Here is a 56,634-nt window from a genome sequence, read left to right as displayed (position 1 = left end):
CGCGGCCGACTCGCACAGCGCGGCGAGGCCCGCGCCGATGTCCTGGCCGCGCACCTCCACCAGTCCGTCGGTGCACATCACCAGGCGGTCGCCGGGCGCGACGGGCACCTCGGCGGTCTCGAAGGGCACCCCGCCGACGCCGATGGGTGCGCCGGTGGGCAGGTCGAGCAGCTCGCTGCTGCCGTCGGCGGCGTGCACGAGGACGGGCGGGATGTGCCCGGCGTTGGCGATGCTCAGCCGTCCGCCGACCGGGTCGTACACGGCGTACTGACAGGTGGCCAGGTAGGTGTCGCCGAGCCGCCGGGCCAGGTCGTCCAGGCCGCGCAGGAGCTGCGCGGGCTCCAGGTCGAGTCCGGCCATGGTCTGCACGGCCGTGCGCAGCTGGCCCATCATGGCGGCGGAGTGCAGGCCGTGCCCCATGACGTCGCCGACGACGAGGGCGGTCCGGGAGCCGGGGAGCTGGATGGTGTCGAACCAGTCCCCGCCGACCCGGCCGAGCCGGGTGCCCGGCAGGTAGCGGGTGGCGGTGTCGCAGCCGGGCATGCGCGGGGCGATGCGCGGCAGCATGCTGTCCTGGAGGGTGTCGGCGACGTTCTCCTGGAAGGTGTACATGCGGGCGTTGTCCAGGACGAGCCCGGCCCGCGCGGCGAGTTCGGCGCCGGTGACGCGGTCCATGTCGTTGAACTCGGCGCGCTCGCGGTGGCGCAGCAGGATCATGAAGCCGAGCACGACGTTGCGGGCCTTGAGCGGCACGACGAGCATCGACCGGTGGGTGATGAGCGGCCGGATGTCGCGCTTGTCGAACTGCGAGGCGATGGCGTGTCCCATCTCCTCGGTGATGCGCGGCACGAGCACCGGCTCGCCGGTCGTCATGCACTGGAAGAAGGGCGTGTGCGCGGGGAAGGGCATGGACTCGCCGACGGGCACGACGTCGTCCCAGCGGCCCGGCTCGTCGGTGTGCTCCAGCGCCACCCGGTGCCACAGCGTCGTGGTGTCGGGCACGCCGTCGGGGAAGCCCTCCCCCGCGACGACCTGCTCGCGCAGGTAGGTACCGGCCACGTCGGTGAAGCGGGGCACGACGGCGGCGCTGACCTCGCGGATGGTGCGGGCCAGGTCGAGTGAGGTGCCGATGCGCCCGCTGACCTCGTTCAGGAACTCCAGGCGTTCGCGGACGGCGGCGTGCTCCAGGTCGGGCTCCGGCCCGGCCGCGGCGGCGTACCCGCCGGTGCCGGGTTCCGCGGCGGGCCGCGGGGCCCGGGTGCGGCGCGGGGCGCGGCGGGGCACGCCCCAGTCCGGGGTGACGGGCACCCGCCGGCGGCGGCTGGTCTCCAGTACCGGGTAGCCCAGTTCCAGCACCTGCGCGACGATGCGGGCGCTCTCCTGCGGGCTCATGCTGGGGAGGATCTCCGGCAGCCCGCGCGCGAGCCCCTCCGAGCCGGGGAAGTCGGTGTGCAGCGCGAGCACCGGCGCGACGCTCTCACCGTGCGCGTCCGCTCCGGCGTCCGGCCCGGTGTCCGCCTCGCCGCCGGAGCGCAGGAAGGCGGTGCCGGTGGCCAGCACCAGCAGCCGTTCCGGCCCGGGGCCCGTCAGCGGGTAGGCCCACCACAGCACGTCGCCGGTGCCGTCCACGGTGCCGCGCGCCCGCCCGCTGGTGGCGTACCCGGCGGCGTAGTGCCCGTCCCCGCGCAGCCCGGCGTCCCAGCCGGGGTCGCCGAAGGCGCCCGAGACGGGCATGAGGTCCACGGCGGGGCGGCCGACCGCCTCCTCGCGGGCGGGCCCGAAGAGCCTGCGGGCGCCGGTGCTCCAGTGCGAGACGGCGCCCGTACCGTCCACGACCACGACGGCGAGCGGGACGCGTCCCGTGCGGGACGGCGCGTCCGGCGCCGTCCCGTCCTCGTGGGACTGCTCGTGCTCCATGGGCTGCGGGTCTCCTTCCACGGGACCGTCACCACCGTAGAGCCGCCGGACCGGCCCGCGCCGCCCAACGCCCCAAAAGGTGGTGCGCCCGCGCGCGCCTCAGGGCTTGCGGGCCACCCCGCAGTAGAAGGCGACCTCCTCGGGCTCCTTCGGCCCGCCCGCCGCGTCGAACGGGGCTGCGTCCGGGCGCCAGCGGGAGCAGGAGACCACGCCCGGCTCCAGCAGCTCCAGCCCGTCGAAGAACCCGGCGACCTGTTCGGGGGTGCGCTGGTGCAGCTTGGGCGTGCCGACGGAGTTCCAGAAGCGCACGGCCTCGTCCACGTCGTCCAGTCCGGGGGCGGTGATGGTGTGCGACAGCACGAGGTGGCTGCCCGGGGGCACGGCGGCCATCAGGCGGCGCACGATGCCGTACGCCTCCTCGGTGTCGCCGACGAACATCGCCACGCCGAGCAGCATGACGCCGACGGGCCGGTCCAGGTCGAGCGTCTGCGCGGCCCGCGCCACGATGGCCTCGGGGTCGTGCAGGTCGGCCTCGATGTAGTCGGTGACGCCCTTTGGGGTGCTGGTGAGCAGGGCGCGGGCGTGGGTGAGGACGAGGGGGTCGTTGTCGACGTAGACGATGCGCGCGGCCGGGTTCACCCGCTGGGCGACCTCGTGGGTGTTGTCGGCGGTGGGCAGACCGGTGCCGATGTCGAGGAACTGGTCGATGCCCGTCTCGCCCGCCAGGAGGCGGACCGCGCGGCCGAGGAGGGCGCGGTCCGCCTTGGCGTACTCCAGGATGCCCGGGTGGAGGCGGCGGATCTCGTCGCCCGCCGCGCGGTCCACCTCGTAGTTGTCCTTGCCGCCCAGCCAGTGGTTCCACATGCGCGCCGAATGCGGCACGGTGGAATCGATCCGGGGAACGTCGGGCACGGGGTGGGCCAGGTCATCTGCCATGGGGGCTCCGGGAGTTCGTCCTGCGGGAGGGAGCCCCCAATGTAGCCGCCACGCCGGTGGCTACCGCTGCTGCCCCTCCATGACGCCGGCCAGGCGGGCGAGGACGGCGTCGTGGATGCGGCCGAGCCCCTTCGGCGCGAAGACGCGCTCGAAGAAGCCTCCGACGCCGCCCGCGCCCTGCCAGGCGGTGGTGACGGTGACCCGGCTGGCGCCCTCGGCGGAACCCGGGGTGACGGTCCAGGTCGTCACCATGGACGAGTTGCGGTCGCGCTCGGTGAGCTGCCCCTCGGCGGGCTCGTCCACGTCCATCAGGCAGTCGCGGACGCGCCTGCTGGTGGCCTGGAGCCGCCAGTGCACGACGGTGCCCTTGCCGTCACCGCCCTCACGGACCTCGTACTCGCTGAAGTGCTCGGTGAGCAGCCGCTCCCGGGTGCCCGCGTAGTCGGCGAGCGCGTCGAGCACGTCGTCCGGCTGCGCCGCGATCTCCCGCTGCCTGCTGACCTCGACCAGTGCCATGGCTTCTCCTCCTGCTGGGCGTCGACGACGGCCATCCCACCACCACGGAGCGGGGCCGCCAAATCCCGTGCCGCGCACCCGCCTTCGCACGTGCGGCCACGCCCCGACGGCCCAGCCGGGCGCGCGGACGTCCGTCCCGCCGCTAGACTCCGGACGGTGGAGCGCCTGGCAGAGATCGCGGACCGGTTGACCGAGGTCGGCGGGGTGGCCGGTGTGTGTCTGGGCGGCAGCCGCGCCAGCGGAACACACCGCCCCGACTCCGACTACGACCTCGGTCTGTACTACCGGCCGCCGCTGGACACCGCCGCCTTGCGCCTGCTCGCGTCCGAGCTGACGGGCGCGCCGGCCGACGTGACGGAACCGGGCGGCTGGGGGCCGTGGGTGGACGGCGGGGCGTGGCTGACCGTCGACGGCTGCCGCGTCGACTGGATCTACCGCGATCTGGACCGCGTGCACAGGATCTGGGAGGAGTGCCGGGCCGGGCGTTTCGAGGTGGGTGTGCAGGCGGGCCACCCCCTCGGGGTGTACTCCCCCGCGTACGCGGGGGAGGTGGCCGTCGGGCGCGTCCTCGCCGACCCCGGCGGTGAGCTGCGGGCCCTCAAGCGGGAGGCCCGCCGGTACCCGGAGCCGTTGCGCGAGGCGCTGATCGCCCACGCGCGCTGGCAGGCTCCGTTCCTCCTGGCCGGTGCCCGCAAGGGAGCCGCCCGCGGTGACACCTTCTACGTCGCCGGCTGCCTCTTCCACGCGGTGGGGCAGCTCGTGCAGGCCCTGCACGCCCACGCGGGACGCTGGGTGCTGAACGAGAAGGGGGCCGTACAGGCCGCTGGAGAGCTTCCCGGTGCCCCGGCGGACTTCGCCGCGCGGGCACACCGGGTGCTCGGCGGGCTCGGCACGAGTGCGGACGCCCTGTCCACCGCGCTCGACACCGCGGACGGGCTGACCTCCGAGGTGTGCGGGCGGCTCACGTCCTGACCCTGGCGGGCAGGCCACGGCGGCCGGGGGCGCCGGGGGCACGTCCGCCCGAAAACACGGGTGCGCGAGACGGTGCCGGTCGCGGAGGATGCACGGTGTGACTCCTGCGACTGGCACACCCCTGCCGCCACCGTCCGTTCTGAGGGCCTTCCGGATCACCGGGCGGCCCGAACCGCTCGAAGGGGGCCAGGGGCGAAGCGTCCGGGCGGGCGACGCCGTGCTGAAACCGGCCGGTGACGGCGCGGACGTGGAGTGGGCCGCGACGCTGATGGACGCACTCCAGGACCGGCCGGGCTTCCGTGTCCCGCGGTATCTGCGCGCGGTGGGCGGCGGTCACGTCGTCGAGGGGTGGGAGGCGACCCGGTTCCTGACGGGCGGACCGGGGCCCGCCGGCCGGTGGGACGCCCTGCTGGCCGCGGGCCGGGCCTTCCACGAGGCACTGCGGGACGTGCCGCGGCCGAAGCGGCTGGACGGGCACCAGCATCCGTGGGCGGTGGCCGACCGGGTCGCCTGGGGCGGGGCGACCGCGGAGGTCCCCGCGCCCGTCCACCGGCTGGCCACCCGGCTCCGGGCGCTTCGCGAACCCGTGGACGCACGGGCCCAGCTCGTGCACGGCGACCTGACGGGGAACGTGCTCTTCGCGCCCGGCCAGGCCCCCGCGGTCATCGACTTCTCGCCGTACTGGCGACCGGTCGGCTACGCGGAGGCGATCGTGGTGGTCGACGGCCTCCTCCACCACCGGGCCGGGCACCGCCTGGCGGACTCGGTGCTCCCCGGCGCCGAGGGCGCGCAGATGCTGCTGCGGGCACTGATCTTCCGCCTGGTCGCCCTGGGCATCGCGGCCGGACCCGGCGGCGCGCTGGCCGAGGACGAGTGGACGGCGTTCACCCGCGTGTCCCAGTTCGCCGAGGACCGCCTCGCCGCCTGACACGGGCCGCGCTGCCCCCGCTTCGCCGGGAGGAGGGCCTCGGGCGCCAGGGCCGGTGACGGTCCCCGGTACGGCGCGCGGCCTCCCGCACGTGGCCGCGGGGGCCGGTGTGCGGTGGCGCGGGGGGCGTTGACGGTGGGTCCGGGTCGTCCCAGAAGAGCCGAGAGCGCTCTCACCCCCGGTACGACCGCACCGGCGACGGCAGCTGGGACCGCGCCGAGACCTGCCGCTACTTCGCCACCGGCCCCGGCCCCGGCTAAGAGCACTACACCGAGGTCCGCGGGCTGCGCTCGGCCACCGGGAGCCACGGCGACATGAACGGCGGGCGGGTCCGGGCCGAGGTGTGGAACGCCATCGGCAACGGCTCCAGCACGGTGGGCACCGGCAACCACTCCACCGTCCGCACCCCCTTCGGCTGACCGCGCGCGGACGGCCGCGCCCCGGCCCTGCGGGAACCCGTTTGGCGCGGCCGCACCGCACCGGTCATGCTGGCCCGGTGCTGATCAGAGAAGCGACCGAAGAGGACTGGCCGGCGATCTGGCCCTTCATGCGCGGCATCCTCGCCGCGGGTGAGACCTACACCTACGACCGCGACGCCGCCGAGGACGCCGTCCGCGCCTCCTGGATGCTGCCCCTGCCGGGCCGCGCCTTCGTGGCCGTGGACGACGAGGGCACCGTGCTCGGCACCTCCAAGGTGTCCCGCAACCACGCGGGCGGCGGCTCGCACATCGCCAACGGCAGCTACATGGTGGACCCGGCGCACTCCGGCAGGGGCGTGGGCCGGGCGCTGGGGGCGCACAGCCTGGAGTGGGCGGCGGCGGCCGGGTTCCGGGCGATGCAGTTCAACGCCGTCGTCGAGACCAACACCCACGCCGTCGCGCTGTGGCAGTCGCTCGGCTTCACCGTCGTCGCCACGCTGCCGGAGGGCTTCGAGCACCCGCGGCACGGCTTCGTCGGCCTGCACATCATGTACCGCAAGCTGTGACGCCCCGCGCGAGGTGAGCACGCGCGGGCGGCCCCGCGCCCGGGGCCGCCCGCCGGGGGCGGAGCCGGGCCCGGGGCCGCCGGCGGGCGTCCGCGGCCGTCAGCGGGTGACGACGTGGCGCTCGTTGCGCACGCAGTGCGTCATGGTGAGGCCCTCCACGTTCCGGGGCGGGTTCGACCCGAGGTTCGCCAGCCGCTCGCGGTCCTCGTCGGTGAGGTCCTGGCTGGCCAGCGGCTCCAGGTGCGCCACGTCCTTCGCACCGATGCCCAGCCCCTCGCCGACCCGCAGCCCGAGATCGTTGTCGACCAGCAGGAAGTGCCACACCATGCGCTCCTGCACGGGCCGGTCGCACTGCGAGATCAGGGTGACGAAGTTGGCCACCAGGTCGTCGCGCTCCCACTCCTCCATGAGGGCGTAGCGCTGCCCCGCCTGGAGGTAGTCGTTGGTGCGCGGGATGCGCTTGCGGGTCACCCGCCCGGAGATCTCCGGGCCCTGCTCGTCGTGCGTGGGGTACTCGCCCTCGCGCAGCCCGCCGGTGATGGACGGCTCGTAGTTGACGTGCGGGTTCTCGCCCTTGCCGTCGACGTGGTAGGTCATCAGGCCGTCGCGCTGGTTGGTGCGCACGTCCGCGTTCTTCGCCTGGTTCACCGGGAGCTGGAGGTAGTTCGGGCCGACCCGGTAGCGCTGGGTGTCGCTGTAGGAGAAGGTGCGGCCGACCAGCATCTTGTCGTCGGAGAAGTCCAGGCCGTCCACCAGCACGCCGGTGCCGAAGGAGATCTGCTCGTTCTCGGCGAAGAAGTTCTCCGGCATCCGGTCCAGGACCATGCGGCCGACGGGCCGGGGCGGGAAGTCCTGCTCGGGCCAGGTCTTGGTGTCGTCCAGCGGGTCGAAGTCCAGCTCCGGGTGGTCGTGGTCCTCCATCACCTGGACGAGCAGCTCCCACTCGGGGTACTCGCCGCGCTCGACCGCCTCGTACAGGTCCTTCGTCGCGTGCCCCAGCCCCTCGGCCTGGACGTTGGCCGCGTCCTCCTCGGTCATGCTGCGCACGCCCAGCTTGGGCATCCAGTGGTACTTGACGAGCACGGTGTCCCCGTCGGCGTTGACCCACTTGTAGGTGTTCACGCCGAAGCCCTGCTGGTGCCGGTAGTCGGCGGGGATGCCGCGCGGGCTGAACAGGTTGACGAGCATGTGCATGCACTCGGGGGTCTGCGACATGAAGTCGAAGATCCGCGCGGGCTTCTGCTCGAAGGTGACGGGGTCGGGCTTGAGCGCGTGGATGACGTCGGGGAACTTGATGGCGTCCCGGATGAAGAAGACGCCCAGGTTGTTGCCGACCAGGTCCCAGTTGCCGTCCTCGGTGTAGAACTTCACCGCGAAGCCGCGGGGGTCGCGGGCGGCCTCCGAGGAGTCGCGGCCGCCGATGACCGTCGAGAAGCGCACGGCGACGTCGGTGCGCTTGCCGCGCTCCTGGAACAGCTTGGCGCGGGTGTAGCGCGCGATCGGCTCGTCCCCCCAGGCGCCGTACGCCTCGAAGTAGCCGTAGGCGGTCACGCCCCGGGCGTGCACGACGCGCTCGGGGATGCGCTCCCGGTCGAAGTGGCTGATCTTCTCCAGGAACTGGTAGTTCTCCAGCGTGGCCGGGCCCCTGGCGCCCACCGTGCGCTGGTTCTGGTTGTCGTAGACGGGGTGCCCCTGGCGGTTGGTGAGCACCGGACGGTCGTCGTTGTCTGCGGGTCCCTGGCTGGATACGTCGGTCACGGTCGCGGACTCCTTGCTCGGTGTACGGGTGGGTCCGCGCGGTCCAGTACCCGCAAACGCCCGTTTCGTACCACCGGCACGTCCGCCGGATACGCCGGACGGGTGACGGGGCGCGGCGGGCGGGGCGCGTCGCGGGGCGGCGGGCCCGGTGGCGGCCGGTGCGCGGGGGCCCGTTCGGTGCCCGGCCCGCCCGCGGTGAGAGCCGCTCAGCTCCCGGGCAGCCGTCGCAGCGCCGCCCGCACCGCGTCCCGCAGCTCGGGGCGGACACCCGCTTCGACCAGCACCGCGCGGGCCGCCGGATCGCCCAGCCGGCCCAGGCCCTCCACGCAGGCCCGCGCCACGGGCCAGTGGTGCTCGGGGCCGGCCAGCAGCCGCGCCAGTGTGGCCGTCAGCACCGGACGGGACTCGGGCGCGGCCAGGCGGGCCAGCAGCCGGACGGGGTGCAGGGCGTAGGCGGTGCGCAGCTCGTTCGCGGCGAGCGCCGCCGCCGCCCGGGCGGTGCGCGGGTCGCCGAGCCGGGCCAGCGCCTCGGCGGCGTTCTCGCCCCGGGCCGGGTCGCGGTAGTTGAGCAGGAACACCAGCGTCTCGAAGGCCCGGCGGTCACCGGCCGCCCCGAGCGCGCAGGCGGCGAGTTCCCTGGCCCACAGGGGGCGGCCCGCCTCGGTGAGCGTCCGGGCCAGCTCGTCCCGGGCGGCGGGGGTGTCCGCCCTGACGAGGGCGAGCAGCCGGGCGGACTCCCCCCGCTCGGCCGCTCCGGCGCGGTCGGCGATCGTCGCGAGCCACTGCTCCATGCGCTCTCCCCACGGTCGAGGGGCGGGCCGCCGGGCCGGTGCCGGGGCGTCCGCCGTAGGACGTGCATGGCCCGCGCCCGTCCTCCGCAAACCCGCGGAGGCGGACCCGGCCCCGGCGGCCTCCGCGAGCCCGGCCCCGGCGCGTCCAGCCCCGGCCGGGGGCCCGCCCTGCGTGGCCCGCGCCACACGCAGGGGTCTGGTGTTCCGGTTACCGGCGAGTTAGCCTGCTCATCAGAGCGGTATCCCCGCTCAGGCGGTCTGGTGACGCAGCCGCCGAGAGTGTCAGTCGGTTCAGCGCACACCCGTGTTCCCGCGTTCCCGTACCCCGCGTACGGCAGTACGGCGCAGGCCCCGAGGACAGGGCCGCTCCGACCGGTTCCGCCACGCACGCCCGCACACCGCCATCCGCCGGTGTCCGCGCGGCCCCGCCCGTGGCGCTCCGCACCCTCGTATCCAGTCGTCACCCCTGGAGTCCCGTGATGGACCGTCCTTCCCTGAGCACAGTGGCCGTCGTCGGCCTCGGCACGATGGGCACCGGAATCGCCGAAGTCCTCGTCCGCGCCGGGCGCGAGGTCGTCGGCATCGACAGCAGCCAGGAGGCGGCCGGCCGGGCCGTCGCCGCGCTGGAGAAGGCCACCGCGCGCGCCGTGTCCCGCGAGAGGCTGACCGGACGGGAGCGCGGGGAGGCCCTCGCCCGCTTCCGCGCGTCCACCGACCTCCGGGACGCGGCCGGCGCCGGCCTGGTCATCGAGGTGGTGCCGGAGAGCTACCCGCTCAAGCACGAGGTCTTCCGCGCGCTGGACGGCATCGTGAAGCCGGGCGCGATCCTCGCCACGGGGACGAACGCGCTGTCGGTGACCCGGCTGGCCGCCGACTCCGCGCACCCCGAACGCGTCCTCGGGCTGCACTTCTTCAACCCGGCACCCGCGATGAAGCTGGTCGAGGTGGTCTCCTCGGTGCTCACCTCGCCCGAGGCCGTGGAGGCCGTCACCGCCCTCGCGCACGAGCTGGGCAAGGAGCCGATCAGGGTCGGGGACCGCCCCGGCTTCGTCGCCGACGGGCTGCTGTTCGGCTATCTCAACCAGGCCGCGGCGATGTACGAGTCGGCCTACGCCACCCGCGAGGACATCGACGCGGCCATGAAGCTGGGCTGCGGTCTGCCGATGGGCCCGCTCGAACTGCTGGACCTCATCGGCGTCGACACCGCCCGCACCGTGCTGGAGGCGATGTACGCCGAGTCCCACGACCGGCTGCACGCCCCGGCGCCCGTCCTCGGCCAGCTCGCCCGCGCGGGACTGACCGGCCGCAAGGCGGGGCGCGGCTTCTACACGTACGAGGCACCGGGCAGCGCCACCGTGGTGCCGGACGCGCTCACTCCCGGCGCGGACGCCGGACGCGGCACGCCCCGGCACGTCGGCCGGGTCGGGGTGGCGGGCTCGGGCACCATGGCCAGCGGCATCGCCGAGGTGTTCGCCAAGGCCGGGTACGACGTCGTGCTCGTCGCCCGCGGCCAGGAGAAGGCCGGGGCGGCGAAGGCCCGCATCGCCTCCTCGCTTGCCCGCTCGGTGAAGAAGGGCCGCATGAGCGCGGAGGACCGGGAGGCGGCGCTCGCCCGTGTCACCCCGGCCGGTTCGCTGGAGGCGATGGCGGAGGTGGACCTGGCCGTCGAGGCGGTCGCCGAGGACCTGACCGTCAAGCAGGAGCTGTTCGCCGCGCTGGACGGGGTCTGCAAGGACGGCGCCGTCCTGGCCACCACGACGTCCTCGCTGCCGGTGGTGGCGTGCGCCCGCGCGACCGGGCGCCCGCAGGACGTGGTCGGCATGCACTTCTTCAACCCCGCGCCCGCGATGAAGCTGGTCGAGGTCGTCCGCACCGTGCTGACCGGCGACGACGTGCACGCCACGGTGCGCGCGGTGTGCTCCCGCGTCCGCAAGCACCCGGTGGACTGCGGGGACCGGGCCGGGTTCATCGTCAACGCCCTGTTGTTCCCCTACCTCAACAACGCGGTGAAGATGGTGCAGGAGCACTACGCGACGCTGGACGACATCGACGCCGCGATGAAGCTGGGCGGCGGCTATCCGATGGGCCCCTTCGAGCTGCTGGACGTGGTGGGCCTGGACGTCTCCCTCGCCATCGAGCGGGTGCTCCACGAGGAGTTCCGCGAGCCGGGGCTGGCGCCCGCGCCGCTGCTGGAGCACCTGGTGGCCGCCGGCTGCCTGGGACGCAAATCGGGGCGGGGATTTCGCGAGTACGCCCGTCGGTGAGCGGTCCGACGGGGTGGGGCGGGCTGCTGGAACCGCCGCCGGGCGGCCCGCCTCCCCCGCCTGGGGGCCCGTGTAACGTTCCCCACATGCCGCAGCCTGCCAAGCCCGCCCGTGCGACCGCGCGGACGTCGACCCGCACGTCCGCGTCGTCCCAGCGCCTGAAACTGCGCCGGGAACTGGCCGCCGCCGCGATGGAGCTGTTCGCCACCCAGGGGTACGAGGAGACGACGGTCGACGAGATCGCCGCCGCCGCCGGTGTGGCCAGGCGCACCTTCTTCCGCCACTTCCGCTCCAAGGAGGAGGCGATCTTCCCCGACCACGACGACACCCTGGAGCGGGCCAGGGCCGTCCTGGAGGCGGCACCGGCGCACGAGAACCCGCTCGACACCGTGTGCCGCGGCATCAAGGAGGTCATGCGGATGTACGCGGCCTCCCCGCCGGTCAGCGTCGAACGCTACCGGCTGACCCGGCAGGTGCCCGCCCTGCGGGAGCGCGAGATCGCCTCCGTGGCCCGTTACGAGCGGCTGTTCACCCGCTACCTGCTGGGCCACTTCGACGAGGCCGCGCACCGGGACGGCGACGACGACCCGCTGCTGGCGGAGGTCGCGGCGTCCGCGGTGGTCACCGCCCACAACCACGTGCTGCGCCGCTGGCTGCGGGCCGGCGGCCAGGGCGACGTGGAGGCCCAGCTCGACCGCGCCTTCGCCATCGTGCGGCGCACGTTCGGCACGGGCTTCGGCGCCAGCCGGCCGGGCGCGGTGGGCGCGCCGCGCGGCGAGGCGGCCGTCGCTGCGGCCGAGGGCGACGTGCTCGTCACGGTGGCCCGTACCGACACCCCGCTGCCGCAGATCATGCGCACGATCGAACGGGCGCTGCGCCCGGGCTGACCCGCGCCGCGTCACCGTTCCGGCCCCGAACCGACCACCGACCGACCACGACCCCGGCCGCCCCGCGCGACCGGGGTCGGCGGCGTGCGGCGGTGCGGCGCGGGCCCGGTACGGATGACACAAATACATGGCACTCGGTGTCTTGCCGACTGGCACTGCGTGTCATACGGTGAGGCCAGTCCGGGCCGTGTCCCCACGGCGACACCCGTGAAGCCCGGCTGCCTGCGTCACCAGGCACTCCCGCACCACCGTGCGCGCACAGACACATCACCAGCCGAACCGACGGCACTGCCTCACCCCGACCCTCAGCGTCCCCGCAACACGCTCGCCGGAGGCATACCGTGACGAACCCGATCCTCGACGCGATCACCGCGCCCGACAGCACCGCCGACGACTTCGCCGCCCTCGCCGTGCCCGAGTCCTACCGCGCGGTCACCGTGCACAAGGACGAGGCCGACATGTTCCAGGGCCTCACCAGCCGGGAGAAGGACCCCCGCAAGTCCCTCCACGTGGAGGAGGTGCCGGTGCCGGAGCTGGGCCCGGGCGAGGCGCTGGTCGCCGTCATGGCCAGCTCCGTGAACTACAACTCGGTGTGGACCTCGATCTTCGAGCCGGTGTCGACCTTCAGCTTCCTGGAGCGCTACGGCAAGCTCTCACCGCTCACCAGGCGCCACGACCTGCCGTACCACGTCATCGGCTCGGACCTCGCGGGCGTCGTCCTGCGCACCGGCCCCGGCGTCAACGCCTGGCGGCCCGGCGACGAGGTCGTCGCGCACTGCCTGTCCGTCGAGCTGGAGTCCGCCGACGGGCACGACGACACGATGCTCGACCCGGAGCAGCGCATCTGGGGCTTCGAGACGAACTTCGGCGGCCTCGCCGAGATCGCCCTCGTCAAGTCCAACCAGCTCATGCCCAAGCCGAAGCACCTCAGCTGGGAGGAGGCCGCCTCCCCCGGGCTGGTGAACTCCACCGCCTACCGGCAGCTCGTCTCCCGCAACGGCGCCGGGATGAAGCAGGGTGACAACGTCCTCATCTGGGGCGCCAGCGGCGGTCTGGGCTCCTACGCCACCCAGTTCGCGCTGGCCGGCGGCGCCAACCCGGTCTGCGTCGTCTCCAGCGACCAGAAGGCCGACATCTGCCGCGCGATGGGCGCCGAGGCGATCATCGACCGCAACGCCGAGGGCTACCGGTTCTGGAAGGACGAGCACACCCAGGACTCCCGCGAGTGGAAGCGGTTCGGCAAGCGCATCCGCGAGCTGACCGGCGGCGAGGACGTGGACATCGTCTTCGAGCACCCCGGGCGCGAGACGTTCGGCGCCAGCGTCTACGTCACCCGCAAGGGCGGCACCATCGTCACCTGCGCCTCGACCTCCGGCTACACCCACGAGTACGACAACCGCTACCTGTGGATGAGCCTCAAGCGCATCGTCGGCTCGCACTTCGCCAACTACCGCGAGGCGTGGGAGGCCAACCGGCTCATCGCCAAGGGCAAGATCCACCCCACGCTCTCCAGGACGTACACCCTGGAGGACACCGGCCAGGCCGCCTACGACGTCCACCGCAACCTGCACCAGGGCAAGGTCGGCGTGCTGTGCCTGGCCCCCGAGGAGGGCATGGGCGTCAGCGACCCGGAGATGCGCGAGCAGCACGTCGACGCCATCAACCGCTTCCGCAACGTCTGAGGACGAAGGCCGCCATGACTGAGCGCCAGAACGCACGTCCGCGTCCGGAGCGGGACCGGCCCTGGCTGATGCGCACCTACGCCGGGCACTCCACCGCCGAGGCGTCCAACGAGCTGTACCGCCGCAACCTCGCCAAGGGCCAGACCGGACTGTCGGTCGCGTTCGACCTGCCGACGCAGACCGGATACGACCCGGACCACGTCCTGGCCCGCGGCGAGGTCGGCCGGGTGGGGGTGCCCGTCTCCCACCTGGGCGACATGCGGGTGCTGTTCCGCGACATCCCGCTGGAGCAGACGAACACCTCGATGACCATCAACGCCACGGCCATGTGGCTGCTGGCGCTCTACCAGGTGGTCGCCGAGGAACAGGGCGCCGACATCGGCCGGCTCCAGGGCACGACGCAGAACGACATCGTCAAGGAGTACCTCTCGCGCGGGACGCACGTCTTCCCGCCGGGGCCCTCGCTGCGGCTCACCACCGACATGATCGCCTACACGGTGGCGCACATCCCGAAGTGGAACCCGATCAACATCTGCAGCTACCACCTCCAGGAGGCCGGGGCCACGCCGGTCCAGGAGATCTCCTACGCGCTGTCCACCGCGATCGCCGTGCTCGACGCCGTGCGCGACTGCGGCCAGGTGCCGCCCGAACGCATGGGCGACGTCGTCGCGCGCATCTCCTTCTTCGTCAACGCGGGTGTGCGGTTCGTGGAGGAGATGTGCAAGATGCGGGCCTTCACCCGCCTCTGGGACGAGATCACCCGCGAGCGGTACGGCATCGAGGACCCCAGGCAGCGCCGGTTCCGCTACGGCGTGCAGGTCAACTCCCTGGGGCTGACCGAGGCGCAGCCGGAGAACAACGTCCAGCGCATCGTGCTGGAGATGCTGGCCGTCACCCTCTCGAAGGACGCCCGCGCCCGCGCGGTGCAGCTCCCCGCCTGGAACGAGGCCCTGGGGCTGCCCCGGCCCTGGGACCAGCAGTGGTCCCTGCGCATCCAGCAGGTGCTGGCGCTGGAGAGCGACCTGCTGGAGTACGACGACATCTTCGCCGGTTCGCACGTCGTCGAGGCCAAGGTGGACGCGCTGGCCGCCGAGTGCCGCACCGAGATGCGGCGCATCGAGGAGATGGGCGGCGCGATGGCGGCCGTCGAGTCCGGCTACCTCAAATCCCAGCTCGTCGCCTCGCACGCGGAGCGGCGGGCGCGGATCGAGGCGGGCGAGGAGAAGATCGTCGGCGTCAACTGCCACGAGTCCACCGAGCCCAGTCCGCTGACCGCCGACCTGGACACCGCCATCATGACCGTCGACCCGGCCAACGAGGACCGCGTCGTGCGGGCGCTGGACGCCTGGCGGGACCGGCGCGACGAGACGCGCGTCCAGGAGGCGCTGGCGGCGCTCAAGAAGACGGCGGCGGGCGAGACCAACCTCATGCCCGCCACGGTGGAGTGCGCCAGGGCCGGGGTCACCACCGGCGAGTGGGCGTGGGCCCTGCGGGACGTCTTCGGCGAGTTCCGGGCGCCCACCGGGGTGAGTTCGGCGCCCGTCGCCGTGGCGGCCGGGCAGGGCGGCGCGCTCGCCTCGGTCCGCCGCCGGGTGGCCCGCACCGCAGAGGAGCTGGGCAGCGCCCGGCTGCGGCTGCTGGTGGGCAAGCCGGGCCTGGACGGGCACTCCAACGGCGCCGAGCAGATCGCCGTGCGGGCCAGGGACGCCGGGTTCGAGGTGGTCTACCAGGGCATCAGGCTCACCCCCGAGCAGATCGTCTCGGCGGCCGTCGCCGAGGACGTGCACTGCGTGGGCCTGTCCATCCTCTCCGGCTCGCACGCCGAGCTGGTGCCCGACGTGCTCGCCCGGCTGCGCCGCGCGGGCGCGCGGGACGTGCCCGTCATCGTCGGCGGCATCATCCCCGCCGCGGACGCCGAGGCGCTGCGCGCCGCCGGCGTGGCCGCGGTCTTCACGCCGAAGGACTTCGGCATCACGCAGATCATCGGCCGTATCGTCGACGAGATCCGCACCGCGAACCAGCTCGACCCCCTGGAGGTCCCCGCATGAGCACCCCCGTCAACCGCCTGCGCCCGCGCCGTTCCTGCCTCGCGGTCCCCGGCAGCAACCCGCGCTTCCTGGAGAAGGCGCAGGGTCTCCCGGCTGACCAGGTGTTCCTGGACCTGGAGGACGCCTGCGCCCCGCTCGCCAAGGAGGGCGCGCGGCACACCATCGTGGACGCTCTGAACAACGGGGACTGGACCGGCAAGACCCGCGTCGTGCGCGTCAACGACTGGACGACCCACTGGACCTACCGCGACGTGGTGACGGTCGTGGAGGGCGCGGGCCCGAACCTGGACTGCGTCATGCTGCCCAAGGTGCAGGACGCCACCCAGGTCAAGGCGCTGGACCTGCTGCTGACCCAGATCGAGAAGACGATGGGCTTCGAGGTGGGCCGCATCGGCATCGAGGCGCAGATCGAGAACGCGGCGGGCCTGGTGAACGTCGACGACATCGCCGCCGCCTCGCCGCGCCTGGAGACCATCATCTTCGGCCCGGCCGACTTCATGGCCTCCATCAACATGAAGTCGCTGGTGGTCGGCGAGCAGCCACCCGGCTACCCGGCGGACGCCTACCACTACATCCTCATGCGCATCCTGATGGCCGCGCGCCACCACGACCTCCAGGCCATCGACGGCCCCTACCTCCAGATCAGACACGTCGAGGGGTACCGGGAGGTCGCCGGCCGCGCGGCCGCACTCGGCTTCGACGGCAAGTGGGTGCTGCACCCGGGTCAGGTGGACGCCGCCAACGAGGTGTTCTCGCCCTCGCAGGAGGACTACGACCACGCCGAGCTGATCCTGGACGCCTACGCCTACCACACCTCGGAGGCGGGCGGCGCGAAGGGCTCGGCGATGCTCGGCGACGAGATGATCGACGAGGCCAGCCGCAAGATGGCGCTCGTCGTCGCGGGCAAGGGCCGCGCCGCCGGCATGTCCCGTACCAGCACGTTCGAGGCACCGGAGGCGTAAGCGATGCAGTTCGGCCGCACGTACGAGGAGTTCGAGGTCGGTGCCGTCTACAAGCACTGGCCGGGCAAGACGGTGACGGAGTACGACGACCACCTGTTCTGCCTGCTCACGATGAACCACCACCCGCTCCACCTGGACGCGCACTACGCGCGGGAGACGACCGACTTCGGCCGGAACGTCGTGGTGGGCAACTACGTCTACTCGCTGCTGCTGGGCATGTCGGTGCCCGACGTCTCGGGGAAGGCCATCGCCAACCTGGAGATCGAGTCGCTGCGGCACGTGGCTCCGACCTTCCACGGCGACACCCTCTACGGCGAGACGACCGTGCTGGACAAGACGCCGTCGAGATCCAGGTCCGACCGGGGCGTCGTCCACGTCGAGACCAGGGGCCACAAGCAGGACGGCACGCTCGTGTGCGTCTTCCGGCGCAAGGTGCTGGTGCCCACCGAGGCGTACGTCACCGCGCGCGGCGGCGAGCAGCCCGGACGGCCGCAGCCCGCGACGAGCCCGAAGGGGGCGAAGTGACATGGGACGTCTCGCGCAGACCGAGGGCCTGACGGACATCCAGCGGGAGATCGTCTCCACCGTCCGGGCGTTCGTCGACAAGGAGATCATCCCGGTCGCCACCGAACTGGAGCACAAGGACGAGTACCCCACCGAGATCGTCGAGGGTCTGCGGGAGCTGGGCCTCTTCGGCCTGATGATCCCCGAGGAGTACGGCGGCCTCGGGGAGTCGCTGCTCACCTACGCCCTCTGCGTGGAGGAGATCGCCCGTGGCTGGATGAGCGTCTCGGGCATCATCAACACGCACTTCATCGTGGCCTACATGCTCAAGCAGCACGGCACGCAGGAGCAGCGGGACCACTTCCTGCCGCGCATGGCGGCCGGTGAGGTCCGCGGCGCGTTCTCCATGTCGGAGCCCGCGCTCGGCTCGGACGTCTCCGCCATCACCTCCAAGGGGGTGCGCGACGGCGACGGCTTCCTGCTGACGGGGCAGAAGATGTGGCTCACGAACGGCGGTTCCTCCTCGCTGGTGGCGGTGCTGTGCCGCACCGACGAGGGCCACGCCGAGGGCACCGCGCCGCACAAGTCGATGACGACGTTCCTGGTGGAGAAGGAGCCCGGGTTCGGGCAGGTCAAGCCGGGACTCACCATTCCCGGCAAAATCGACAAGATGGGCTACAAGGGCGTCGACACGACCGAACTCATCATGGACGGCCTGCGGGTCCCCGGGGACCGGGTGCTCGGCGGGCGGACCGGGCGCGGCTTCTACCAGATGATGGACGGCGTGGAGGTCGGCCGCGTCAACGTCGCCGCCCGCGGCTGCGGAGTCGCCCAGCGCGCCTTCGAGTTGGGCGTCGGCTACGCCCAGCAGCGGCACACCTTCGGCAAGCCGATCGCCCAGCACCAGGCGATCCAGTTCAAACTGGCCGAAATGGCCACCAAGGTGGAGGCCGCGCACGCCCTGATGGTCGGCGCCGCCCGCAAGAAGGACTCGGGGCAGCGCAACGACCTGGAGGCGGGCATGGCCAAGTACCTCGCCTCGGAGTACTGCAAGGAGGTCGTGGAGGACTCCTTCCGCATCCACGGCGGTTACGGGTTCTCCAAGGAGTACGAGATCGAGCGCCTCTACCGGGAGGCGCCGATGCTGCTGATCGGTGAAGGAACGGCGGAGATCCAGCGGATGATCATCGGACGCCGCCTGCTGGAGGAGTACCGCCTGCCGGGCTGATCCACCGGGCGTTTCGTCCGGGTTGGGGGTGTGTTCTCCGAGAGGAAGAACACACCCCCGACGCGCCCTCAGAGCCCCGGCGGCGCCGCTGGCTTTCCCAGTCGCTCGTCCGAGCCGATACCATGGTGGGTAAAAGCCGTGGTCCACCGTATCTGCGCGGCACCCTCCGCTCCGAAGGTCTTCCATGCCCCACCCTTCCCATTCCGAAGCCACGAAGATGCCGCGCGTCCGTCTGGCACGCGGGGCCTCACCCTGGCTCCTCCCGACGGTGGCCACCGCCGCCGTCAGCCTGGTCCGGGCACGCCGCCCGGGGAAGGCGCGGGCGATCGCCGTGCCGGCCACCGCGCTCGCCGCCGGCATGCTGTGGTTCTTCCGGGACCCGGAGCGGGAGATCGCCCAGGGCCGGATCATCTCCCCGGCCGACGGGGTGGTGCAGTCCATCATGCCCTGGGGCGACGGCAGGACGCGCGTGGCGATCTTCATGAGCCCGCTGAACGTCCACGTCAACCGCGCGCCGCTGGCCGGGACGGTCAGCTCCATCGAGCACGTCCCCGGCGGCTTCGTCCCGGCTTTCAACAAGGAGAGCGAGCACAACGAGCGGGTCGTCTGGCACTTCGACACCGAGCTGGGTGACATCGAGATGGTGCAGATCGCCGGCACCGTGGCACGGCGCATCGTGCCCTACCTCCCCCAGGGCGCCAAGGTCGAGCAGGGCGAGCGGATCGGTCTGATCCGCTTCGGTTCCCGGGTCGACGTCTACCTGCCCGAGGGGGTTGAGGCCGCCGTCGAGGTCGGCCAGACGACAACCGCGGGGGTGACACGCCTTGACCGTGACTGACTCCGACCGATCCCGGCCCGCCGCAGGGTGGAGCCTGGAGGACGACGCCGACGACGAGATGCCGCTGTCCACGCGGCTGTCGATCGCCGACGCCCTGACGCTGGGCAACGCGACCTGCGGATTCATGGCGGTGTACTTCACCACCACCGGCGTCCTGATCCCGCACCTCACCGGTGAGGGGGACGGCGGCATGGCCCGGCACAGCGCCGCGACCGCCGTCATGCTCATGCTGCTCGCCTCGATCTTCGACCTGTTCGACGGCATCGTGGCGCGCAAGCTGCGCAGCTCGGCGATGGGCGCGGAGCTGGACAACCTCTCCGACCTCATCAGCTTCGGACTGGCGCCCGCCTACTTCGTGCTGGTGTGGGGCATGGTCGCCAACGACGCCCACCAGCACGTGGGAGCGCTGGCCGCGATCGTGGTCCTGCTCGCCGTGGTGCTGCGGCTGGCCAGGTTCTCCTGCGTCACCCTGCGCGACGGCATCTTCCAGGGCATGCCGAGCCCCTTCGGGGCCCTGACGGTCGTGTCCATCGTGCTCCTGGAGCTGCCCTTCGTCCCGACGCTGCTGGCGATCGTCGGCACGGCGTGGCTGATGGTGAGCCGGGTGGAGTACCCCAAGCCGCGCGGCCTGCTGGCCATCGCCATGCTCGGCTGGATCGTCGTGGCCATGGGCATGCTGGCGGCCTGGGCCCTGGGCACGCCGGGCGGCGAGCTGCTGCTCCAGACCGGCTGTGCGCTCCAGCTCGTGCTGGGCGCGGTGATCCCGCTGTTCGCCACGGCCCGGCGGGTGAACACCATCCGGGTGGGCCGGCGGGAGGCCCGCGCCGCCGCGCAGAGCTGACGCTTCCCCTCGGACGCCGGACGGGCCCTCTGCCCGTCCGGCGTCCGTCGTCTCCGGCCCCGTCCCCGTCCCCGTCCCCGGGACAGCCCCGCTTCCCCCGGTCGCGTCCGGGGGCGCTCAGGGCGCCGTCAGAGCCGGTCCGCCGCCAGGCGTCCGGCGATCCGCTCCAGCAGCGGCCCGGCCTCCGCGATGCACCGTGCCGTGTCCGGCTCGATCGACGTCAGCGGGTACACCGCCTCGATGCCCGCGGCGCGCACGGCGGCCTCGTCGATCGCCAGGCGCCCGCACACGGCCACCACCGGGACGCCCGCCGCCCGGCACGCCGCCGCCACACCCGCGGGCGCCTTGCCGTGCAGCGTCTGGGCGTCCATGGACCCCTCGCCGGTGATCACCAGGTCCGCGCGCTCCAGCGCCGGGGCGAAGCCCAGCACGTCGAGCAGGACCTCGATGCCCGGCCGGAACGCGGCGCGCAGCCCCACCAGGGCGCCGTAGCCGACGCCGCCGGCCGCGCCTGCGCCGGGCCGCAGCGCGCACTCGGCGGCCCGCGGCCCCACGGACTCCTCCAGCACCCGGGCGTAGTGCGCGAGCGCCGCGTCCAGGGCCTCGACGTCGCCCTGCGAGGCGCCCTTCTGCGGGCCGTACACGGCCGCGGCCCCCTTCGGGCCGGTGAGGGGGTTGTCGACGTCGCTGGCGAGGACGATCTCGACCCCGGCGAGCCGGGGGTCCAGGCGGCTGAGGTCGGCGTGCGCCAGTTCGCGCAGCGGCCCGCCGCCGGGCGGGAGCGGGGCTCCCCGCGCGTCGAGGAAGCGCGCCCCGAGGGCCTGGAGCATCCCGGCGCCGCCGTCCGTCGTGGCGGAGCCGCCGACGCCGAGCACGACCGTCGTCGCTCCGGCACCGATCGCCGCGAGGAGCAGTTCCCCGGTGCCGCGGGTGGTGGCCGCCAGGGGGGCGAAGACGCCCTCGGGCAGCCGTTGCAGCCCGGACGCCTCGGCCATCTCCACGACGGCCGTGCCCTCGCGCAGCGCGTACGCGGCCGTCACCGGGGAGCCCAGCGGTCCGGTGACGGTGGCCTCGTGGCGCGTGAAGCCGCCCGCCACGGCCGCGGCGACCGTGCCGTCGCCGCCGTCCGCGACCGGCAGCGCCTCGACCTCCAGGTGCGGGCGGGCCCGGCGGAGCCCGGCACTCACGTGCCGGGCGACCTCGACGGCCGTGAGCGAGCCCTTGAACTTGTCCGCGGCGATCAGCACGCGCCCTGTATGCGTCATACGGTCCGGTCCCTTGCTGTCGAACGGGCAGTCGCGCCGGTGGTGACCCTATCCGGCCACCGGCGGACCGGGCCATCCCCATCCCCGCCTGTCCGCGTCCGACACCGCCCCGCCGTCGGCCGTCCCGGCCGTCCGGTGGTGGAGGCGCCCGGCGCGCCGCACGGACAAAAACCCCAGAGGATTCCATAGTGGGGCAGCATGAGCCCGGTCTCGACCTCCTCCTCGGCGTCCTCGGCGTCTCCGCCGCCCCCTGAGTCCACCGAAGGCGGGCCGTCCCGCCAGGACCCGGCACCGGACCTGACCGTCGTGGCCATCGGCGTCGTCGCCGTGCTCGTCGTCGTGGCCTGGGCCGCGCTCGGCCGGGACTCGTTCTCCTCGGCCACCACCAACGCGCTCGCCTGGGTGCTGCGGAACTTCAGCTGGCTGTTCATGATCGGCGCCAACATCTTCCTGGTGCTGTGCGTCTACATCGCCCTCAGCCGCTTCGGCCGCATCCGGCTGGGCCGGGACGGCGACGAACCGGAGTTCAACAACCTGGCGTGGATCGCCATGATGTTCAGCGCGGGCATGGGCATCGGCCTGATGTTCTACGGCGTCGGCGAGCCGCTCACCCACTACCTGGACCCGCCGCCGTTCGCCGGTGTCGAGCCGCGCAGCGACGGCGCGCAGCGGGTCGCGCTGGAGCACTCCTTCTTCCACTGGGCGCTGCACCCGTGGGCGATCTACGGCATCACCGGTCTCGGGCTCGCCTACGCCACGTTCCGCAAGGGCCGGGGCAACCAGGTCAGCTCGGTTTTCGTGCCCCTGCTCGGCGCCCGCAACGCCACGGGCTGGCCGGGGCGGCTGATCGACCTGCTCGCGGTGTTCGCCACCGTCTTCGGCACGGCGACCAGCCTGGGGCTGGGGGCCATCCAGGTGGCCAAGGGCCTCAACCTGACGGCCGGCATCGCCGAGACGGAGTACCTGGAGCTGCTGGTCATCGCGGTGCTGGGGGCGGCCTTCGTCGTCTCCGCCTTCACCGGGCTGCACAAGGGCGTCAAGTGGCTGAGCAGCATCAACATCGTCCTGGCCGGCACCCTGATGGTGTTCATCTTCCTGGTCGGCCCCACCGTCTACATCCTCAACGCGATCCCCGCGGGCGTCGGCACCTACCTCCAGGAACTGCTGGTCATGTCATCGCGCACCGGCGCGTTCGGCAACGACTCCTGGCTCGGGGCGTGGACGGTCTTCTACTGGGCGTGGTGGATGTCCTGGGCCCCGTTCGTCGGCACGTTCCTCGCACGCATCTCGCACGGCCGCACGGTGCGGGAGTTCCTGGTCGGCGTGCTGCTGGTGCCCGCGGGGGCCAGCATCGCCTGGTTCTCCGTGATGGGCGGCAGCGCGATGCGGATGGACTCCACCGGGCAGGCGGACCTGTCGGCGCCGCTGGACGACGGGGTGGAGGCGTCGCTGTTCTCACTGCTGGAGGCCCTGCCGCTGGGCACGCTCACCTCCGTCGTCGCCATGCTGCTGGTGATGACGTACTTCATCACCAGCGCCGACTCCGCCTCCCTGGTGATGGGCTCGCTCTCCAGCCGGGGTGCCCTGCACCCCAGGAGCTGGCTGGTGGTCACCTGGGGTGTGCTGATGTCCTCGGTGGCGGCCGTGCTGCTGCTGGCGGGCGGCCTGGACGCGCTGAAGTCGGGCACGATCCTGGTGGCGCTGCCGTTCGTCGTCGTGCTGCTGGCGATGTGCTGGGCGCTGCTGCGGGAGCTGCGCGACGACCCGGGCGCCGGGCCGGGGCGGCACCAGGCACTGCACGGGCTGCGCGACGCGCTGCGGATCATGGTGGGTGAGGCGGTCAGCGAGCAGACCACCCGGCACCCGCGGCTGCGGCGGACCGCGAAGACTGCGGCCCGGGGGCCCGGAGACGGCGAGCAGCCGGGCGGGAGCACGGCCGAGCGGGGCGGGTCCGCTCCCGGGCGGGGCGAGGACGGCCCCGGGCCGGGCGAGCCGGGGCCGGACCGGCCGCGCTGATCTGGTGCCCGGTGCCCAGGGGCGGGCCCGGGACCGGCGGCCCTCAGCGGCGCAGGGCGCGCCACACCGCCTTGGCCGCGTTGTGGCCGGACATGCCGTGCACGCCGGGGCCGGGCCAGGCGGCCGAGGAGCACAGGAACACCGCCGGGTGGGCGGTGGCGTACGGGACGCGGGCGAGCCGCGGACGCAGCAGCGCCTGGAGCCCGGTGAAGGCGCCGCAGGCGATGTCGCCGCCGACGTAGTTGGCGTTGCGGGCGGCCAGTTCGGCGGGCCCCGAGACGGCGCGGGCCAGCACCAGGTCCCGGAAGCCGGGGGCGAAGCGCTCGACCTGCCGTTCGACCGCGTCGGTGAGGTCGCCGTCGAAGCCGTTCGGCACGTGCCCGTACGCCCAGTAGACGTGCTTGCCCTCCGGGGCGCGCCCGGGGTCGGCCACGCCGGGCTGCGCGGTGACGAGGAAGGGCACCCGCGGCGCCCGGCCCCGTACCGCGTCGTGCAGCGCCGTGCCGATCTCGCCGCTGGTCGGACCGAGGTGGACGGTTCCGGCGCGGCGGGCGTCCGGGCTCGTCCACGGCACCGGGCCGTCCAGCGCGTAGTCGACCTTGAAGGCGGCGGCGCCGTAGCGGAAGCGGCTGAAGGCGCGGCCGAGCTGGGCGATGCGGGCCAGCGCGGTGGGCGAGGTGTCGAACAGGTAGGCGCGGGCGGGCGGCAGCTCGTCCAGCCTCCTGACCTCCACCCCCGTGTGCACCGTGCCGCCGAGGGACGCCAGGTATCCGGCGAGGGCGTCAGAGACGGCCTGGGAGCCGCCCTTGGCGACCGGCCAGCCGTGCGCGTGCGCGGCCAGCGCGAAAACCATGGCGATCCCGGAGGTGGCGTTCGTGGTCAGCGGCGCCATGACGTGGGCGGCCAGCCCCGCGAACAGGGCCCTGGCCTTCTCGTCGCGGAAGCGGCGCAGCAGCGCGGTGACGGGCAGCAGGCCGGTGAGCCCGAACCGGGCGAGGGTGAGCGGGCCCTTGGGCAGCCCGTCCCAGGGCACCTTCAGGAAGTCGGCGGCCAGGGTGTCCCACCGCCCGGTGTAGGGGGCCACGAGCCGCCGGTAGGTGCCCGCGTCCCGGGGGCCGAGCGACATGGCCGTCTCCCCCACCGACGCGGCGAGGCGAACGGCGCTGCCGTCGGGGAAGGGGTGGGCCATGGCCAGGTCGGGGTGGAGCCAGGTGAGGCCGTGGCGTTCCAGGGGCATGCGCCGGAAGGCGGGCGAGCCCGCGCCGAGCGGGTGCACGGCGGAGCAGGGGTCGTGCCGGAAGCCGGGCAGCGTCAGCTCCTCGGTGCGGGCGCCCCCGCCCACGGTGTCCGCCGCCTCGAAGACCTCGACGCGCAGGCCGCGCCGTGCCAGTTCCACGGCGGCCGTCAGCCCGTTCGGCCCGGCCCCCACCACTACGGCGTCACACACGGACGGCACGTCGCCACCCCCTCACCCTCGTCCCGGTCGAAGGCCCTGCGCCTCTTCGGGATCCGGTCCGGCCAGCAGGGAGAGGATACGCCGCAGCGTCGGTTCGTCACGGGCGGCGGCGAACGGCAGGGCGTTGTGCCCGGTGACGTCGAAGGTGCCCCCGTCGGCGGTGGCGTGGGCTCCGCCCGCCTCGGTCACCAGCAGCAGACCGGCCGCGTGGTCCCAGGCGTTCTCCCAGCCGAAGGCGATGGCGTCCAGCGCGCCGGTGGCCACGTGCAGGTACTCCAGGCCCGCCGAACCGCAGGGCCGGGGCGCGACGCCGGGGGTGCGCAGCCGCAGCAGGGGCCGCAGGCGCTCCTCCTCGACGTAGTCGGGGTGGTCGGTGGCCACCTCCAGCACCGCGCCGGGGGACGGCTGGCCGGAACGCAGCGGGCGGCCGTCCAGCAGGGCCCCGCCGCCGCGCCGGGCCGTGGCCATGACGTCGCGGACGGGCAGGTACGTCCACGAGGCCAGCAGCTCGCCCCGGTGCGCGAGCGCGACCAGGGTGGCGAAGCCGTCCTCGCCGCGCACGAACTGCCGGGTGCCGTCCACCGGGTCGACGATCCACACCGGCGCGTCGCCGCCCAGCGCCGCGAGCATGCCCGGGTCGGCGTGGACGCCCTCCTCGCCGACGAACGCGGAGCCCGGCAGCAGGGCGGGCAGCGTGGCCGCCAGATGCGCCTCCGCCCGGCGGTCGGCGATGGTGACCAGGTCGTGCGGTCCGGCCTTCTGCGTCACGTCCTCGTCGGCGAGCTGCCGCCAGCGCGGCATGATTTCCTCGGCGGCGGCCTTGCGGACGGCGGCCTCGACCCCGGCTGTGAGCGCTGCGTCGATCATCGGTCCATCCAACCACGCGGCCAGGGCGCCGCTCCGCCCGGTCGGCACCACCGCACGCCGGTCAGCGTCCGACGGCGTAGCCCTGCATGCCGCGCGGGTTGGCGGCGGCGCTGAGCAGACCGCTCTCCGGGTCGCGGGCCACCGCGCACAGCCGCCCCTCCGACCAGGGCGGTCCGAGCGTCACCGCGTGGCCGCGGGCCCGCAGGGCGGCCACCGTCCGCGCGGGCATCCGCTCCTCGGCGACGACGGCGCCGGGGCTCATGCCGCGCGGGAAGAAGGAGGAGGGGAAGGACTCGGTGTGCCAGTTCGGCGCGTCGATGGCCCCCTGGAGGTCGAGCCCGCCGCGTACCGGGGGGCGCAGCGCGGCGGCGAGGAAGAAGTGCGTCTGCCACTGGTCCTGCTGGTCGCCGCCGGGGGTGCCGAACGCCAGGACGGGTTCGCCGCCGCGCAGCGCCAGCGAGGGCGTCAGCGTGGTGCGCGGGCGGCGGCCCGGGGTGAGGGACGCGGGCAGTCCCGGTTCCAGCCACGTCATCTGGAGCCGGGTGCCGAGCGGGAAGCCGAGCCCGGGGACGACGGGGTTGGACTGGAGCCAGCCGCCGCTGGGGGTGGCGCTGACCATGTTGCCCCAGCGGTCCACCACGTCCAGGTGGCAGGTGTCGCCGCGCACCGAGCCGTCGGGCGCGACGGTCGGCTCACCGGCCCCGGCGGCGCCGTCCGGCGCGGGGGCGCCCGCCGCCACGGCCCGCGCGTGTGGGGCGAGGCGGGGCGTGCGCCCTTCGGGGCTGCCCGGCCGCAGCTCGCGGGACGCGGTGTCGCCGACGAGCGCGCGGCGGGCGGCGTTGTAGCCGGGGGACAGCAGCGCGGCCAGGGGCACGGCGTCCGGTCCCCCGGCGTCGCCGTACCACGCCTCCCGGTCGGCCATGGCGAGCTTGGTGCCCTCGATGAGGGTGTGGACGTAGTCGGGGGTGCCGTACTCCAGGGAGCCAGGCAGCAGCGCGAGCTGCTGGAGCATCGCCGGGCCCTGCGTCCACGGCCCGGCCTTGCACACCGTCCAGCCCCGCCAGTCGAAGGTGACCGGTTCCTCGTAGTGCGCGGACCAGCGGGCGAGGTCGTCCCCGGTCAGGGTGCCAGTGTGCCGCTCGCCCGAGGTGTCCAGGGTGGGGCGCGCGGCGGCGCGCAGCAGGGCCTCGGCGACGAAGCCCTCCCGCCACACCCGGCGGGCCGCCTCGATCCGCGTCTCGCGGCCGGGCCCCGCGGCGGCGGCCTCGGCCAGCACACGCCGCCAGGTCACGGCGAGCGCGGGGTTGGCGAACAGGCTCCCCGGGCGCGGGGGCCGTCCGCCGGGCAGGTAGACCTCGGCCGACGCCGTCCACTCGGTGGTGAACACCTCGCGGACCCGCTCCACGGTCGCGGTGAGCTGCGGCACCGGCGGATGGCCGTGCTCGGCGTAGCCGATGGCGTACCGCAGGACGCGCTCCAGCGGCCAGGTGCCCCAGTCCCGCAGCAGGAGCAGCCACGCGTCGAACGCGCCCGGCACGGCGGCGGCCAGCGGGCCGGTGCCGGGCACCAGGTCCAGGCCGAGCGAGCGGTAGTGCGCGATGCTCGCGCCCGCCGGGGCCACGCCCTGCCCGCACAGCACCCGCACCGGCCTCCCGGCGGGCGCGAGCATGACGGGCACCTCCCCCGCCGGGCCGCACAGGTGCGGTTCGACGACGTGCAGCACGAAACCGGCGGCGACGGCGGCGTCGAAGGCGTTCCCGCCCTCCTCCAGCACGGCCAGCGCCGACTGGGAGGCGAGCCAGTGGGTGCTGGAGGCCATGCCGAAGGTGCCCTGGAGGGTGGGGCGGGTGGTGAACATGGTGCGGAGCGTAGGCCAGACGTCCGCCCCGGCTCCAGGCCCGGCGGCGCGTAGGCTGCGCCCCCATGAGCAGCGGCGAGCGGCCACCGGGGCCGCAGGTGGCGATCCTGAGCGGCGCGGGGATCTCCACCGACTCCGGCATCCCTGACTACCGGGGGCCCAACGGGCTGTGGCGGCGCGATCCGGAGGCGGAGAAGCTCGTCACCTACGGGTCCTACATGTCCGACCCGGAGATCAGGCGCCGCTCCTGGCGGATGCGCGCGGAGTCCCCCGCGTGGCGGGCCCGCCCCAACGCGGCGCACACCGCGATCACGGAGCTGGCCCGCTCGGGGGTGCCCGTCCGCGTCCTCACGCAGAACACCGACGGGCTGCACCAGCTCGCCGGGATGCCGGACGGCGCGGTGCTGGAGCTGCACGGCTCGTCGCGGTCGGTGGTGTGCACCGGCTGCGGCGCCCGCACCCCGATGGCCGAGGCGCTGGCCCGCGTCGAGGCGGGCGAACCGGACCCGGCGTGCCTGCTGTGCGGCGGCGTCCTGAAGTCCGCCACCGTCATGTTCGGGCAGAGCCTGGACCGGAAGGTGCTGGGCCGGGCGCTGGCCGTCGCGCGGGCGTGCGAGGTGTTCGTCGCGGTCGGCACGAGCCTGACCGTGCAGCCCGCCGCCTCGCTGGCGGGGACGGCCGCCGAGCACGGCGCCCGGCTGGTCATCGTGAACGCCGAGCCGACGCCGTACGACGAACTGGCCGAAGAACTGGTCCGCGAGCCGATCGGCACCGCCCTGCCGGCCCTGCTGGCGCGGCTGCGCACGGCCTGAACCGCCGGCCCCGCGCGGGGCCGGCGCGGGGCCGGCGCGGGGCCGGCGCGGGGCCGGCGGGGCGGACGCGCCCCGCGTCAGGAGGCGCGGGCGAGGGCGGCCTCGACGTCGCGGCGGTGCTGCGCGGAGACGGTGCCGGCCGCGGCGGCCAGCAGCGGCGGCAGATCCCGCGGCCCGGCCGCCGCGACGGCTGCGGCCTCCTGCGGGCTCCTGGCACGCACCAGTGCCGCGAGTACGGTGGTGGCCTCCTGCCGCCGTCCGTCGCGCACGAGCGCCAGCGCCGTCGCGGCGACCTCCTCGACGGGACGGGCGACGCCCTGCCGCAGCAGCCGGGCGCAGTCGTGGTGCCGCCCGGCGTCGGCGAGCGCCCCGGCGGCGGCGGCGAGCGGCTCAGGCGCCAGGCGGGCCGCCTCCCACAGCAGGACGCCGACGTCCGGGGCCAGCCCGGTCCGTTCGAGCGCATCAGCCAGTAACGGGAGCCGCTCGGCGGGACCGGCCGCGCACGCGCACAGCAGGGCGTGCGCCGGTCCGCCCTGCCCCTCGGCCCGCAGCCGGGCGAGGCGGGCCGCCGTCTGTCCGACGGCCGCCCGCAGCTCCTCGGGAACCGGTGGCGGGGTCCGGGGAGCCGGGGGCGGGGCCTCCTCTGCTCCGAGCGCACCGGCGAACCGGGCGCCGCGCGGCGGCGGGCCCGTGCGGGGCGCCGCCGGGGCCGGGGCGCGGACGGCGACGTCCTCCAGCCCGGCGAACCGGGCGCCGCGCGGCCGGGGCCTGGCGGGCCGCCGGACCGGGCGGGCCGTGCCCGGGTCGTCCCGCACGGGCGGCGGGGCGGGGGCTGGTTCCCGCACGGGCGGCGGGGCGGGGAGCGCGTCCAGGCGGGCGCGCAGCTCCGTGCAGCGGGCGGCGGCCCGGTCCAGGTCGTCGCGCGTCCAGGCCAGGTCGGCGGCGAACCGTTCGGCGCGCGCGGTGTGCCCGGCCGACTGCGCCGCCGCGAAGGCCGCCGTCAGGTCCCCCACGCGTCGGCGCGCCTTCTCCCGGGTGGCCTCCATCGCCTCCAGCCGGTCCGCGAGGACGGCGCGGGCTCCCCCGCCGCGGTCGTGGGCGGCGACGGCGTCCGTGTACCGCGCGCGCAGCCGGGCGGCGAGACGGGCCGGTTCCGCGTCGCCGGGCCGGGCGGCGAGGTCGTGGAGCAGGGCGTCGACCACGTCCCAGGGCGGGACGTCGCGGCCGTCCAGGCAAGCGCGCAGTCCCGCGGGATCACGCTGGGCGAAGACCCCGTACCAGCCGGTCGCGGGGTCGAGGAACGTGAGGAGGGAGCGGAGTTCGGCCGCGAAGACCGCCACCGCGTCGGGAAGTCGGTGCGCTGCGAGCCCTTCGGTCATGGCCGCCCATCCCACACCCGGCGTGTTACGCACCGTGTTACGCGGACGCTAAGACGCCGTTTCCCGTTGTCGGCAGGGGAGTTGGCGGCCGTGACCGGTGTCCGCGCCCCGATGACGCCGCCCGGCCGGCGGCTGCCTCGCCGCCACATCGTGTGACGGGCTGGCCCGGCGCTATGACCGCGGCGCGCTGGTGGGCTGCCCGGCCGACGGTGGAGCACACCGGGACGTCCCAGGTCACACGGCGGTCCTCACCCGCTGGGCAGCGGACCGTGCGTGTTCACCGCGTGGTGCTCCGCCGGACAGAACCCCAGGTGGCACCGCGGGCCGCGACCCGGGGCGTCCGCGTGCCGCGTCCGGCCCCCGCGCTCAGCCCTCCGCGGCCTCCGCGTAGCTCTGGATCAGCCCGGGCGTCCCGCCCGCCGCCCACTCCTGACCCGCCGTCACCACGTCCAGCGCCCGGCCGGACGGGAGCACCACCACGGGCCTGCCGTTCGGCCACAGCTGCCAGCGCGCCCCCCGGACCGTCCGGATGACGACCGTGCCCAGATACAGTCCGGCGTCGTTACCCAGCCGGCTGAGGGTCTCGGAGTCGTCCCGCCACAGCGGGAGCAACTGGTCGAGCGCCTCCAGCGACGCGGCGCTCCCGTCGAGTTCGACGCCGTCGCCCGCCGCCTGGGCCCGCAGCAGCTCGAAATCCGACAGCAGCCGCGCGAGGCCCTCCGGGTCTCCCGGCCCGGGGCGGTACACCGCCATGCCACGGGACATCCGGTGACGCTTGCGCCAGTTGTCCAGGAAGGAGATGTTCATGCCGTTCAGGGTCGCACTACACCGTCGGCGAGCACCACAGGCGCGCGGCGCCGGCGCCCCCGCCGGGCGTGGCCGGATGGACACCCGGCGGCCGCCACGCCGTCTTCCCGCCGACGCCCGGCCGCGCTTTCCTGTATCCCGTGTGCTCGACCGCCGACGTCGTCCCGCAGTGAGCGGAAGGGGCTAACCGTGCGCAACCGCTGGTGGAACTCCCGGCGCCTGCCGGTCCTGCTGATCGGACTGGCCCTCAGCACGGCGGCCGTGCCCGTCACCGCCGCCTCCGTCCCGTCCGCCGCGCGGGACGCCGCCGCGCGGGACGTGCGCGGCCCGGTCGCCGTGCCGCAGGCCCTGCCCCTCGCGCGCCACTTCGACAACCGGGGCGTCAGCGACGACGCCGACCCCGCCGCCGCCGACTTCGACGGCGCGGGCAACTCCTTCTCCGCCCAGGACCTGCGCGCCGCCGGCTGGACGCCGGGCCGGACGCTGGACCTGGACGGGGCGCCGCTGCGGGCGCCCCGCGCCGCCCCCGGCGCCCCCGACAACGTGCGCGCCGACGGGCAGCACGTCGCGCTGCGCGGCACGGGCGGGCCGCTGTCGTTCCTGGTGGCCGCCAGCTCGCCGTCGGGCGCGGCCCGCGAGGCCACCGGCCACGGCACGGTCCACTACAGCGACGGCTCCACAGCCCGGTACACGCTGACCGCGGGCGACTGGCGGGGCGGACCGCTGGCCACGAAGGCGGTGGCGCTGCCGCACCGCAACACCCCCGCCGGGCAGCGGACGGAGCGGACCCGGCTGTACGCGGTGACCGTGCCGGTGCCCGTGCGCGAGGGCGCCGAGGTCCGCTCGGTCCAACTGCCCGCCGACCCCGGCCCGGACGCCGACCTGCACGTCTTCGACGCCGCGTGGCACTCCGGCACGTCCGGGTGGACGGGCACCTGGGCCACCAGCACCGGCGGCTACCGCGCGGTGGGGCCCTGGAAGGACCGCACGCTGCGGCTCGTCGTGCACGCCAGCGCGGGCGGCACGACGGCCCGGGTGCGGCTGGCCAACACCTTCGCCGCCGCCCCCGTGGAGATCGCCGCCGCCTCCGTCGCGGTGCGCCGCTCGGGCGCGCAGGCGGTGTCCGCACCCGTGCCGCTGTCCTTCGGCGAGCGGCCCGGCGTCCGCATCCCCGCGGGCGCGCGGGCCGTCAGCGACCCGGTGGACTTCACGGTGCCCGCGGGCGGTGACCTCCTCGTCAGCCTCCACCTGCCGGGCACGGTGACGGCGGCGCCGGTGAACACCTTCGCGATGCAGCGCTCGTACGCCTCCGCCGACGGCGCGGGCGACCTCACCCGCGCCACCGGCGCCACCGGCTACCGCGCGGAACTGACGAGCTGGCCGTTCCTGACCGGCGTGGACGTCGCGGGCGGACCCGGCAGCGTCGTGACGCTCGGCGACTCGATCACGGCCGGGGAGGACTCCACGGTGGGCGCCAACCGGCGCTGGCCCGACGTGCTCGCCGAACGGCTGCGCGCGGGCGGGGTCAGCGGCGTGCCGGCCTACGGCGTCCTCAACCACGGCATCTCGGCCAACCGCATCGTCACCGACCGCTACCCGGGTGACGGGGTGAGCAACGACGCCGGCGGCGTCAGCGCCCAGCACCGGCTGGAGCGCGACGTGCTCGCCCAGCCGGGGGTGCGCACGGTGGTGCTGTTCGAGGGCGTCAACGACCTGCGCGCGGGCACGTCCGCGCAGGACGTGATCGCGGGGATGCGGGCCATCGCCGAACGCTCCCGGGCCCGGGGGCTGCGCGTGGTGGGCGCGACGGTCTCGCCCTGCGGCGGCTGGCCGGACTGCACGGCGGCGATGGACCGGGAACGGCGCACGGTGAACGCCTTCGTCCGCGACAACGGCGGCGTCTTCGACGCCGTGCTCGACTTCGACGCCGTCCTGCGCGACCCGGCCGCGCCGCACCGGCTGCTGCCCGCCTACGACAGCGGGGACCACCTGCACCCGGGGGACGCCGGGCTGCGGGCGGTGGCCCACTCGGTGGACCTGCGGCTGCTCGTGCCGCCGGGACGCTAGGGCTCCAGGTCGACCACGACGGGGGCGTGGTCGGAGGGGCTCTTGCCCTTGCGGGCCTCCCGGTCCACGTAGGCGTCGGACACGGCGGCGCGGAAGGGGGCGTTGCCGTAGACGAGGTCGATGCGCATGCCCCGGTTCTTGGGGAAGCAGAGCTGGCGGTAGTCCCAGTAGGTGAACGGGACGTCGTACTTGAGCGGCCGCGGGTACACGTCGTCCAGGCCCGTGTCGCGCAGTGCCGCCAGCGCGGCCCGCTCGGGCCCGGTCACGTGGGTGGCGCCCTCGAAGGCGGCGATGTCGTGGACGTCCGCGTCGGTGGGGGCGATGTTGAAGTCGCCCAGGACGGCGAACGGGCGCTCGCCGCCCGCCTCGGTCCGCGCCGTCTCGCGCAGCGCCTCCAGCCACCGCAGCTTGTAGGCGTAGTGCGGGTGGTCCACCTCGCGGCCGTTGGGCACGTACACCGACCACACCCGCACCCCGGCGCAGACGGCGGCCACCGCGCGGGGCTCCCGGACGCCGTCGAACCCGGGCGCGCCGGGGAGCGAGGTGAGCGGCTCCTCGATGCCGACGCGGGAGAGCACGGCGACGCCGTTCCACCGCCCGTCGGCGTCCACCGCCGCCTCGTACCCGGCCTCCCGCAGCGCGGCGGCCGGGAACTGGGCGGCGGTGCACTTCAGCTCCTGGAGGCACAGAACGTCCGGGGCGCTGCCCTCCAGCCAGGCGAGCAGCCGCTCCAGCCGCGGGTTGATGCCGTTGACGTTCCAGGTGGCGATGCGCATGGCGTCCAACCTACCGGGCCGCACCGACACCCCTCACACCTGCGCGGACTCCCCGGGGGCCAGCCGCAGGTGCTCGGTCGCGCCGATGCCCGGCCCGGCCGGTCCGAACATCCGCTCGTACACCGGCACGCCCTGCTCCGACAGCAGCCCGTCGTGGACGTCGTAGGCCCGCTCGGGGGCGACCTCGCGCACGTAGTCCACGATCTCGGAGAACTTGCTCCAGGGCGCCTGGAGCGGCAGCAGCAGTGTCCGCACCCGGCGGTGCGGCACGGTGAGCGCGTCACCCGGGTGGAAGACGGACCCGTCCACCAGGTAGCCGGTGTTGGCGACGCGGGGGAGGTCGGGGTGGATGACGGCGTGCAGCTCGCCGTGCGCCTCCACCGGGAACCCGGCGGCCTCGAAGACGTCGCCGTCGCCGACGGTGTGCACCCGGCCCGGGAAGGCGGCGGTCAGCGCCCCGGCGACGGCGCGCGGCGCCCACAGCGCGGCGTCGGGGCGCGCCTCCAGCGCCGCCCGCAGCCGCCCCTCGTCGAAGTGGTCGGGGTGCTCGTGGGTGACGAGGATCGCGTCGGCCCCGGCGGCGGCGTCGCTCTCGCTGAACGCGCCCGGGTCGATGACGAGCGTGCGCCCGTCGCGTTCGAGGCGCACGCAGGCGTGGCCGTGCTTCGTCAGTCGCATGCCAGTGGTACCAGTCATGCCCCCATGGTGCCCACCACGCCCACCGGAACCCCCACGCGCCGGCGGAAGCGGGGGCGGCGCGTCCGCGGGCTGGCGGGTTCGGCCGGCGGGGGTCAGAAGGAGGCGGTGGAGACGGCGTGGACGTGGGGGCGCTCGGGCTTGGTGAGGTCCACGGTGAGCGCCAGCTGCGGCCGTGCGCCGGGCAGCTCCACGGTCGTGCCCGCGTAGTGGCGGCCGGACCGCTCCAGGTCCCAGCCGACGGTGCCCGCCTGCCCGGGGGTCACCGGGTCCGTGCCGGGCTCCAGGGCGTCGCGGGTGCGGCCGAGCCCGGCCAGGAAGGCGTCCAGGCCCTCGGGCGAGGTGCGGAACTGCACGTACAGGGAGCTGCGCTCCCAGCTGTTCTCCTCGTAGTGGGCCACGTACGTGGAGTGCGGCGGGATGTCCACCTCGTAGATGCGCCGGGTGGCCTTGCTGGGCCACTCCCAGACGAGCCCCGTTGCGGCGGCCGTGGCCTGCTTGTCCTTGCCGCTCTCGCGGCTCTGCTGGGCGGACACCACGAGGTACACGGCGGGCACGGAGATGAGCACGACGACGACGAGGGCGGTCAGCCAGCGGCGGCGCGGGCGGACGCGGGGGGCGGCGGGGGACGTCACCGGGCCCCCTCCCGGGTACGCGGGGCGAGTCCGAGCTGGGCCGCGGCCCGCTCGTAGCGCTCGTACCGCTCCAGGCGGCGGCGGGTGGCGCGGCGGAACCGGCGGGCGACGAGCCGGGCGAGGTCCGCGGCGCCGACCATGCCCGCCTCCGGGCCGAGCCGGGCGCGGACGACGCGGGCCTCGGGGCGGTAGCCGCGCCCGGTCAGGTGGCGGCGGAAGGACTCCCGCGCCGGGCCGATGAGCAGGTCGTCGGCGGCGCTCACGCCGCCGCCGATGACGAAGCAGGACGGGTCGAGGGCGGCGGCCAGGTTGGCGAGCCCGATGCCGAGCCAGCGGCCGATGTCGCCGAGCAGTTCGACGCACATGGCGTCGCCCTCGCGGGCGAGGTCGGTGATGAGCGGCCCGGTGACGTCCGCGGCGCGGCCGCCGACGCGCTCGATGAGGTGGTGGGCGACCGGCGAGTCGGCCAGCGCCAGTTCCCGGGCCTCGCGGACCAGGGCGTTGCCCGAGCTGTACTGCTCCCAGCAGCCGCGGTTGCCGCAGGGGCAGCGGTGGCCGCCGGGGACGACCTGCATGTGCCCGAACTCCCCGGCCACCCCGTACTTGCCCCGCTTGACGCGGCCGTCCTCCAGGATGGCCCCGCCGATGCCCGTGCCCAGGGTGATCATGACGAGGTGGTCCTCGCCCTGCCCGGCGCCGAAGCGCCACTCGCCCCAGGCGGCGGTGTTGGCGTCGTTGTCGACCATGACCGGGACGGCGAGCCGGGCCTGGAGCGCGTCGCGCAGCGGTTCGTCCCGCCAGGACAGGTGCGGGGCGAACAGGACGCGGGAGCGGTCGGAGTCCACCCATCCGGCCGCGCCGATGCCGACGGCGTGCACGTCGTGCCGGTCGGAGAGGTCCAGGACGAGTTCGGTGATGACGTCCTCGACCACCTTGGGGCTCTTGGAGCGGTCGGGGGTCTCGGTGCGGATCTGCTCCGCGATGGTGCCGTCGGCGTTCACCACCCCGGCCATCACCTTCGTGCCGCCGATGTCGATGCCCACGGTCGGCACGCGCGGCGCGGACAGGTGCGAGCGGCGTTCGCGGGTGGCGACGCTGCCGCGGCCTGCGACCGTGCGCAGCATGGTGGCCCGCGTGGAGTCGTGGGACGTGCGGTCGCGGTACGTACTCATCACGACGATTGTGCCTCACCCCGCAACTCGTGGCGGAGTTCGTCCAGCTCGCTGCCGCCCGCCATCTGCCGGGTCAGTTCGTCGAGGGTGATCTCCCCGCGTGCGTGGGAGCCGGCCGGGGCGCCGCGCTTGAGGAGCAGGTAACGGTCGGCGACGAGGTGCGCGTGGTGCGGGTTGTGGGTGATGAGGACGACGCCGAGTCCCGCGTCCCGGGCCGCGGCGACGTGCCGGAGCACGGTTCCGGCCTGTTTGACGCCGAGCGCGGCCGTCGGCTCGTCCAGGACGAGGACGCGGGCGCCGAAGTGCACGGCGCGGGCGATCGCCACGCACTGCCGCTCGCCGCCGGAGAGGGTGCCGATGGGCTGGTCGACGTCGCGCAGGTGGATGCCCATGCCGGCCAGCGCCTCGCGGGTGGCCTCGCGCATCCCCGCCGTGTCCAGGCGGCGGAACGGGCCCCGCCCGCGGGAGCGCTCGGAGCCGAGGAAGAAGTTGCGCCACACCGGCATGAGCGGCACGACGGCCAGGTCCTGGTAGACGGTGGCGATGCCCCGGTCCAGCGCCTCGCGCGGGGAGGACAGGCGTACCGGGCGGCCGTCGACGCGGTAGCTTCCGCCGTCGTGCCGGTGCAGCCCGGAGATGATCTTGATGAGGGTCGACTTTCCCGCGCCGTTGTCGCCCAGCACGCAGGTGACGGTGCCCGCGCGCACGGTGAGCGAGACGCCCTCCAGCGCCCGCACGGTGCCGTAGGACTTGCCGACGCCGTTCAGGGCCAGGAGCGGCGGGTCCTGCGGGTCCCGCTCGTCGCGGGGTGTCGTCGCAGCGGTCATCGGGCGGCCTCCGCACGGCGTCGGATCCAGGCGTTGAGCAGCGTGGCGAGCAGCAGCATGGCGCCGAGGAAGAACTTGAACCAGCTCGGGTCCCACTGGGCGTAGACGATGCCCTTGCTCGTCATGCCGAAGATCAGCGCGCCGACGGCGGCACCGGCCGCCGAGCCGTAGCCGCCGGTGAGCAGGCAGCCGCCGATGACGGCGGCGGCGATGTAGATCAGCTCGTTGCCGACGCCCTGGCCCGACTGGACGACGCCGTACATGAACAGCAGGTGCTGGCCGGAGATCCAGGCGCACAGGGCGACGCCCAGGTACAGCCCGATCTTCGTCCTGGCGACTGGGACGCCGACGGCCCGCGCGGCCTCCGCGCTGCCGCCGACCGCGAAGATCCAGTTCCCCGCCCGGGTGCGCAGCAGCACCCAGGTGGCCAGGGCGACCAGGGCGAGCCACCACAGGATCGTCACCCGCACGCGGAGGTCGTCGCCGAGCGTCAGCTGGGAGGCGAACAGGGCGCGGGCGCTGGTGTAGCCCTCCATGTCGGCGATGGTCTTGGTGGAGACGGTGCCGGAGATGAGCTTGGTGGCGCCCAGGTTCACGCCGGTGAGCATGAGGAAGGTGCCGAGCGTGATGATGAAGCTGGGGAGTTTCGTGCGGACGAGGAGCCAGCCGTTGAGCAGGCCGAAGGCGAGCGTCACCAGCAGGGACACCCCGACACCGACCCAGACGTTGGCGGTCATCTGGTAGCTGGACATCGAGGAGACGAGCGCGGAGCTGGTCACCATGACGCCGGTGGACAGGTCGAACTCGCCGCCGATCATCAGCAGCGCCACGGGCACCGCCATGATGCCGATGGTGGACGCCGCGTACAGGACGGTGGACAGGCCGGCCGGGCTGAGGAAGCTGTCGGCGCAGGCGGCGAAGAAGACGAAGACGGCGACGGCGCCGACGACCGCGCCCAGCTCGGGGCGGGCCAGCAGCGCGCGCGGCCCCGGGCGCCGGGGCAGGCGTCCGCCCGGGGTGCCGGCCCCGTCCGGGCCGGCCGGACCCGGCCGCGCGGTGGCGGTGCCGGCCGTCACCGGGTGCCCCGGGCGGTGTACTCGGCCAGCGCGTCGGCGTCCTCGCGGGTGAGGATCTGCGGTCCGGTCAGCACGGGCTGGCCGCCGCCGAGCATGGTGGCGTTGTAGCGGTACAGCCACAGCAGGTCCACCGCCTGGTAGCCCTGGAGGTAGGGCTGCTGGTCGACGGCGAAGGCGATGCCGCCGTCGCGCAGTCCCGCGACGACGGCGGGGTTGAGGTCGAACGTGGCGATCTCCGCGTCGCTGCCCGCCTGGTCGGCGGCGCGCACGGCGGTGGCGGCGAAGGGGGCGCCGAGGGCGACGACGGCGTCCACCGCGGTGTCGGCTTGCAGCTCCGCCTCCAGGGAGGACTGGACGGAGGGCATGTCGGTGCCCTCGACGTAGAGGTTCTCCACGGTGCCGTCGAAGGTCTCGCGCACCCCGTCGCAGCGCTCCTCGTGCCCGATGTTGCCCTGTTCGTGGAGCACGCAGACGGCCTTGGTGCGTCCGCGCTCGTTCAGCTCCTCGCCGACGGCCCGCCCCGCGGTCGTCTCGTCCTGCCCGATGTGGGCGAGGGCGCCGAACCCCTTGGAGAGGTCCTGCCCGGAGTTGACGGTGACGACGGGGATCCCGGCCTCGACGGCCCGGCGGACGACGGCCTCCATCGCGTCCGGCTTGGCCAGGGAGACGACGAGGCCGTCGACGTCCTGGTCGATGCGGGCCTGGACGAGTTCGGCCTGCTGTCCGGCCTCCTCGTCGTGGGAGTACAGGAACTCGATGTTGTCCTTGACGGCGGCCTGCTCGGCGCCCGAGCGGACGATGTCCCAGAAGGTGTCGCCCTCGCCGGAGTGGGTCACCATTGCGAACGTCCAGCGCGGGGTGTCCACCGCGGCCCGCCCGCCGGCGGCCGCCCGCGCCCGTTCCTCCTCGGCGCGCTTCCCGCCGGTGCTGCTGCACCCGGCGAGCGGCACGGCCAGCGCGAGGAGGCCCGCGACGGCCACCGCCGTCCGCGCTCGCGCACGCGCGCTCTTCGCTTGCATCCTGGCCCTGGCCACTCGCGTCCAGCCCTTCGCTCACCGGTTCGGCGTTTCCAACCGCACAAGTATGGGACACCGGGTGCGGTGGAGGCGGCCGGGGGGCGGCGCAGGCGGGCTTCCGCGTGGGCCGGGCCTCCCCGCGCTCCCCGCGCTCCCGGCGCGAGCAGCGGGAGCGCGGGCCGGGAGCGGGGCGCGGGCCGGGAGCGGGGCGCGGGCCGGGAGCGGGGTCAGCCGCCGAGCCGCCGGTGGCGGGCGGCCAGCGCGGCGGCGCCGGTCTCGGTGAGGGAGCCGAACAGGCGCAGCCGGGAGATGCCGCCGTCGGGGAAGATGTCCAGGCGGACGTGGGTGAGCGCGGGGGCGTCCGCCAGCACGAAGCGGTGCGCGGTGTCGGGCTGGAGCCGGGTGCGCGGCAGCAGTTCGGTCCACGCGCCGTCCGGGCCGTCCTTGCCGACGAGGGCGGCCCAGCCCGCGGCGTTGCCCTTGAGGCAGGCGGTGTCGATCTCGACCGCCCGGACGCGGGCCTGGGCGGTGAGCGCGTAGGCGATCCAGTCGTTGCCCCGGTCGCGGCGGCGGCGGGTCTCCCAGCCGTCGTCCATCTTCTGCGAGCGGCCGGGGGCGATGGTGTGGGTGGCCGGGGAGTAGAAGCGGTCGGAGGCGTCCTCGACGGCGCCGCCGTTCTCCTGCGCGACCACGTCGAACGTGCCGAGCGCCGCGAGCCAGGCCGGGTCGGGGACGATCTCGCCGTGCACGCGCAGCCGGGCGATGCCGCCGTCGGGGTGCTGGTTGACGCGCAGGTGGGTGAAGCGCCGCGGGACGTCGACGGCGAATCCGTTGGCGGCGTGTCCCCCGACGGGGGTGCGCGGGACGAGTGTGGTCCACCGCACGTCCGAGGCGAGCAGTTCCCCGGGGGAGGCGGCGGCGGGCGCGGAGGTCGCCTGGACGGAGACGGACTGCGGGTAGTTGCCGCGGAAGTGGGCGGTGTCCACGACGATGCCGCGGATGACGCCGGGCGCGCCGAGCCGGACCAGGGCCCAGTCGTGGTCGTCGTCGGCCGGGTGCGGGACGGCGGCGACCGTGCCGCGGCGGCGTCGGGTCTCCCAGCCGTCCATGACCTTGCCCTTGTGGCCGAAGTGCCCGGGGTCGAACGCGGCGCGCCCGGGCAGCAGCAGGTTCTCGCGCTCGGCGAAGAACTCGTCGTTCGCGGCGATGACGCCGGCGCCCAGCCGCCGGTCGGCGAGGTCGGCGAGGTGGGCGAACGGGAAGTCGGCGGTGCGGTAGTCGGCGTAGGGGTCGCCGCCGCCGTAGGGGCGCGCGTCGCCGGTGAAGCGCGGGAGGGCGGTGGGTGCCTCGTGGTGCGCCGCGGTCATGCGGTGGTCCTCTCGATGAGTCGTCCGGCCTTGCCGAGGGTGCGGCCGTGGTCGGTGATCTGCTCGCCGCGCAGCCAGGTGGAGCGGACGACGCCGTGCAGGGTGCGGCCCGCGTAGGCGGTCACCCGGTTGCGGTGGTGCAGCCGGGCGGGATCGACCGTGAAGGTCTCCTCGGGGGCGAGGACGGCGAAGTCGGCGTCGTGGCCGGGGGCGATGGCGCCCTTCACGCCGTCGAGGCGGGCGAGGGCGGCCGGGGCGGCGGACATCCAGCGCACGACGTCCGCCAGGCAGTGGCCGCGGCGGCGGGCCTCGGTCCACACGGCGGGCAGTCCGAGCTGGAGCGAGGAGATGCCGCCCCAGGCGCTGCCGAAGTCCGGCGTCTTGAGGTCGGCGGTGCACGGCGAGTGGTCGGAGACGACGCAGTCGATGGTGCCGTCGGCGAGCCCGGCCCACAGGGCGTCCTGGTTGCGCCGCTCGCGGATGGGCGGGCAGCACTTGAACTCCGTCGCGCCGTCAGGCACCTCCTCGGCGGTGAGGGTGAGGAAGTGCGGGCACGTCTCGGCGGTGACGCGGACGCCGTCCCGCCGGGCGGCGGCGAGCAGGGGGAGCGCGTCGGCGGAGGACAGGTGCAGGACGTGGACGCGGGCGTCGAGCCGGGCCGCGAGGCCGACGAGACGGGCGACGGCGTCGTTCTCGGCGGCGCGGGGCCGGGAGGCGAGGAAGTCGGCGTAGCGCGGGCCGCGCGGCGGCGGGGCGTCCGCCAGGCGGGCCGGGTCCTCGGCGTGCACGATGAGCAGGCCGTCGAAGGAGGCGATCTCGGTGAGCGCGGCCGTGAGGCCGTCGGCGTCGAGCTGCGGGAACTCCTCCACCCCGGAGGGGGACAGGAAGCACTTGAAGCCGAACACCCCGGCGTCGTGCAGGGCGCGCAGTGCGGGGACGTTGCCGGGGACGGCGCCGCCCCAGAACCCGGTGTCCACGTGCGCCTTGTCGCGGGCGACGTCCCGCTTCACCGCGAGGTGCTCCGCGGTGGTGGTGGGCGGCAGGCTGTTGAGCGGCATGTCCAGGAGGGTGGTGACGCCACCGGCCGCGGCGGCCCGCGTCGCCGTCCAGAAGCCCTCCCACTCGGTGCGCCCGGGGTCGTTGACGTGCACGTGCGTGTCGACGAGGCCGGGCAGGAGCGCGTCGTCGCCGAGGTCGAGCACGCGGGTGCCGTCCGTGCCGTCCGGCGGCGGGGTGTCGTGCGGCAGCACGGCGGTGACGCGCCCGCCGGTGACGGTGACGGACGCGGCCCGGGTGCCCTCGGGTGTGACGACGCGCGTCGAGCGCAGGACGAGGTCCGCCGCGGGGGGTGGGGCGGACGGGGTGGCGGTCAACCGGCCTCCTTCAGCTGTTTCAACGTTCTGTTGAACGAGTTTTCATCTCCCCGCGGGTGGCGTCAAGGGCCGTCGGCCGCACCGGTCCGCCTCGGGGCGACTCTTGGAGGTTTCCACAAAATGGAATACTGATACCGAGGGGTGAAATGGAGGACCGGACGGCGCGGAGCGCGCCGCCGCCCGCCGCGCGGGTGTGCGACAGGGCGACAAAACCCTCCCCGCGGGCGATAAGCGCACGTGGCGGGTGCCCCGGGCGGCACACCCGGCCCCCCGGCAGCCCGGTAGCATGCGCCCCATCCGGCCGAAAGGAAACGCGACGTGCCGCCGTCCGAGCGCAAGACCACTGCCGCCCCCGCGGCGACCGGGGGCGTGCAGTCCCTGGAGCGGGCCTTCGACCTGCTGGAGCGGATGGCCGACGCCGGCGGCGAGGTGGGTCTCAGCGAACTGTCCGGGAGCAGCGGGCTGCCGCTGCCGACGATCCACCGGCTGATGCGGACGCTCGTCGCCTGCGGCTACGTCCGCCAGCAGCCCAACCGGCGCTACGCGCTGGGCCCGCGGCTGATCCGGCTCGGGGAGAGCGCGTCCCGGCTCCTGGGCACCTGGGCCCGCCCCTACCTGGCCCGCCTGGTCGAGGAGACCGGCGAGACCGCGAACATGGCGCTGCTGGACGGCGACGAGGCGGTGTACGTGGCGCAGGTCCCCTCACGGCACTCGATGCGGATGTTCACGGAGGTGGGCCGCCGCGTCCTGCCGCACTCCACGGGCGTGGGCAAGGCGCTGCTCGCCGGGCACTCCCCCGACGAGGTCCGCTCGCTGCTGGCCCGCACCGGCATGCCCGCAGCGACCGAGCGGACGATCACCACGCCGGACGGGTTCCTGGAGGCGCTGGAGCTGACGCGGCAGCGCGGGTACGCGCTGGACGACAACGAGCAGGAGATCGGCGTCCGGTGCATCGCGGTCCCGGTGCCCGACTCCCCCACGGCCGCCGCCATCTCCATCTCGGGCCCGGCCGGACGCGTCACGGACACCGCGACCGACCGGATCGTCCCGCTGCTCCAGGAAGTCGCCCACGAACTGTCGGCGGCGCTGGCCACGAGCTCCCCGCCTCCCGCGAACGGCGGCTGACCGGGCGCCGGGCAGGGCCCGCGGCCCGGGCCCTGCGCCGGAGCGGGTCAGATGCTCCGGCGGACCGGGGGCGGACCGAACAGCCCGATGGCGTGCCGCAGGTCGCGCAGCGGCTCGGCCAGGGCGCTCACGGAGCCGAGGGCGCCGACGGTGAGCAGGAGGGCACGGCGCAGTTCGGTGACCTCCACGGTGGCCGAGGCCGCCATGGCCGCGAGGGCGGCGAGCTGCTCCTCGGCGGCGGCCCGGTCCGGCTCGGCGAGCCTGCCGGGGTGGGCGGCCAGTCTCCCGCGCAGCCGGAGCACCGCCGTGCGCAGGCCGTCGACACGCGGGTCCGCGGCCCGGCTCAGCGTCGCCCGTGCGCCGCTCCGCACTGCTGTCGGTTCAATCCGCTCGCCTGGCAACGTGTGTGCCCCCACCCGTGAGACGGCCTCGTCCGCGCATGCATCTGTCACCCGGTGCGCCTTCACGGTGACCCAGGGGCGCCGGGGAGGAGACAGTTAACGACACGCTCCGCTCATACGTCCATACGGAAAGCCAAAACCAGCCGGGGGCTCACTCCCGCGCAACACGGCCCGTGCCCCTGCGCTCCCCCGAACGGGGGATACGTGTGCGGAGAAACGCTTCAGCGCCCGCACGCGCGTACGCTGCGCCGTTCCACTCCGGCGTACGCCCCGGGTCGCGGGGCGGCGGCGGTCCGGTCGCCATTCGGACACGAAGGGCGCGAAGGCGACCGCGGTCGGAAACGCTGGCCTGATGTACGCATGCGGTTGCCTCAATCCGATCGATATCGCCTCCTCCCTCGTGGGCTGGGGCCTGGCGGGCGTCGCCCTGTTCGTGCTCGGCCTGGTGTGCCTGGTGGGTCTGCTGACGGCCGCCGCCCTGGCCGCCGCCCGGCTCGTGGCGCGGCTCGCGCGCCGTCCGCGCCTCGGGGGCCACGACGACGCCGGGCGCGACGGCGCATCGGCGCACGGCACCGGAGGGCCCTCGCGCACCGGGCTGGCCGCCTTCACCTGGGAGGAGGAACGGAGCGGCTCGTAGGGTCGTGGCATGAGCGGCGACGCGCGGGACGCGGGACGGGTGGCCGGACTGGTGCTGGCCGCCGGGGGCGGCCGGCGCCTGGGCGGACGGCCCAAGGCACTGCTGCCCCGCCGGGGGCGGCCACTGGTCGAGCACGCGGTGGACGTCGTGCGCCGGGGCGGCTGCGACCCGGTGTACGTGGTGCTCGGCGCCTCGGCCGCGCAGGTGCGGCAGCGGGCGGACCTGACCGGATGCGTACTGGTGGACAACCCCGGGTGGGGTGCGGGCATGGGCTCCTCCCTGCGGGCCGGCCTGCACGAGCTGGCCCGGCGCGCGGACGCGGACGCCGCGCTGGTCGCCCTCGTGGACCAGCCGGGCGTCGGCGCACGGGCCGTCGCCCGGGTGCGGGCCGCGCACCGGGGACCGGCGTCGCTGGCCGCCGCGTCCTACGGCGGGCGGCGCGGGCATCCGGTGCTGCTCGGAGCGGCCCACTGGGACGGCGTCGCGCGAACCGCGAGCGGGGACCGGGGCGCGCGCTCCTACCTGCGGGAGCACGCGGCGGCGCTGACGCTGGTGGAGTGCGCGGACGTGGCGGACCCGGCCGACGTCGACACCCCGCAGGACCTGGCCCTGCTGGAGTGACGGGCCGCCGTCCCGCGGTGGCGCCGGACCGTCCCCCTCCTCTCTCGATGTCGTTCATCTCGACATCAACAAACTATTGAAGTTCCACCATGAGGAAACTAGTCTCCGAAAGCGCAAGGGTGTGTGGCCCGGGTGCCGCACGCGTGTACCACGAGCACGGAAGCCCGGCGGCCCGGACACCGTTCCTCCCCGTCACGGGAGCGGCGTGGCAGGGCGGCGGCACGTTCCGAAGGAGTGACAGCCCATGTCCGCACCAGCGCCGTCACCGCTGGCCATCGTCGACGTCGACCCCGGCCGGGCGCCCGCCCGGCAGGACGAGGTGCTGACCGGGGCGGCGCTCGCGTTCGTCGCCGCGCTCCACGAGCGGTTCACCCCGCGCCGCGACGAACTGCTGGCCCGCCGCGCCGAACGCAGGGCCGAGACGGCCCGCACCGGCACCCTGGACTTCCTCCCCCACACCGCGCACGTCAGGGACGGCGACTGGCAGGTCGCCCCCGCACCCGCCGCGCTGGAGGACCGCCGGGTGGAGATCACCGGTCCCACCGACCGCAAGATGACCGTCAACGCGCTCAACTCCGGCGCCAAGGTCTGGCTCGCCGACTTCGAGGACGCCTCCGCGCCCACCTGGGAGAACGTCGTCGGCGGCCAGCTCAACCTCATCGACGCCTACGAGCGCCGCATCGACTTCACCGACGCCCGGGGCAAGTCCTACGCCCTGCGGCCGGACGCGGAACTGGCGACCGTGGTGACACGACCGCGCGGCTGGCACCTGGACGAGCGGCACCTGCGCGCCGGAGGACGCGCCGTGCCGGGCGCGCTCGTCGACTTCGGGCTCTACTTCTTCCACAACGCGCGGCGGCTGCTGGACGCGGGCAAGGGGCCGTACTTCTACCTGCCGAAGACCGAGTCGCACCTGGAGGCGCGGCTGTGGAACGACGTCTTCGTCTTCGCCCAGGACTACCTCGGCATCCCGCGCGGCACGGTGCGGGCCACCGTCCTCATCGAGACGATCACCGCCGCCTACGAGATGGAGGAGATCCTCTACGAACTGCGCGAGCACGCCTCCGGGCTGAACGCCGGGCGGTGGGACTACCTCTTCTCCATCGTGAAGAACTTCCGCGACGGCGGCGCCGCGTTCGTGCTCCCGGACCGCAACGCCGTGACCATGACGGCGCCGTTCATGCGGGCCTACACCGAACTGCTGGTGCGCACGTGCCACAAGCGCGGCGCGCACGCCATCGGCGGGATGGCCGCGTTCATCCCCAACCGGCGCGACCAGGAGGCCAACGAACGCGCGCTGGAGAAGGTCCGCAGCGACAAGGACCGGGAGGCCGGTGACGGGTTCGACGGCTCCTGGGTCGCCCACCCCGACCTCGTCCCCGTGGCACGGGCCTCCTTCGACGCCGTCCTCGGCGAGCGGCCGCACCAGAAGGACCGGCTGCGCGAGGACGTGCGCGTCACGGCGGGCGACCTGACCGCCATCGACTCGCTCGACGCCCGGCCGACGTACCAGGGACTCGTGGACGCCGTCCAGGTCGGGCTGCGCTACATCGAGGCGTGGCTGCGCGGGCTGGGCGCCGTGGCCATCTTCGGGCTGATGGAGGACGCCGCCACGGCGGAGATCTCCCGCTCCCAGATCTGGCAGTGGGTCAACGCCGGCGTCGTCTTCCCCGACGGGCGGACGGCCACCGCGGAACTCGTCCGCGAGATCGCCGCCGACGAACTGGACGCCGTCCGCGCGGAGTTGGGCGAGGAGGCGTTCGCGGCGGGACGCTGGCGGCAGGCGCACGACCTCCTGCTGCGCGTCGCGCTGGACGAGGACTACGCGGAGTTCCTCACCCTGCCCGCGTACGAACTGCTGCCCTGACCCCGCGACGCACCGCCAAAAGCCCCGGCCCGCCCCAGGGCGGGCCGGGGCCCCTCCCCGTCAGCCCGAGCGGGGGGGAACGCCGCTCGCACGACGTGGGTTACGCCTGCTTGAACTCACCGCGCAGCACGCTCCCCTCGAACGCGGCCCACGCGCCGGGGCCGAAGACGAGAGCGCGGCAGGGCCTGGCCCACTGGCCGCGTGGGATCACGTGGTGCCTTCGGCGCGGTGACTGCTTACTCTTGTGGCCATGACTGCCCAGCCGCCGGAGCCCACTGTGCCCCCCGTTCCCCCAGCAGAGCTGCGCGCCTCCCACGACGACCGGGAAGCGGTGGTGGAGCGGCTGCGCGACGCGGCGGCCGAGGGACGCATCGGGCTGGACGAGCTGGACGCGCGCCTGGAGCAGGCGCTGACGTCCAGGACCTACGCCGAGCTGGCCGTCCTGACCGCCGACCTGCCCCGGCCGAGTCCCCCGGAGAGCCAGCCGCCGCTGGTGCTCAAGGGCGGCATGCACGGCGCGTCCCGGGGCCCCGGGCGCTGGGAGGTGCCCGGGCGCGTGGTCGCGCGCGGCGGCATGGGCGGCGTGAAGGTCGACTTCTCCCGGGCGCAGTGCCGCCTCACCGAGGTCGCGGTGGAGGCGTACGGGGAGATGGCCGGTGTCACGATCGTCATCCCCGACGCCTGGGCCGCGGACACCGGCGGCATGGACCCCGGTGTCGGCGGTCTGCGGGACAAGACCACTCCCGACCGGCTCCCGGGGACCCCGCTGGTCCGGCACACCGGCTCCGGGGGCATGGCGGGAGTCGTCATACGCCACCCCAACCGCTGGGAACGGCGCAGACTGCGCGACAACCCGGCGCCCTCGTAGAGTCTTCCGCCAAGCAGCCGGCCAACGGGGAACAGCTTCCGGGCGTCGCGGGCCCTAGTGCAGTTCCGCCGTCGCGCGGGGGGTCAGGTGGGTGCCGTCCGGCGGGAGTCCGCGGTGCGGGGCCTTGGCCCTGCGGGACCGCAGGTGGTTGAAGACCAGGTTGAGCACGACGGCCAGCACGCATCCGGTGCTGATGCCGGAGTCCAGGATGATGGTGGCGCCGTCGGGGAACTGCGCGTAGAAGCCGTGCGCCATCTCGGGGGCGAGCCCGACGCCGAGGGTCACGGCGACGATGAGGGCGTTGTCGCCCTGGTCGAGCCCGGCCTGCACCAGCGTCTGGACGCCGCTCACCGCGATCGTGCCGAACAGGACGACGCCCACGCCGCCGAGCACGGGCAGCGGCACCGCCGAGACGAGGGCCGCGGCGACCGGGCACAGGCCCAGGACCACGAGGATGCCGCCGCCGACCGCGACCACGTAGCGGCTGCGCACCCGGGACATCGCCACCAGCCCCACGTTCTGCGCGAAGGCGCTGGCCGCGAAGCCGTTGAAGACGGGGGCGACGGCGCTGCCGAGGGCGTCGGCGCGCAGTCCCGCCGCGATGACCCGCTCGTCCACCGGCTTGTCGACGATCCGGCCCAGCGCGATCATGTCGGCCGTCGACTCGGTCATGATCACGAGCATCACGATGCACATCGAGACGATGGCGGCGAGGGAGAACTGCGGCGGTCCGAAGTGGAACGGGGTCGGGAAACCGACGAGACCGGCGTCGCCCAGTCCGGCGAAGTCGGTCATGCCCAGCGGGATCGCCGCCAGCGTTCCGGCGACGAGCCCGACGAGGATGGCGACCGACTGGAGGAAGCCCCGGGCGTAGCGCCGGACGGCGAGAGTGATGACCAGCGCGAGGGCCGCCAGCCCGATGTTCGCCGCGGGAGCGCCGCCGTCCCCTCCTCCGCCTCCGTCCCCGTCCCCGCCGCCGTCGGCGATCCAGCCGAACGCGACGGGCATCAGCGAGAGGCCGATCAGCGTGATGACGCTGCCGGTGACGACCGGCGGGAAGAAGCGCACGAGTTTGCAGAACCAGCCGCTGATGGCGAAGGCCAGCAGTCCGGCGACGATGACGGCGCCGAAGATGACGGGCAGCCCGCCGCTGCCGCCCTCGGCCGCGATGATCGCGGTCATGGCGGCCACCCCGCCGAAGGACACCCCGTTGACGAACGGGAGCCGGGCGCCGATCCTCCAGACACCGAGGGTCTGGAGCAGGGTGGCTATGCCCGCGGTGAAGAGACTGGCGCTCATCAGCAGGGTGGTGTCGGCCGGGCCGAGCCCCGCCGCCGCGCCGATGACCAGCGGCACGGCCACCACTCCGGCGTACATCGCGGCCACGTGCTGGAGGCCGCTGGTGAGCATCTTCCACGGGGACAGGACCTCGTCCACGGGATGGGGGGCGCCCGGGTCCGCGTCCTGCTCGCGGTCGTGGGGCGGGCTGCCGTCGTTCCGGGTACCGGGCCTAGCGGACACTCGGTCCTCCTGTCGGTTACTGCGCCGCTGGGGCACGGCGAGGGTTTCAGGGAGGTGCGGATGGTGGTGCGTGAGTGGGGGGTGCGGTGCACGGGACGAGGGGTGGGTACCGGAGCGGGGGCGCGCACGCGTAGGGGCGCGCCCCCGCTCCGGCCGTTCGTTCAGGGCCCCGCTCGGACCCTGAACCACCGGCCGGGAGCCGTCCCTCCCGGCCGGAGTGCGACGGGGCCGTGCGGCCCCGGGTGTCAGGAGGCGGCGGCGGTCTCGGCCAGGCGCCGGGCCTGGTCGCGGGCGCTGCGGGCGATGGCGTCCTCGTCCACGGTGGTGAGGCGGCCGTCTTCGACGACGGCGCGGCCGTTCACGAGGGAGAGCGTGACGGGGGCGGCGGCGCCCAGGACGAGGGCGGCCACCGGGTCGGCGATGGAGGAGTGCCCGATGCCGTCGAGCTTCCACAGCACCAGGTCGGCGAGCTTGCCCGGCTCCAGGGAGCCGGTCTCGGCGGCCCGGCCGAGCACCTGGGCGCCGCCGAAGGTGCCCAGGCGCAGCGCCTGCCGGACGGTCAGCGCCTTCTCGCGGTGGCTGCCGAGGCGGTTGACGAGCAGGGCGTTGCGCAGTTCCGTGTGCAGCTCGCCGGACTCGTTGGACGCGGTGCCGTCCACGCCGAGGCCCACGGGCGCCCCCGCCGCCAGCAGGTCGGGCACCCGGGCGATCCCGGCGGCCAGGCGGGCGTTGGAGGACGGGCAGTGCGCGACGCCGGTGCCGGTGCGGGCGAAGGCGGCGATGTCGGAGTCGCGCATGTGGACGCAGTGCGCCATCCACACGTCCTCGCCGAGCCAGCCGGTGGACTCGAAGTAGTCGGTCGGGCCCATGCCGAACAGCTCGTGGCAGAACGCCTCCTCCTCGACCGTCTCGGAGCCGTGGGTGTGCAGCCGCACGCCCTTGCGCCGGGCCAGCAGGGCGCCCTCGCGCAGCAGGTCGGTGGAGACGGAGAACGGCGAGCAGGGCGCGACGGCTATGTGCAGCATCGACCCGAAGGACGCGTCGTGGTGGGCGTCGATGGCCGCCTCGGTGGCGGTGAGCGCGCCCTCCAGCGTCTCGACGGCGAAGTCCGGCGGCAGCCCGCCGTCCGACACGCCGCGGTCCATCGAGCCGCGCGCCGCGGTGAAGCGCACGCCCGTCTCGCGGGCCGCGCGGATCTCGGCGCCCAGCAGGTCGCCGGCGCCGCGCGGGAAGACGTAGTGGTGGTCCATGGCGGTGGTGACGCCGCCGCGGGCCATCATGGCCAGGGAGGCCCGGGCCGCCGCGTGGACCATCTCCTCGTCGATGCGCGCCCAGGTGGGGTAGAGCGCGACCAGCCAGTCGAAGAGGCTGGAGTCCTGGGCCAGGCCCCGGGTGAGCCACTGGTAGAAGTGGTGGTGGGTGTTGACCAGGCCCGGCGTGGCCAGGTGGCCGCTGCCGTCGATCCGGCGGACGACGTGCGCCAGGCCCTCGGGGGCGGCGCCCGCCCCCACCGACTCGATGACGTTGCCCGCGACGACGACGTGCCCCGGGGCGTACTCGGTGTCGTGGGCGTCCACGGTGGCGATGGCGCAGTTCTCGATGACGATGCGTTCGGCTGCTGTACCGGCCATGGGGATGTACCTCTCTGCTTCCCGTCCGTCGGGTGCGGACCCGGGGGGTCGAGCGGGGTGCCGACCGAGTCCGCCGTGGTGCTGCGCAGATGCCCCCGCCCTCCCCGGTGGTGACGCCGGCGCGTGCGTCGGGGTGCGGCGGGGCCGCCCGCTGGGCGGCCCCGGGCCGGGCCTACGGGTTGGTCACGTCGACCGGGATGCGCTGTTCGGCTCCGTCCCGCAGGACGGTGCCCTCGATCAGGCCGTACGGCCGGTCGGCCGCGTAGTAGACCTCGTGGTCGTTCTCCAGCCCGAAGGGCTCCAGGTCCACCAGGAAGTGGTGCTTGTTCGGCAGCGAGAGGCGGACCTCGTCAATCTCGCTGCGGGCGTTGATGACGCGCGCGCCCATCTGGTACAGGGTCTGCTGGAGCGAGAGGGAGTACGTCTCCGCGAACGCCTCCAGCAGGTGCCGCCTGGCCTGGGCGTAGCTGCGCTCCCAGTGGGGCGCGCGCTGTTCGTCGCTCGTCCAGTTGTGCCGCCACACGCCGGTGACCTGGGTGGCCAGGATGCGGTCGTACGCCTCCTTGAGGGTGGTGTACCTGTCCTTCACGTATCCCCAGAACTCGGAGTTGGTCGAGTTCATGACGGTGAGGTCCTTCAGCCCCGTGAGGACCTGCCAGCTCTCGCCGTCGTAGGTGATCTCCGCGGTGCGGGTCTCCCGGCCGTTGCGGACGAAGGAGTGGCGCACCTCGTCGGCGCCGATGAAGCGCGCCGCGCTGTCGGAGGTGGCGATCCGGTCCCAGGCGTACTCCTCGATCCGGATGCGTGCCCGCCGGATCGGCTCCTGCGACTGCACGAAGTGCCGGGCGAGGTGGATGCCGAACTGTTCGGCCGACGCGATCCCGTACTCCTTGGCGAAGGCGAAGACGGTGTTCTTCGTGGTGTCGGTCGGCAGCACGTTGGCGTTGGAGCCGGAGTAGTGCACCTCCTCCATGTCCCCGGAGAGGGCCACGGAGACGTTGAGGTCCTTGATGTGGTGGGTGTCGCCGTCCCTGGTGATCTTGACGACGCGGTTCTCCGCCTTGCCGTACTGGTTCTGGCCGAGCAGGGTGGGACGGGCCGGGCGGGACGTGGCGGTCATGTCGGGTGTCAGCTCCCTCGGTACACGGAGTAGCCGAACGGGTTGAGCAGCAGCGGTACGTGGTAGTGCTCGCCCGGGGTCACGGCGAAGACGATCGCCACCTCGGGGAAGAAGGCACCGCTGTCCCTTGCGCGGGGGGCGTCCTGCTGTTCCTCGGCTTGCTGGGTCTGCGGGGCTTGCGGGGTGGAGAAGTACGGCTCGGTCTCGAAGACGAGCCGTGCGTGGGCGGTGCCCTCCGGCAGCGCCGGGAGGTCCGTGCAGCGCCCGTCGGCGTCGGTGTGCGACGCGCCGTGCGCGGCCCACGCGGCCGGGCCGCCGCTTCCGTCCGCGCCGGCGCGGACGGACAGCCGGACGGCGACGCCCGCGGCCGGACGTCCGGCGCTGGTGTCCAGGACGTGCGTGGACACCGATGCGGTCGTCGTGGTGCTCATGGTTCAGGCTCCTTGCGCCAGGCGGGTCAGCCGGATGCGGTTGATCTTCACCAGTTCGGTGCGGACGTTCTCCCGCTCCCCGTCCCGCGTGTTGCCGATCCGTTCGCGGACCGCGTCGCGCATCTGCTCGCCGGTGAGCCCGGTGGCGCAGATGAGGAAGACGTGCCCGAACTTCTCCTGGTAGGCCAGGTTGAGTTCGAGCATCTCGGCCTTGAGCCGCCCGGAGGCGGCGGCCATCCCCCGCTGCTCGCGCGAGGACGCCGGGTCGCCGGGTTCCGGGCGGCCGATGGGCGGGTGGCCGGCCATCGCCTCGGCCAGGTCCGCCGCGCCCAGCTCCGCCGTGGCGGCGTCGCTCGCGGTGAACAGGGCCGCCGCGTCGGGGTACGGGCGCCGGGCCAGCATCGCGTCCACCCAGGCGGTGGCGGCGCAGATCTCGTGGAGCGCCGCGCGGGCGGTGCCCTCCTCGGCGGTGTTGAACCGGGTCAGCCCCGGTGCCGTACTGGAAGTCACGGGAGCCTCCGTGGCCGTGGTGCTGTTCGGGCTGGGAACAGCTAAGCTCCCGGGCCACACCACGTCAACACTTTGTTGAATTCTTCTCGCCGAATCCCCTCCTGGCGGGCTCAGCTCCGCGAGCGGGAACCGCCGGGCCCGGCGTTCTCGCGGTTCAGGTAGTTGTAGATAGTGAAGCGGCTGACGCCGAGCGCGCTCGCGACCGTCTCCACGCCGTGCCGCACCGAGAAGGCGCCCCGGCCCTCCAGGAGGCGCACGACGCGCTGCTTGCTCTTGCGGTCCAGCTCGCTGAGCGGCCTGCCGTGACTGCGCTCCAGGCCCGCGAGGATGTGGTTCAGCGACTCCGAGAGGTGGGGCAGCCGGACGGCGAGCACGTCCTCTCCGTCCCAGGCCAGGACCACGTCGCCCTCCGCCGCCTGCTCCGGCGCGACGATCTCGCCGCCCATGGCGTCGACGAGCGGCTTGACGGCCGCCGTGAAGGGGTGCTCACCCGGGCCGCTCACGCGTCACCGGGTTCCCGGTCGTCCGCGTCGAGCAGGTTGACCTGCAACGACACGCGCGTGGCCCCGGCGTCCAGGGTGCGGCGCAGCATCTCGTGCACCACGGCCAGTACCTCGTCGGCCGCCCCTTCGGCCGTGTTGCCGAACGGGCCCACGTCGACGGCGTCGAGTCCGGCGCGCTGGACGACCTCCCGCGCGACGACCGCGTGCGGCGGGGCCTCCTCCAGGTCGAACGGCTCGGTCGTGAACTCCACTTTCAATCGCACCGGCTCAACGTATCGCGCCGCGCGGCGACCGCCATCCCCCCGGGCGGGGGCGCAGGTGCCCGCAATTCGGACGCACCTCTTGACAGCGCCGTCGAAACCCTTGCAGTCTTCCACAAGATAGAAAATTACTTCCGCAATACGGAAGGAGCGGGTCTCCCCTCATGGGCTACACGGACACGCGCTTCACTGTGAACCTCTCGATCCTCTTCACCGAGCTGCCGCTGCTGGAGCGGCCCGCGGCGGCCGCCGCCGCGGGCTTCACCGCGGTGGAGCTGTGGTGGCCGTGGGTCTCCGCCCCCACGCCCGACGCGGCCGAGCTGGACGCGCTGCGCACCGCCCTGAACGACGCGGGCACCCGCCTGACCGGGCTGAACTTCTACGCCGGGCAGCTCCCGGGCCCGGACCGGGGCGCCCTCTCGGTGCCGGGCGAGGAGTCGGAGCGGTTCCGCGCCAACGTCGACGTCGCCGCCGGCTTCGCCGCGTCGCTGGGGTGCCGGGCGCTGAACGCCCTGTACGGCAACCGGGTGGACGGCGTGGACCCGGCCGTCCAGGACGAACTGGCCCTCACCAACCTCGCGCTCGCCGCCCGCGCCGCCGACCGCATCGGGGCCACCGTGCTGGTCGAGGCGCTGAACCGGCCGGAGTCGCCGCGGTACCCGCTGGTGAGCGCGGCGTCGGCCGTCGAGGTGGCGGAGCAGGTCAACGCCGCCACCGGCCTGCGGAACACGAAGTTCCTCATGGACCTCTACCACCTGTCGGTGAACGGCGAGGACCTGGGCGAGGTGATCGACCGGTACGCCGCCGTCACCGGCCACGTGCAGATCGCCGACAACCCGGGCCGCGGCGCGCCCGGCACCGGCGCGCTGGACTGCGCCGCCCTGCTCGGCCGGCTGCGGAAGGCGGGCTACGACGGGTGGGTCGGCCTGGAGTACAAGCCCGGCGACCGGCCGAGCCCGGGCGCCTTCGCCTGGCTGCCCGCCGCGCTGCGGCCCGCCCCCGCGTCCTGAGCCGCCGCCCCGCCCCCACGTCCGTACGGCACCGAAAGGCACACCTGTCATGAGCAACCTTCCCAAGATCGCCTGGATCGGCCTCGGCATCATGGGCTCCCCCATGTCCGAGAACCTGGTCAGGGCCGGGTACCAGGTCACCGGCTTCACGCTGGAGAAGGAGAAGCTGGACCGGCTCGCGGCGGCGGGCGGCACCGCGGCCGCCTCGATCGCCGAGGCGGTGCGGGAGGCCGACGTGATCATCACCATGGTCCCCGCCGACCCGCAGGTGCAGGCCGTCCTGCTCGGCGAGGACGGCGTGATCGCCCACGCCCGGCGCGGCGCCACGGTCATCGACATGTCCTCGATCACCCCGCAGACCTCCGTCGCGGTGGCGCGGGCCGCCGCCGAGGCGGACAAGGACCTCGCGGTGCTGGACGCACCCGTCTCCGGCGGTGAGGCGGGCGCCGTCGAGGCCGCCCTGTCCATCATGGCCGGCGGCGAGCGGTCCGACTTCGACCGGGTGCGGCCGGTCTTCGACGCGCTGGGCACCACGGTGGTCCTGTGCGGGCCGCACGGCGCGGGCCAGACGGTGAAGGCCGCCAACCAGCTCATCGTCGCCGTCAACCTCCAGGCGTGCGCCGAGGCCGTCGTCTTCCTGGAGAAGTCCGGCGTGGACCTGGGCGCCGCCCTGGAGGTCCTGAACGGCGGGCTGGCCGGCTCCACCGTGCTGACCCGCAAGAAGGACAACTTCATCGAGCGCGACTTCCGGCCGGGCTTCCGCATCGACCTGCACCACAAGGACATGGGCATCGTCACCGACGCCGCCCGCAGCGTGGGCGCCGCCCTGCCGGCCGGTGCCGTCGTCGCACAGCTCGTGGCCTCCCTGCGCGCCCAGGGGGACGGCGGTCTCGACCACTCCGCGCTGCTCCGCGCCGTCGAGCGGCTCTCCGGCCACCAGGCCGCCTGACCCCGGCCCCCGGTCCCCGGGTGGCGGCGCCGACAACCTGTCCTGTCGCGCCCAGGCGCCGCCACCCGGATTTCAACAAACTGTTGACGTGTTGTCGCAGCCGTCCCTACGCTCCCCCTCGCGGAAGCCGCTTCCGCGCTCCGTCACGGAAGGTCACCATGCCGAAGCCCACGCTGACGACCGAGTCCGGCGCCCCGGTCGCCGACAACCAGAACTCCGCCACCGCCGGGGCCGGCGGCCCCCTGCTGATCCAGGACCAGCACCTGCTGGAGAAGCTGGCCCGCTTCAACCGGGAGCGCATCCCCGAGCGCGTCGTGCACGCCCGCGGCTCCGGCGCCTACGGCCACTTCGAGGTGACCGACGACGTCACCGGCCTGACCCGGGCGGCGTTCCTCGGCACGGTCGGCAAGCGCACCGAGGTCTTCGTGCGGTTCTCCACCGTGGCCGACAACCTCGGCGGCGCCGACGCCGTGCGGGACCCGCGCGGATTCGCGGTGAAGTTCTACACCGAGGAGGGCAACTACGACCTCGTCGGCAACAACACCCCGGTGTTCTTCATCAAGGACCCGCTGAAGTTCCCCGACTTCATCCACTCCCAGAAGCGCGACCCCTTCACGGGCAAGCCCGAGGCCGACAACATCTGGGACTTCTGGGCGCACGCACCCGAAGCCACCCACCAGATCACCTGGCTCATGGGCGACCGCGGCATCCCCGCCTCCTACCGGCACATGAACGGCTACGGCTCGCACACCTACCAGTGGACGAACGAGGCCGGGGAGTCCTTCTTCGTCAAGTACCACTTCAGGACCAACCAGGGCATCCGCTGCCTGAGCAGCGAGCAGGCCGCCGAGACCGCGGGCCGCGACGCCAACAGCCACCAGGCGGACCTGCTCAACGCCATCGAGCGCGGCGTGCACCCCTCCTGGACGCTGCACGTCCAGGTGATGCCCGCCGCCGACGCCGACGGGTACCGGTTCAACCCGTTCGACCTCACCAAGGTGTGGCCGCACGCCGACTACCCCCTCCAGCGGGTCGGCCGCCTCGTGCTGGACCGCAACCCCGACAACGTGTTCGCCGAGGTCGAGCAGGCGGCGTTCTCGCCGAACAACTTCGTGCCCGGCATCGGGCCGTCACCCGACAAGATGCTCCAGGGGCGGCTGTTCGCCTACGCCGACGCGCACCGCTACCGGCTGGGCGTCAACCACACCCGGCTCCCGGTGAACGCGCCCCGGGCGACGGAGGCCGCCACCTACGGCCGCGACGGGCTGATGGCCGCAGGCGGCCAGGGCCGTCACGCGAAGAACTACGAGCCCAACTCCTACGGCGGGCCCGTGGAGAGCGGCCGGGCGCTCACCGCGCCACTGGCCGTGTCCGGCCACACCGGCACCCACGCGAGCCCGGCACACCCAAAGGACGACGACTTCTTCCAGGCCGGGGAGCTGTACCGGCTGATGTCGCACGAGGAACGGCAGCGGCTGGTGGCGAACATCGCCGGCGGCCTGTCCCAGGTGACCCGCGACGACGTCGTGGAGAGGAACCTCGCCCACTTCCACGCCGCCGATCCGGACTACGGCACGCGCGTCGAGGAAGCCGTGCGCGAGCTGCGCGAAGGCTGACAGGGAGGTCGGCCCGAGCGCCGTCCCGTACCGCCGGCCCGT

Annotated in this window: 51 protein-coding genes (1 of these 51 cut by a window edge); 23 read left to right on the top strand and 28 right to left on the bottom strand. The window is 74.2% G+C overall.

Annotated elements, in window-relative coordinates; translation table 11 throughout:
• The 3 genes from V1J52_RS01800 to V1J52_RS01790 form a co-directional block, all read right to left on the bottom strand.
• Positions 1-1,917 carry the 5' portion of a SpoIIE family protein phosphatase gene (locus V1J52_RS01800; protein WP_330137723.1) on the bottom strand. Its footprint begins 504 nt before the window's first position, so the window shows 1,917 of its 2,421 coding nt (coding positions 1-1,917); its start codon is at positions 1,915-1,917; its stop codon lies beyond the left edge, outside the window.
• Positions 1,918-2,016: 99 nt separating this feature from the next.
• Positions 2,017-2,853, bottom strand: coding sequence for an SAM-dependent methyltransferase (locus V1J52_RS01795; RefSeq protein WP_330137722.1), 837 nt, complete (start codon positions 2,851-2,853; stop codon positions 2,017-2,019).
• Positions 2,854-2,913: 60 nt separating this feature from the next.
• Positions 2,914-3,369 carry an SRPBCC family protein gene (locus V1J52_RS01790; protein WP_330137721.1) on the bottom strand — a complete coding sequence of 152 codons (456 nt, stop codon included), beginning with the start codon at positions 3,367-3,369 and terminating at the stop codon, positions 2,914-2,916.
• A gap of 156 nt (positions 3,370-3,525) precedes the next feature.
• Here V1J52_RS01790 and V1J52_RS01785 point away from each other — a divergent pair, with 156 nt between their 5' ends.
• The 3 genes from V1J52_RS01785 to V1J52_RS01775 all read left to right on the top strand — a co-directional run bounded on the left by V1J52_RS01785 (position 3,526) and on the right by V1J52_RS01775 (position 6,254).
• A complete protein-coding gene (locus V1J52_RS01785) occupies positions 3,526-4,341 on the top strand; it encodes a nucleotidyltransferase domain-containing protein (protein ID WP_330137720.1) in 816 nt (271 codons plus the stop codon).
• Positions 4,342-4,438: 97 nt separating this feature from the next.
• Positions 4,439-5,269 carry an aminoglycoside phosphotransferase gene (locus V1J52_RS01780; protein ID WP_330137719.1) on the top strand — a complete coding sequence of 277 codons (831 nt, stop codon included), beginning with the start codon at positions 4,439-4,441 and terminating at the stop codon, positions 5,267-5,269.
• A gap of 496 nt (positions 5,270-5,765) precedes the next feature.
• Complete coding sequence (locus V1J52_RS01775) at positions 5,766-6,254, top strand: GNAT family N-acetyltransferase (protein ID WP_330137718.1); 489 nt, start codon at positions 5,766-5,768, stop codon at positions 6,252-6,254.
• Between the two features lie 99 nt (positions 6,255-6,353).
• On the opposite strand, the gene V1J52_RS01770 is transcribed toward V1J52_RS01775, so the two are convergent.
• On the bottom strand, positions 6,354-8,012 hold the full coding sequence (locus V1J52_RS01770) for a catalase (protein ID WP_330137717.1): 1,659 nt from the start codon (positions 8,010-8,012) through the stop codon (positions 6,354-6,356).
• A gap of 206 nt (positions 8,013-8,218) precedes the next feature.
• Entirely contained in the window at positions 8,219-8,803 is a 585-nt protein-coding gene (locus tag V1J52_RS01765; protein ID WP_330137716.1) for a HEAT repeat domain-containing protein, read from the bottom strand.
• Between the two features lie 479 nt (positions 8,804-9,282).
• On the opposite strand from V1J52_RS01765, the gene V1J52_RS01760 reads away from it, so the two are divergent.
• The 9 genes from V1J52_RS01760 to pssA all read left to right on the top strand — a co-directional run bounded on the left by V1J52_RS01760 (position 9,283) and on the right by pssA (position 20,057).
• Positions 9,283-11,067, top strand: a complete 1,785-nt coding sequence (locus V1J52_RS01760) for a 3-hydroxyacyl-CoA dehydrogenase family protein (protein WP_330137715.1) — start codon at positions 9,283-9,285, stop codon at positions 11,065-11,067.
• 86 nt (positions 11,068-11,153) lie between these two features.
• Complete coding sequence (locus tag V1J52_RS01755) at positions 11,154-11,954, top strand: TetR family transcriptional regulator (protein ID WP_330137714.1); 801 nt, start codon at positions 11,154-11,156, stop codon at positions 11,952-11,954.
• Between the two features lie 341 nt (positions 11,955-12,295).
• Positions 12,296-13,636, top strand: coding sequence for a crotonyl-CoA carboxylase/reductase (ccrA, locus tag V1J52_RS01750; protein WP_330137713.1), 1,341 nt, complete (start codon positions 12,296-12,298; stop codon positions 13,634-13,636).
• Between the two features lie 14 nt (positions 13,637-13,650).
• Entirely contained in the window at positions 13,651-15,684 is a 2,034-nt protein-coding gene (locus V1J52_RS01745) for an ethylmalonyl-CoA mutase (RefSeq protein ID WP_330137712.1), read from the top strand.
• Entirely contained in the window at positions 15,681-16,646 is a 966-nt protein-coding gene (locus tag V1J52_RS01740) for an HpcH/HpaI aldolase/citrate lyase family protein (protein WP_330137711.1), read from the top strand. The genes V1J52_RS01745 and V1J52_RS01740 overlap by 4 nt, the downstream gene beginning before the upstream one ends.
• Before the next feature lie 3 nt (positions 16,647-16,649).
• Positions 16,650-17,171: a MaoC family dehydratase gene (locus tag V1J52_RS01735; protein ID WP_330137710.1), complete on the top strand. Its 522-nt coding sequence runs from the start codon at positions 16,650-16,652 to the stop codon at positions 17,169-17,171.
• A gap of 1 nt (position 17,172) precedes the next feature.
• Positions 17,173-18,378 carry an acyl-CoA dehydrogenase family protein gene (locus V1J52_RS01730; protein ID WP_330137709.1) on the top strand — a complete coding sequence of 402 codons (1,206 nt, stop codon included), beginning with the start codon at positions 17,173-17,175 and terminating at the stop codon, positions 18,376-18,378.
• Between the two features lie 184 nt (positions 18,379-18,562).
• Positions 18,563-19,216, top strand: a complete 654-nt coding sequence (locus V1J52_RS01725; protein WP_330137708.1) for a phosphatidylserine decarboxylase — start codon at positions 18,563-18,565, stop codon at positions 19,214-19,216.
• Between the two features lie 58 nt (positions 19,217-19,274).
• Positions 19,275-20,057: a CDP-diacylglycerol--serine O-phosphatidyltransferase gene (pssA, locus tag V1J52_RS01720; RefSeq protein WP_330138095.1), complete on the top strand. Its 783-nt coding sequence runs from the start codon at positions 19,275-19,277 to the stop codon at positions 20,055-20,057.
• Positions 20,058-20,185: 128 nt separating this feature from the next.
• On the opposite strand, the gene V1J52_RS01715 is transcribed toward pssA, so the two are convergent.
• Positions 20,186-21,322, bottom strand: coding sequence for a glycerate kinase (locus V1J52_RS01715; RefSeq protein ID WP_330137707.1), 1,137 nt, complete (start codon positions 21,320-21,322; stop codon positions 20,186-20,188).
• Positions 21,323-21,520: 198 nt separating this feature from the next.
• Between V1J52_RS01715 and V1J52_RS01710 the strand changes: the two genes are divergently transcribed.
• Complete coding sequence (locus V1J52_RS01710; protein WP_330137706.1) at positions 21,521-23,338, top strand: BCCT family transporter; 1,818 nt, start codon at positions 21,521-21,523, stop codon at positions 23,336-23,338.
• A 43-nt stretch (positions 23,339-23,381) separates the two neighbouring features.
• Here V1J52_RS01710 and V1J52_RS01705 read toward each other — a convergent pair whose 3' ends face one another.
• From V1J52_RS01705 to V1J52_RS01695, 3 genes are all read right to left on the bottom strand, one after another.
• Complete coding sequence (locus V1J52_RS01705) at positions 23,382-24,794, bottom strand: phytoene desaturase family protein (protein WP_330137705.1); 1,413 nt, start codon at positions 24,792-24,794, stop codon at positions 23,382-23,384.
• 12 nt (positions 24,795-24,806) lie between these two features.
• The gene (locus tag V1J52_RS01700) at positions 24,807-25,661 is read right to left on the bottom strand and encodes an inositol monophosphatase family protein (protein WP_330137704.1); all 855 of its coding nucleotides are present in this window, start codon (positions 25,659-25,661) and stop codon (positions 24,807-24,809) included.
• Between the two features lie 61 nt (positions 25,662-25,722).
• The gene (locus V1J52_RS01695) at positions 25,723-27,519 is read right to left on the bottom strand and encodes a gamma-glutamyltransferase family protein (RefSeq protein WP_330137703.1); all 1,797 of its coding nucleotides are present in this window, start codon (positions 27,517-27,519) and stop codon (positions 25,723-25,725) included.
• Between the two features lie 65 nt (positions 27,520-27,584).
• On the opposite strand from V1J52_RS01695, the gene V1J52_RS01690 reads away from it, so the two are divergent.
• Entirely contained in the window at positions 27,585-28,331 is a 747-nt protein-coding gene (locus V1J52_RS01690) for an SIR2 family NAD-dependent protein deacylase (RefSeq protein WP_330137702.1), read from the top strand.
• A gap of 77 nt (positions 28,332-28,408) precedes the next feature.
• Here V1J52_RS01690 and V1J52_RS01685 read toward each other — a convergent pair whose 3' ends face one another.
• Together V1J52_RS01685 and V1J52_RS01680 are read right to left on the bottom strand one after the other, a co-directional pair.
• Entirely contained in the window at positions 28,409-29,710 is a 1,302-nt protein-coding gene (locus V1J52_RS01685) for a hypothetical protein (RefSeq protein WP_330137701.1), read from the bottom strand.
• Positions 29,711-30,076: 366 nt separating this feature from the next.
• Positions 30,077-30,517 (bottom strand): DUF6278 family protein, encoded by a 441-nt coding sequence (locus tag V1J52_RS01680; protein ID WP_330137700.1) that lies wholly within the window; start codon positions 30,515-30,517, stop codon positions 30,077-30,079.
• Between the two features lie 189 nt (positions 30,518-30,706).
• On the opposite strand from V1J52_RS01680, the gene V1J52_RS01675 reads away from it, so the two are divergent.
• On the top strand, positions 30,707-32,584 hold the full coding sequence (locus V1J52_RS01675) for an SGNH/GDSL hydrolase family protein (protein ID WP_443075679.1): 1,878 nt from the start codon (positions 30,707-30,709) through the stop codon (positions 32,582-32,584).
• Here the strand turns inward: V1J52_RS01675 and V1J52_RS01670 are convergent.
• The 9 genes from V1J52_RS01670 to allB form a co-directional block, all read right to left on the bottom strand.
• Positions 32,581-33,360 carry an exodeoxyribonuclease III gene (locus V1J52_RS01670; RefSeq protein ID WP_330137699.1) on the bottom strand — a complete coding sequence of 260 codons (780 nt, stop codon included), beginning with the start codon at positions 33,358-33,360 and terminating at the stop codon, positions 32,581-32,583. The genes V1J52_RS01675 and V1J52_RS01670 overlap by 4 nt on opposite strands.
• Before the next feature lie 33 nt (positions 33,361-33,393).
• The gene (locus tag V1J52_RS01665; protein WP_330138093.1) at positions 33,394-34,038 is read right to left on the bottom strand and encodes an MBL fold metallo-hydrolase; all 645 of its coding nucleotides are present in this window, start codon (positions 34,036-34,038) and stop codon (positions 33,394-33,396) included.
• 113 nt (positions 34,039-34,151) lie between these two features.
• Entirely contained in the window at positions 34,152-34,691 is a 540-nt protein-coding gene (locus V1J52_RS01660; RefSeq protein ID WP_330137698.1) for a hypothetical protein, read from the bottom strand.
• Positions 34,688-35,863: an ROK family glucokinase gene (locus tag V1J52_RS01655; protein WP_330137697.1), complete on the bottom strand. Its 1,176-nt coding sequence runs from the start codon at positions 35,861-35,863 to the stop codon at positions 34,688-34,690. Before V1J52_RS01655 ends, V1J52_RS01660 begins: the two co-directional genes overlap by 4 nt.
• Positions 35,863-36,690, bottom strand: coding sequence for an ATP-binding cassette domain-containing protein (locus tag V1J52_RS01650; RefSeq protein WP_330137696.1), 828 nt, complete (start codon positions 36,688-36,690; stop codon positions 35,863-35,865). Before V1J52_RS01650 ends, V1J52_RS01655 begins: the two co-directional genes overlap by 1 nt.
• Complete coding sequence (locus tag V1J52_RS01645; protein ID WP_330138092.1) at positions 36,687-37,694, bottom strand: ABC transporter permease; 1,008 nt, start codon at positions 37,692-37,694, stop codon at positions 36,687-36,689. The genes V1J52_RS01650 and V1J52_RS01645 overlap by 4 nt, the downstream gene beginning before the upstream one ends.
• A gap of 68 nt (positions 37,695-37,762) precedes the next feature.
• Positions 37,763-38,785 carry a sugar ABC transporter substrate-binding protein gene (locus V1J52_RS01640; RefSeq protein WP_330137695.1) on the bottom strand — a complete coding sequence of 341 codons (1,023 nt, stop codon included), beginning with the start codon at positions 38,783-38,785 and terminating at the stop codon, positions 37,763-37,765.
• Positions 38,786-39,009: 224 nt separating this feature from the next.
• Positions 39,010-40,149, bottom strand: a complete 1,140-nt coding sequence (gene alc / locus V1J52_RS01635) for an allantoicase (RefSeq protein ID WP_330137694.1) — start codon at positions 40,147-40,149, stop codon at positions 39,010-39,012.
• Positions 40,146-41,522, bottom strand: a complete 1,377-nt coding sequence (gene allB, locus V1J52_RS01630) for an allantoinase AllB (RefSeq protein ID WP_330137693.1) — start codon at positions 41,520-41,522, stop codon at positions 40,146-40,148. The genes alc and allB overlap by 4 nt, the downstream gene beginning before the upstream one ends.
• Before the next feature lie 318 nt (positions 41,523-41,840).
• On the opposite strand from allB, the gene V1J52_RS01625 reads away from it, so the two are divergent.
• A complete protein-coding gene (locus V1J52_RS01625) occupies positions 41,841-42,647 on the top strand; it encodes an IclR family transcriptional regulator (protein ID WP_330137692.1) in 807 nt (268 codons plus the stop codon).
• A gap of 47 nt (positions 42,648-42,694) precedes the next feature.
• On the opposite strand, the gene V1J52_RS01620 is transcribed toward V1J52_RS01625, so the two are convergent.
• Positions 42,695-43,018 carry a DUF5955 family protein gene (locus V1J52_RS01620; RefSeq protein ID WP_330137691.1) on the bottom strand — a complete coding sequence of 108 codons (324 nt, stop codon included), beginning with the start codon at positions 43,016-43,018 and terminating at the stop codon, positions 42,695-42,697.
• A 382-nt stretch (positions 43,019-43,400) separates the two neighbouring features.
• Between V1J52_RS01620 and V1J52_RS01615 the strand changes: the two genes are divergently transcribed.
• The 4 genes from V1J52_RS01615 (at position 43,401) to V1J52_RS01600 (ending at position 47,041) form a co-directional block, all read left to right on the top strand.
• On the top strand, positions 43,401-43,685 hold the full coding sequence (locus V1J52_RS01615; protein ID WP_330137690.1) for a hypothetical protein: 285 nt from the start codon (positions 43,401-43,403) through the stop codon (positions 43,683-43,685).
• A 9-nt stretch (positions 43,686-43,694) separates the two neighbouring features.
• Positions 43,695-44,306, top strand: coding sequence for a nucleotidyltransferase family protein (locus tag V1J52_RS01610; protein WP_330137689.1), 612 nt, complete (start codon positions 43,695-43,697; stop codon positions 44,304-44,306).
• Positions 44,307-44,550: 244 nt separating this feature from the next.
• On the top strand, positions 44,551-46,173 hold the full coding sequence (gene aceB / locus V1J52_RS01605) for a malate synthase A (protein ID WP_330137688.1): 1,623 nt from the start codon (positions 44,551-44,553) through the stop codon (positions 46,171-46,173).
• A 250-nt stretch (positions 46,174-46,423) separates the two neighbouring features.
• Entirely contained in the window at positions 46,424-47,041 is a 618-nt protein-coding gene (locus V1J52_RS01600; protein ID WP_330137687.1) for a DUF1707 SHOCT-like domain-containing protein, read from the top strand.
• 54 nt (positions 47,042-47,095) lie between these two features.
• On the opposite strand, the gene V1J52_RS01595 is transcribed toward V1J52_RS01600, so the two are convergent.
• The 7 genes from V1J52_RS01595 to V1J52_RS01565 form a co-directional block, all read right to left on the bottom strand.
• Positions 47,096-48,562 (bottom strand): nucleobase:cation symporter-2 family protein, encoded by a 1,467-nt coding sequence (locus V1J52_RS01595; protein ID WP_443075678.1) that lies wholly within the window; start codon positions 48,560-48,562, stop codon positions 47,096-47,098.
• Between the two features lie 245 nt (positions 48,563-48,807).
• Positions 48,808-50,193, bottom strand: a complete 1,386-nt coding sequence (locus V1J52_RS01590; protein WP_330137686.1) for an 8-oxoguanine deaminase — start codon at positions 50,191-50,193, stop codon at positions 48,808-48,810.
• A gap of 172 nt (positions 50,194-50,365) precedes the next feature.
• The gene (gene pucL / locus V1J52_RS01585) at positions 50,366-51,313 is read right to left on the bottom strand and encodes a factor-independent urate hydroxylase (RefSeq protein ID WP_330137685.1); all 948 of its coding nucleotides are present in this window, start codon (positions 51,311-51,313) and stop codon (positions 50,366-50,368) included.
• 8 nt (positions 51,314-51,321) lie between these two features.
• Positions 51,322-51,744: a hydroxyisourate hydrolase gene (gene uraH, locus V1J52_RS01580; protein WP_330137684.1), complete on the bottom strand. Its 423-nt coding sequence runs from the start codon at positions 51,742-51,744 to the stop codon at positions 51,322-51,324.
• Positions 51,745-51,747: 3 nt separating this feature from the next.
• The gene (uraD, locus tag V1J52_RS01575) at positions 51,748-52,254 is read right to left on the bottom strand and encodes a 2-oxo-4-hydroxy-4-carboxy-5-ureidoimidazoline decarboxylase (RefSeq protein WP_330137683.1); all 507 of its coding nucleotides are present in this window, start codon (positions 52,252-52,254) and stop codon (positions 51,748-51,750) included.
• A 110-nt stretch (positions 52,255-52,364) separates the two neighbouring features.
• Entirely contained in the window at positions 52,365-52,757 is a 393-nt protein-coding gene (locus V1J52_RS01570) for a helix-turn-helix domain-containing protein (protein ID WP_330137682.1), read from the bottom strand.
• Positions 52,754-53,020 carry a thiamine-binding protein gene (locus V1J52_RS01565; RefSeq protein WP_330137681.1) on the bottom strand — a complete coding sequence of 89 codons (267 nt, stop codon included), beginning with the start codon at positions 53,018-53,020 and terminating at the stop codon, positions 52,754-52,756. The genes V1J52_RS01570 and V1J52_RS01565 overlap by 4 nt, the downstream gene beginning before the upstream one ends.
• A 161-nt stretch (positions 53,021-53,181) precedes the next feature.
• Here V1J52_RS01565 and V1J52_RS01560 point away from each other — a divergent pair, with 161 nt between their 5' ends.
• The 3 genes from V1J52_RS01560 to V1J52_RS01550 all read left to right on the top strand — a co-directional run bounded on the left by V1J52_RS01560 (position 53,182) and on the right by V1J52_RS01550 (position 56,592).
• Positions 53,182-54,027 carry a TIM barrel protein gene (locus tag V1J52_RS01560; RefSeq protein ID WP_330137680.1) on the top strand — a complete coding sequence of 282 codons (846 nt, stop codon included), beginning with the start codon at positions 53,182-53,184 and terminating at the stop codon, positions 54,025-54,027.
• Between the two features lie 49 nt (positions 54,028-54,076).
• Entirely contained in the window at positions 54,077-54,976 is a 900-nt protein-coding gene (locus tag V1J52_RS01555) for a 2-hydroxy-3-oxopropionate reductase (RefSeq protein ID WP_330137679.1), read from the top strand.
• Between the two features lie 158 nt (positions 54,977-55,134).
• A complete protein-coding gene (locus V1J52_RS01550; protein WP_330137678.1) occupies positions 55,135-56,592 on the top strand; it encodes a catalase in 1,458 nt (485 codons plus the stop codon).
• Positions 56,593-56,634: the final 42 nt, after the last annotated feature.

Origin of the sequence: Streptomyces solitudinis, assembly GCF_036323765.1 — a bacterium.
Lineage (GTDB): Bacteria > Actinomycetota > Actinomycetes > Streptomycetales > Streptomycetaceae > Streptomyces.
The sequence above is the reverse complement of the archived record's forward strand: the minus strand, read 5'-3'. Positions and strand labels throughout refer to the sequence as shown.

What these genes read in the sequence shown, in the direction of transcription:
- V1J52_RS01670 (WP_330137699.1), bottom strand. Translation starts at nt 33,360, where the DNA reads ATGCGCATCGCCACCTGGAACGTCAACGGCATCAACCCGCGGCTGGAG.
- V1J52_RS01790 (WP_330137721.1), bottom strand. Translation starts at nt 3,369, where the DNA reads ATGGCACTGGTCGAGGTCAGCAGGCAGCGGGAGATCGCGGCGCAGCCG.
- V1J52_RS01560 (WP_330137680.1), top strand. Translation starts at nt 53,182, where the DNA reads ATGGGCTACACGGACACGCGCTTCACTGTGAACCTCTCGATCCTCTTC.
- V1J52_RS01710 (WP_330137706.1), top strand. Translation starts at nt 21,521, where the DNA reads ATGAGCCCGGTCTCGACCTCCTCCTCGGCGTCCTCGGCGTCTCCGCCG.
- V1J52_RS01650 (WP_330137696.1), bottom strand. Translation starts at nt 36,690, where the DNA reads ATGACCGCTGCGACGACACCCCGCGACGAGCGGGACCCGCAGGACCCG.
- V1J52_RS01760 (WP_330137715.1), top strand. Translation starts at nt 9,283, where the DNA reads ATGGACCGTCCTTCCCTGAGCACAGTGGCCGTCGTCGGCCTCGGCACG.
- V1J52_RS01610 (WP_330137689.1), top strand. Translation starts at nt 43,695, where the DNA reads ATGAGCGGCGACGCGCGGGACGCGGGACGGGTGGCCGGACTGGTGCTG.
- V1J52_RS01655 (WP_330137697.1), bottom strand. Translation starts at nt 35,863, where the DNA reads ATGAGTACGTACCGCGACCGCACGTCCCACGACTCCACGCGGGCCACC.
- V1J52_RS01590 (WP_330137686.1), bottom strand. Translation starts at nt 50,193, where the DNA reads ATGGCCGGTACAGCAGCCGAACGCATCGTCATCGAGAACTGCGCCATC.
- alc (WP_330137694.1), bottom strand. Translation starts at nt 40,149, where the DNA reads ATGACCGCGGCGCACCACGAGGCACCCACCGCCCTCCCGCGCTTCACC.
- V1J52_RS01735 (WP_330137710.1), top strand. Translation starts at nt 16,650, where the DNA reads ATGCAGTTCGGCCGCACGTACGAGGAGTTCGAGGTCGGTGCCGTCTAC.
- V1J52_RS01695 (WP_330137703.1), bottom strand. Translation starts at nt 27,519, where the DNA reads ATGTTCACCACCCGCCCCACCCTCCAGGGCACCTTCGGCATGGCCTCC.
- V1J52_RS01600 (WP_330137687.1), top strand. Translation starts at nt 46,424, where the DNA reads ATGACTGCCCAGCCGCCGGAGCCCACTGTGCCCCCCGTTCCCCCAGCA.
- aceB (WP_330137688.1), top strand. Translation starts at nt 44,551, where the DNA reads ATGTCCGCACCAGCGCCGTCACCGCTGGCCATCGTCGACGTCGACCCC.
- V1J52_RS01755 (WP_330137714.1), top strand. Translation starts at nt 11,154, where the DNA reads ATGCCGCAGCCTGCCAAGCCCGCCCGTGCGACCGCGCGGACGTCGACC.
- V1J52_RS01795 (WP_330137722.1), bottom strand. Translation starts at nt 2,853, where the DNA reads ATGGCAGATGACCTGGCCCACCCCGTGCCCGACGTTCCCCGGATCGAT.
- V1J52_RS01550 (WP_330137678.1), top strand. Translation starts at nt 55,135, where the DNA reads ATGCCGAAGCCCACGCTGACGACCGAGTCCGGCGCCCCGGTCGCCGAC.
- V1J52_RS01555 (WP_330137679.1), top strand. Translation starts at nt 54,077, where the DNA reads ATGAGCAACCTTCCCAAGATCGCCTGGATCGGCCTCGGCATCATGGGC.
- V1J52_RS01700 (WP_330137704.1), bottom strand. Translation starts at nt 25,661, where the DNA reads ATGATCGACGCAGCGCTCACAGCCGGGGTCGAGGCCGCCGTCCGCAAG.
- V1J52_RS01665 (WP_330138093.1), bottom strand. Translation starts at nt 34,038, where the DNA reads ATGCGACTGACGAAGCACGGCCACGCCTGCGTGCGCCTCGAACGCGAC.
- uraH (WP_330137684.1), bottom strand. Translation starts at nt 51,744, where the DNA reads ATGAGCACCACGACGACCGCATCGGTGTCCACGCACGTCCTGGACACC.
- V1J52_RS01725 (WP_330137708.1), top strand. Translation starts at nt 18,563, where the DNA reads ATGCCCCACCCTTCCCATTCCGAAGCCACGAAGATGCCGCGCGTCCGT.
- V1J52_RS01745 (WP_330137712.1), top strand. Translation starts at nt 13,651, where the DNA reads ATGACTGAGCGCCAGAACGCACGTCCGCGTCCGGAGCGGGACCGGCCC.
- V1J52_RS01615 (WP_330137690.1), top strand. Translation starts at nt 43,401, where the DNA reads ATGTACGCATGCGGTTGCCTCAATCCGATCGATATCGCCTCCTCCCTC.
- V1J52_RS01690 (WP_330137702.1), top strand. Translation starts at nt 27,585, where the DNA reads ATGAGCAGCGGCGAGCGGCCACCGGGGCCGCAGGTGGCGATCCTGAGC.
- pucL (WP_330137685.1), bottom strand. Translation starts at nt 51,313, where the DNA reads ATGACCGCCACGTCCCGCCCGGCCCGTCCCACCCTGCTCGGCCAGAAC.
- V1J52_RS01740 (WP_330137711.1), top strand. Translation starts at nt 15,681, where the DNA reads ATGAGCACCCCCGTCAACCGCCTGCGCCCGCGCCGTTCCTGCCTCGCG.
- V1J52_RS01685 (WP_330137701.1), bottom strand. Translation starts at nt 29,710, where the DNA reads ATGACCGAAGGGCTCGCAGCGCACCGACTTCCCGACGCGGTGGCGGTC.
- V1J52_RS01730 (WP_330137709.1), top strand. Translation starts at nt 17,173, where the DNA reads ATGGGACGTCTCGCGCAGACCGAGGGCCTGACGGACATCCAGCGGGAG.
- V1J52_RS01765 (WP_330137716.1), bottom strand. Translation starts at nt 8,803, where the DNA reads ATGGAGCAGTGGCTCGCGACGATCGCCGACCGCGCCGGAGCGGCCGAG.
- V1J52_RS01640 (WP_330137695.1), bottom strand. Translation starts at nt 38,785, where the DNA reads ATGCAAGCGAAGAGCGCGCGTGCGCGAGCGCGGACGGCGGTGGCCGTC.
- V1J52_RS01715 (WP_330137707.1), bottom strand. Translation starts at nt 21,322, where the DNA reads ATGACGCATACAGGGCGCGTGCTGATCGCCGCGGACAAGTTCAAGGGC.
- pssA (WP_330138095.1), top strand. Translation starts at nt 19,275, where the DNA reads ATGCCGCTGTCCACGCGGCTGTCGATCGCCGACGCCCTGACGCTGGGC.
- V1J52_RS01680 (WP_330137700.1), bottom strand. Translation starts at nt 30,517, where the DNA reads ATGAACATCTCCTTCCTGGACAACTGGCGCAAGCGTCACCGGATGTCC.